Source organism: Streptomyces sp. WM6372, assembly GCF_001279655.1.
In the GTDB taxonomy this organism is placed as follows: domain Bacteria; phylum Actinomycetota; class Actinomycetes; order Streptomycetales; family Streptomycetaceae; genus Streptomyces.
This window is the reverse complement of record NZ_LGDB01000222.1, coordinates 1-50,055: the sequence shown is the minus strand read 5'-3', so window position 1 is coordinate 50,055 and position 50,055 is coordinate 1. Positions and strand designations below refer to the sequence as shown.

The following is a 50,055-nucleotide window of genomic DNA, read 5'->3' as shown; positions in this document are numbered from 1 at the left end:
CGGTTGCACGAGTTCCCACTCGGCATCGGACAGTTCATGGCGACGTATCACGACACCATGATCCACAACCCAAGATCACTTTGACGACAGGACCTAGGGCCTGTCTTTGGTTGGGATCACGATGTGGGGCGAAGGCTGCGGATCCAGATGATCGCTGCGCGTAAGTGGAGTCCGGCGAAGCAGCCCCCGTGTCTACTCGTTGCACCGGGACGGGCGCGGGGGCGGCCGGTCACCTGTCCGTGTCTGAGGGCGGTGCGGTGGCACCCAGGGTCCGCCGGGCGTCCAGCCACACCCTCTCGAACTCCTCGGCCGAGATCGCCCCGGCGAGCGACGCTTCCTCCCATCCCGTGAGCCTGCCCTCGGCGACGAGACCGTATCGCTGCTCATACCGGCTCATCGTGGCGATGTCCGCGCGCTCCTGAAACCGGAGAACCTCCTCCAGGGAGGCGGCGGTCAGCGGGGTGCCGTCATCGCCTCGCAAGTCCACTTGCCGAAGAACCCACCCCGCCTCATCACTCTCGAAGTACTGCCACAGGCCTCGGGCCTCGTCATACGCGCGGATCCACATCACCATGGCACCACGCTCGCGCAGGCAACAGGGCTGCTCCGGTACGGCACGCGCGTGGCTGCGAACGGCTCACCCCGTCGCCGAGTCTTTGAATGAGATTGCCAGGGCCTATCTGATGTTGTGATCATTCTTCGGGTTCCGTCCCCGTCCGGGGCGGGACCCGGTAGTACGTTGCGTGTGACGCGTAGGCAACTTACCGACGAGCAGTGGAAGTTCATTGAGCGCTACCTTCCGATCGGCCGGTTCGGCCCGTACCCCGACAGACTGCGGGAACAGTTCGAAGGGGTGATCTGGCGGTTCCGGTCCGGCGCCCAGTGGCGGGAGATGCCCTCCGAATTCGGCCCCTGGCCGACGGTCTACGGCCGCTTCCGGGGCTGGCGGGACGCTGGTGTCTTCACCCCGCTGTTGGATGGCCTGATCGCCGAGGCCGCCCGCAGGGGAGAGACGGACTTGTCCCTGGTCAGCGTGGACTCCACGACCGCACGCGCCCACCACGACGCCGCCGGGATGCATATCGGCAACGAAGTCATGGACGCCTTGGAGGAAGCCGCGCGTGAGCAGGAGCAGGCCCGGCAAAAAAGGGCGGCTGCGAGGAACAGAACGGGCAGGACGACGGAAACGACCCCGAGCGGGAAGAGCGGCGACGTGTCCGGCGCCGGCGCAGGCTCCGCTTGAAGGAAGCCCTGCTCGGCAGGTCCAGGGGCGGACTGACCAGCAAGGTCCATCTCGCCGCGGACCGGAAGTGCCGTCCGCTCGCGTTCGTCCTGACCACGGGACAGGCCGCGGACAGCCCGCAGTTCATCCCCGTACTCAAGAAAGTACGGGTCCGCGGGCCCGTCGGCCGCCCCCGCACCCGGCCCGACGCGGTCGCCGCGGACAAGGCCTACTCGTCGCGCGGCAACCGCGCCTACCTGCGCAAACGCAACATCAAGGCAGTCATCCCGGAGAAGAGGGACCAAGCCGCCAACCGGAAGAAGAAAGGCAGCAAGGGCGGCCGACCCGTCAGCCACGACGCCGACCTCTACAAGGAGCGGAACACCGTCGAACGCCTGATCAACAAGCTGAAGGCCTGGCGAGGCATAGCCACCCGCTACGACAAGACCCCTCAGAGCTACTTCGCCGGCCTCCACCTCCGCGCCTCAATGATCTGGATCGACGACCTCCTGCCGACGACTGGCTGATCACAACATCACACAGGCCCTAGTCGCGATAGTCCTGGGTGTGCGGGTAGCGGTGGGTGTGGTTGTCGGGATGGACAGCCCGGCAGACCGCTTGGGCGTCGATGGTGCCGAGAACGACGAAGCGGTTTCCGGGGCCGAGGTTGAGGCAGATCCTGCGGCGCCCGGTGTGCTTGTCGGCGTACGGGAGCTTGTCCCAGTTGTCGAGGTGCAGGCCGATCAGCCGGCCGTCCTCGTAGTTGTCAGTGGTCGTGGTCATGTCGGGCTTGGCGAGGGCTTGGCCGAGGTACACCGCGTCCGGGTCGCCCAGCGGGCCGGTGAAGTCTTCGAGGGGGAGTCCTTCCCGAAATGTGGGCCGGACGATCTCCACGAGGGTGCTGTCCAGGGGCCGACGAGGGGCCGTGACCGCCTTGACGTCCGCTTCGCTCATGGGCCGCCATTGCCCGGCGGGGATGATCGCGCCGGGCTCGTATGCGGCCTCCCCGGGGCGGGCGGTCCGGACGGTGGCGATCTCGCAGCGGGCACGGAGGGCGGACGGGTCGCCGTAGGCGATGTGCAGGGGCACAGGGTCCTCCTGGGTCAGTCGTCCCCGATGGTGATGTCGAGTTCGTTGACGAGGGCTTCGGCGAGGTCGGACTGCTGGCCGGGATCGATGCGGACCTTGGAGAGGTTCGCGACGCCCCGGATTGCCGACAGATCGTTCTCGCGAAGGTCAGTGTTGCGGTAGCGGCCCGTGCCGAATTCGGTGAGCCGGAGCGTGCAGTCGGTGAACACGACGTCGGACAGGTCGCAGTCGGTGAAAGTGGCTTCCGTGAGGACGCAGCCGATGAAGGCCACGGGGCCGGTGACGCGGACCTTCTCGAAGGTGGCGAAGTCGAGCTTGCAGCCTTCGAAGAGCACGTCGTCGAGCACCAGGCCGTCCAGGGAGGCGCCCATCAGCTTGCAGTCCCGGACGTGGGCGCGGGTCAGCTTGCTTCCGGTCCAGCGTGCCGAGCCGAGGTCGCTGTCGCTGATCTCGACGCCGTGGAGGTTGACCGCCTCGAACTCAAACCGCTTCGCGCGGATACCCGTGATCCTGCCGGTGACGAGCTGGGTCTGCGTGAGGTCGAGGGATCGGAGATCGGCGTCCCCGTACGCGAAGTCCTGGACGGTGCCGCGGGTGCTGTCGAGGCTGTCGACCTTGCTCAGGTAGAGGCCGGGCTCGTCCAGCTCCGGCAGGGTGATGGTGGCGTGGCCGAAGGTGCGGGTGGCCATGGTGCTCCTTGTCCTTGGGGCGGGGCGGCCCCGCGCTGTCGGCGGGTGCTACTTGTTCTTCCAGTTGTCCCAGTTGTCCCAGGTGGGCCGGTTGTCGAAGGTGGCCGTGGGGTTGTCCCACGTCGGGCGGTTGTCGAACGCGGCGGGGGGTTTGGCGTGCGCGGCTTCGGACGTGGGCTGGTTGCTCCAGGTGGCATTGGTCCAGGCGTTCTCCCAGCGGGCAACGGCGGCGGTGCCGGCGGCCTCCAGGAGGGATTCGAATCCCTCGGCCGAGTCCATCACGAGCGTGGCGGCGTCAGTGGGCGTGTGAACGGACATGTCGCGTGACTCCTTCGAGTAGGGCGATCTTGGCGGTGGTGCAGTACCGGGTCCTGGTCCCGTCGAACCGGCCGGCCTGCTCGAAGTACCGGTTCGCGGCGTGGGCACCCCCGCAGAAGGCGAAGGCGAAGGCGGGGCAGGTGGCGCGGCACGCGTCGACGCCCTGCCAGAACTCGGGGATCCAGGAGGTGCGTTCCTCGGCCTCGGCCACGAGGACGTCCAAGCCGTCCTTGAGCACGTTGCCGGTGGTGAAGTCGCCGAACCGGGCGTCGGTGAACCCCGCCAGCTCTGGGGAGAGCATGACCACCCCGCCGTCGTAGGCGACGGTGGGCATCGGATCCCAAGGTGCGGAGGTGGGCGTGGGGGCGGTGTCGTGGCTACCGAGAACGGCACCGGCGAAGTTGAGCACCCGCTGGATCTCCCGCAGCCGGATCACCGGGTTGGCCCGCCAGGCGTCCGCGAGGGCGGCCCAGAACTCGGTCGCGCGCACGGGGTCGGAGTCCTTGGCGCCGTGATTGACCCCTTCTTCCTCTTCGACGTTGACGCCGAGGGTGGTGACGCCCAGCTCGGCGAAGAAGTCGTAGAAGCGGGCCGCGTTCTCGGGGGCCGGGTCGGAGACGACTGCGATGGCGGAGAACGGGATGCCGTGGCGGCGCAGGCGCTCGATGCCTCGCATGGTGACGCGGAATCCGGGGTGGCCGGCAAGGGTGACGCGGTGGGTGTTCATGTCCTCTGGGCCGTCGACGCTGACTCCGACGTGCACCTCGCGCTCCAGCAGGAATTCGCACCACGCGTCATCCACCAGAGCTGCGTTCGTCTGGACGCTGTGCTGCGCGCCCTTGAAGGGGGACATGAGCGCGGCCAGGTGCTCACGGCCGGTGGCCAGCGGCTCCCCGCCGTGCCACACGACCTCGAACGCCGGATCGTCGGCTGCCCACGGATTGACGGCCGCAGCCACAGCATCGGCAACCGTCACCGGCATCAAGTGGTTCATCCTGCGGAACGGCAGGTAGCAGTACGTGCAGTCCATGGGCAGGCACTTCGTGGTCGGCTGCATGATCACAGACCGAGGCCTGGCCGCGAGCCGTAATGCACTCTGCATCGTGCTCCTCTCGATCGGGTCCGGGCGCTGTGCCCCGCCCAGGCAAGTGGTGCTGTGCGAGGCACCGGACGGAGCGTCCGTGGGTTCAGCGGGGGTCGGCCTGGCGCAGGGCCTGGTGGTCGGCGACGACCCATTCGACGCCGCCGCCCTCGGGGCGCAGGAAGACGGCTTCGGGGATGAAGCGCCGGGTCTTGGGGTCTTCCCAGTCGCCGATGAACTGGACGATGCCCTCGCGGTCTTCGGCGGGGTCCAGTACGCGGGCGCCCTCGTAGAGCCAGGAGGGCCGCCTGCTCATGCAGCACCGTCCGTGCCGGCCGACTTCCTGAATCGCTCCATGCCGCGCTCGGCGCGGACCCTCAGGGAGGGACTGGGGTCAGGACTGCCGAACGGGTCGTCCCGCGGGGCGTATTCGGGCCCGCGCTGCGGCGTGCCGCCAGCGGCCCTGCGGGGGAGCGGAACGGGGGCGTCCTCCGTGGGCACGAGGGTGTCGAGCGAGGCGTTCCAGCCGTCTTCGCCCCCGCCCTCGGGACACAGGCGGTAGACCGTGGTGCCGGTGTCCCCGGGGACGTCTATGACCACACCCGTGCGGGAGGTTGCGGTGTCGTACGCAAGGTCGCCGCGCAGCGGCCAGCGGGGATCAGGGTCGTCCGCCTGCTGTCGTACGCGGTCATGGTCAGTGCGACGCGTCGAGGTCATGTAGCGGAACGTATGCGCTCCGCTACGGAGCAATATGAATCCGTGGAATGTCCCCAGGTCAGTGCAGGGAAAATCGTCCGGTCATGCCGCGCAGCCGCTGGCGCGTAGCAGCCCGCTCCGCGTAGATGATCTTCCGCAGCGTCGCGCGCGCGACAGGGTGATTGCGGACCAGTTGGGGAGCGATACGTTCTGCGGTCTCCAGTTCGGTCAGGGCCTGGTCGCGGTTGCCGTCCCACAGCCACGCGCGGGCAAGGTCCATGTGGTGGTGACCGAGCCTGGAGTTCGGCAGAACCGCGATGTGCGCGGGGTCCGCCTCGCGGTTGAGTCTGAGCGCCTTCGTCTGGTCACTCATCTCCAAGGCGGCGCTGACGCCGTGGATGACGACGTTGCCGAGGCTGAACGTGACCGAGTGCCGGTCGTGGATCTCGGGCCCGACGTATGAGTTGACCCGCTCGCCCGCCGTACGGGCGAGCGCCAGCCGCTCATCGGACCCAGCGGCGTTCCCGCCGCGCGCGGACGAGATCGCGGCACGCAGGTGCAGAGCGCCCCACATGCGCAGGGCGAGAGGGTCGCCGGCCTCGTACTCGGCTTCGATGCTTGCGAGGGCCTTGTCCCCGAGTGCGAGGGCGTCGTCCCAGTCGGCCGACGCCCACGTGTCCCACATGCGCATCCACAGCGCCATCGCCGGCATCACCGGGTCGCCTGAGAGCTGCGCGGACCAGGTGGCCCGTTCGCAGGCCATGGCAACCAGCTCGGGATGTCCGAGGGCATGGGCTGCGGTGTGGGTGAACTTGCAGGCCACCGCATAGATCGCGAACGCCTCTTCGCGTTCGTGGCCGACGGATGCCTCAGCGAGGGCTCGGGCCTCGCGCAGCGTGTCCGGCAGCTCCTTCAGTACGGCGGCGTTCGCCGCAGCGTCGCGCAGGCGGAGCAGGCGCTTCATGTCGTGCCACAGCACCTCGGACGGCCTGGGTGTGCCGTCAAAGACGGGGGCCAGGTCGTAGCGGCGCAGCTCCCGGATGATGGAGGCTGCGGAGACCTGCCACTTGGTCTCGGCTCCTCCGCCTGAGTACGGGCGCTCGATCAGAGTGTTCGGATGGCAGTGGAGCGCGGCGGCCACGGCGTTGATCAGCCCGGCCCGGTCCAGCTCGATCCGGCCCTTCTCCAGTTTGGACACCCAACCCTGAGTCCGCCTGAGCGCGGCGGCAAGGTCGGCCTGAGTCATCCCGACCGAGAGTCGCTGCCGCCGGACCCGTTGTCCGATCCGCTCTTGCTCCTCGATGTACCCGCTCACACCCACCATCCCGATCTGCGAACGCTTCTGACGCGAAGGTACCGCTGGGGCGGGCCAGACGGTGGGCCTTGGCCAAGGGATCTCAGCATGCAGAAGCTCCCTGTGACGAGTCCATGACTCGTCCTGAGGCGGTGTCAGTGAGGGCTCCTATGCTGGTTGGGCAGGGTACGGGGAGGTGTCTGGGGGCATGCCTGAGTGGCTGCTTGCTGTGCTGATTCCGGTCGGACTGCTAGGGATGGGGGCGGTTGCGTTCCTGATCTGGGCCGAGCTGGGTACGGACAGGCCGGTGGAACATCACTCGTCAATGCCCAGTAGCTGGAAGGGGCCTGAAGGCGGGGGCTGAGGCCGGACGCGGCGCCGGTCCAGGAGTCTCAGAACCTCGAGCCGAGGGGCCCGGATTGTCTGGCCAGCTAAGGTTCCTCTGCGGGCCCGGCTTGGTCCGCGCCTTGGCCACCGAGGTAGCGCGACCCCCTGAACCGGTACTTCCGTACCCTCCACCACCGTCAGCGCTGGAGCTCGCCCACCAACCGCTCGGCTTCCTTCCTGGCCGGTGCCAACAGCGGGTCCTCCTCGTACGCGTGGGGTCCGACGATCTTCGACAGGAAGAACAGCTGCATCAGCTTGCCGTCCCGGCTCTCCAAATCTGCATGCCGTTCGTGGTGGACGCGGTCCGCGAGCGTCGGGACGGCCAGCGCGTTGCCCCACAGGGTTGCGGCGTCCAGGCCCCGGGGCGCCATGCCCCAGTCCTCCCAGTCGATGATGGAGAACTCCGGGCCCATCACGTTGGCCCACGTCAAATCCGCATGAGCCGGCGCCCACCGTTCGATCCGCATATCGGCAATGCCGGGGAAGACCTCGCCAAGGGTCTGCGTCACCTGCTCCTGGGTGATCGTCACCGTGTCCGGCGTCGCGATCCGAGGCGTCCGCTGGGCGGCAAGCGCGTCCAGCGAAGCATTCAGCGCCTCCCACCACGCATCGGGCAGGAGTGGATCTTCGAGCACCGTGGCTCCCGTGGCGACAGACGGCGACGCGACCAGCTCCAGCTCATCCGCGCGCCACATCACGGGTTCGCCCGGCTCCCGCCACGCCACCCCCCGGAGCCACTCGGGCATTACGATGCCGTGCAGGACGGCGGCGGCCTCGGTCCCGTTCCAGCCCTGCGCGCCGATCCGCTCGAATCCCCGCCGCTCGATGCGCACCCACGTGCCCCGCTCCGTTCGGCTCCCCAACGAACGGCGCTTGCGCACCAGCGCCTGCCGATCCAATCGCACACGCAGGTCCTTCTCCACACGTTCCAGCACGTCTTCCACCGGCTGGCGGCGCAGATCCACCTGGATGGCAACGGGCAGGGATTCAGTCATGGCGACCTCCTCGGCGAACGGATGACCGTAGCAGTTACAGGCTCACGGGGACGATCGAGCCGTCAACATGGTGCGCATCAAATGCCGTCCCATCATTGACCGTTAGGGGCTCGGCAAGGGCCCCATTCATGCGCTGTAGGTTGAGCCGATGATGACGAGGCATGAGGAGGAGCGGATGACACAGTCGCTGCAGATCGCGCCGATCGGAGAGGTGGTCGGGGGACGGGTGGAACCGACGGATGACCACTGGGGAGGTCCCGCTATCATCCGTCTGAACCCGGATTTCCCGGTGGAGGTCGTGCAAGGCCTTCCGGAGTTTTCGCACCTGCTCGTCGTCTGGCACTTCCATAAGGCCTCGCCCGATGACGTCGCACTCCATGCGCGGAGCCCCCGCAACAATCCGGCCTGGCCGTCCACCGGTACATTCGTCCACCGCAATCACCGACGGACGAACCAGCTGGCGCAGTCGTTTCCCCGCTTGGTGAAGGTCGACGGCCTGGACCTGCATGTCGCCGATCTCGACGCGATCGACGGCACCCCCATCTACGACGTCGCACCGTATTTCCAGGAGATGGGTCCGCGGGGTCAGGTCCGCGGACCGAGCTGGCCGGCGGAGATGCTTGCGGATTACTGGCGCTGAGGAGCACCGAGTGAGCGAGCCGCAGCGCAAGCCGTTCTTGTACGTGGTCGTCTGTGCCGCTGGGATTGCCGACGACGCCAGCAGGCTGATCGCGGCGGCCCAGGAGCGGAACTGGGACGTCGGGGTCATCGCCACGCCGCATGCTCTGCCGTTCCTCGACGTGCCGGCGATCGAGGCGCGGACGGGCTTTCAGGTCCGTTCCGCCTGGAGGTCGCCGGGGGACGATCGGCCCCTGCCGCCGGCTGACGCCATCGTGGTCGCCCCGGCGACCTTCAACACGGTCAACAAGTGGGCCGCGGGCTTCGCCGACAACCTCGCGCTGGCGATTCTCTGCGAGGCCTACGGCATGGATATCCCGACGGCTGTCCTGCCGTACGTGAACTCCGCCTTGGCGGCGCACCCCGCGTACCGGCGGAGCCTCGCTGAACTTCGGGAGATGGGCGTCCTGATGGGCAGCTACGAGCCGCACCGCCCCAAGGCGGGCGGGCGAGCGGATCGCTTCCGCTGGGAGGAAGGCCTGGACCTGATTGCTCCCTTCGTCTCTCGTGCCGCCGACGCCATCCCGCCCCGGTGCGGAGCGTCGTGACCCACGCTCCGGACGGACAGGCTGTGGCGGCGGCCGTCGTCGTATCGAACGGCCGTGTGCTCTTGGTGCGGCGCCGGGTTGCCGAAGGAGAGCTCTCGTGGCAGTTCCCTGCGGGAAAGGTCGAGCCCGGCGAGTCCCGAGAGGAGGCGGCCGTGCGCGAGACGCGGGAAGAGACGGGGTTGAGTGTTGCCGCCCTCCAGCTGCTGGGAGAACGCGTTCATCCGGCGACTGGCCGACTGATCTCCTACACAGCCTGCCTCGTGCTCGAAGGAACGGCGCACGTGGCCGCGCCACGAGAGGTCGCTGAAGTGGCCTGGGTGCCGCACGACGAACTCCTTCGCTACGTGCCCCAGGGGATCTACGTGCCCGTGCAGAGGTACCTCGACACCGAACTGCTCTGACTCCGCCGCGCTGCGGCTCGGTGATCCTGACCGACCAGTCCTCTCGCTGCCAGATGTCATAAAGAGAGTCCTTCCCGACATTTCGGTCACGTGAGGGCTTGGGCATGGTTGATGTATGAGGCCCCGCACCGTGCTGGTCCCCACTGGTCGAGGGAGTCGCAGCCAGGTCTGAGCGGGGGCGTCGAGCAGTTCTCCCACGCCGACAAGCTGGGCTGCAGTGTCTTCGTCATCGTCTGCCGTGAGCAGGGTCGACGGCACACTCCTTCCACTCAGCGCCGACACGCTGACGCAGTGAGCTCGGCTCTTCCCGGTCGTGCCGATCAGGTCCTGGCAGATCCTGGTTGGGACGTACTCGCGGCCACTCTCGACGAAGCCGAACGGGCGGGCTACGGGCCGACGACCCTGCTCCAGGGAGTGATCGGCCAGCGTGAGTTGAGGTCTGCGGACAACGTGACGGACGTCCTGGTCTGGCGCCTGCGGCGAACGGCGAAACTCCCGGCAGCGCCTGGCTCCGCACCCCAGCGTCCGGGCACCAAGACGCTGAGTGTCCGGCAGGTTGCTGCGGCGCACACCGATGCAACAGGCCGTGCCGCTGCCGGGGTGAATCGCCGCCCGCGGCGATGACCCTCACCGGCCTTGGGTGGCTGCCCGACAGCTGGAACACGCGAGTGGGCTGGATCGACCGTCACGGTGATCCGGCTGCGCGCAGAGCCTGCACGGTCCGATGTCGGTCGCGCGCGTGGCCGGGGGAGGCTGCGGGGTCTCAGGTGGTGGTGGGGCCCGGATCGTCGAGTTCGTGCAGCCCGGCCGGGTCCTCGTCGGTCAGCAATTCCCCCTCCGTGGTGACGAAGCGTTGCGCGTGGCCCCGGTGGACGCACAGGAGTTGGTCGCGGGTGCCGGTCGGTCCTCGGTGCGCTATCAGCGCCGGTCCGTACTTGCTGCTGTGCCCCGGCAACTCGGTGTCCGTACTCCACCCGGTACCGTCGAACGCGGACCACCACAGCTGCTGGCGCGCGGGGTCGCGGTGGACGCACATCAGCTTGCCGTCGAAGACGGCGAGGCCGATGTTGCTCCGCGTGCGGTGTCCGGGCAGCGCGCCCTCGGAGGCCCAGCCGGTGCCGCGCAGCGGGCTCCAGTGGATGGCCCCGTCCTTGGGGTTGCCGTGCAGCAGGTGGAGGGCGCCGTCGTACACGGCGAGCGCCGGGGACCTCGTGGTGGCGCAGTCGGGAACGGGTTCGGGGGTCGTCCAGCTGCGGCCGTCGCGGCTGGTGGTGATCATGATCCGCTGGGTGGCGTCGGCGTAGGCGAGGTGGAGGGCGTCACGGAAGACGGCGAGCGCCGGGCCGTAGACGGTCTCGGCGTGCGGGACCGGCTGGTCCGGCGTCCACGTACTGCCGTCGTACGAGGTCAGCGCGATGCCCCAGTCGCCCGAGCCGCCGCGGTGCGCGCAGTACAAGCGCTCCTGGAACACGGCCAGTGCCGGGCCGCCCAGGGTGTGGTGGGCGGGGAACGGCTGGTCCTCGGACCGGCTGCCGTCCGCCCGGTGCGCGGTCCACCACAGGCTGGGGTCATCGCCCTGGCCTTGGTAGACGCAGTACAGGTCATCGCGGAAGACCGCCAGGGAGGGAGTTTCGGAGGCGTACCGGGCCGTGAACTGCGTGTCGGCTCCCCAGCCCGCGCCCAGGTCGAACACGCTGAACCACAGGCCGGTCTCGCGCGGCGGCGCGTCGAGGGCGACGGGGGCGAGGAGGGTGGGCGCGGACCACGGCGAGAGCAGCTCGCACCCGGCGCCCTGGGCGGCCGACCCGATCTGTTCGGCGCGTCCGGCCAGCGCCGCGCCGACGGCTTCGGCGACATCCGCGGGCAGGGATCCGGCGAGCACCTCCGAAACCAGGCTGCGGAAGCCGTGGGTGGTTCCGGTGTCGTCGGGGTCCGCGAGGCGCTCGGCAGACCGCTCGTCGAGGCGGAGGGCGAAGCCCCACCCCAGCAGGCGGACGGAGACGGTCGCGCCCGCCGCGGCGAGTTCCGCGGCCGCCCCTTCCGCGCGCTCCACGGCCTTGGCCGAGGGAGCCTCCGTGTCGAACTCCGGTGCTGTGCCGCTTACCCGCCCGGGGGCGGTGCCTTCGATCGTCATGCTGTCTTCCTGCCTACAGGGCCACGGCCGGAGGACCCGCTCTCTGCGCGGCGCGCGGGGGGACCGTCCGGACCGCGGACGTGGACGCTGGGGGCCCGTTTTCGGCCAGGTGCGTGCCGGTCTGCGGGTTTTCCTGGCGATGCACCGGGGCCCCGGTGCGAACAAGTAGTCGTAGGCCGCCTGCCGTCAGAGAAGGCACCACTGGCTCGCGGGCGTGCTCGGGCTCCTCGCGTGGGTGACGGCGGGGCGGTGTTCTCGTGGGTCTGGGCGGTCGGCCGTGCGGTCTCAGGGAAGGCCGGCCGGAACGGTTGGCGGCAGGGGGAGCGGCCGTGCGTCGTGCGGCAGCGGGAGGATCCGGTCGCCGACCCGGATGGTCCCGCCGCGGATCACCTCGGCCCGTAGCCCGCCGCGGTGCAGCAGGCCGCGGATCAGGCCGGGGCGGACCAGTTGTTCGAGGCGGGCGCAGGGTTCGCTGAGCTTGAGACCGAGCAGGATCACCTCGCCGATCCGGAACTCCTGGTCCACCAGTGGGTTGAGCCGGACATCGCGGCAGACGAGGTTGCGGCGGCATTCGGCGGGGGTGAGCGTGATGCCGTGTTCGCGGGCCAGGGCGTCGAGGGCCTCGGCCTCGATGAGGGTGACGTCGCAGACCCCCGACGCGCGGCCGGTTCCCCGGCGCCTGGGCCGGGGGCCCTCGCCCGCCCAGTAGTTGCGGTCACCCGCCAGGCCGCGGCCGGTCACCGCACGGGCCCGTGCGACGCGGAAGGTGGGCTCGCCGGAGCGGGTGGCGAGGTGCAGGGAGGCGACTCGGCCTGGTCCGGGCGGCGGCGGATCCTGCGCCATGGGCACTTCACCCCTTCAGGAAGTGGTCTGTGAGGGAGCGAAGCGTGCGGAACTGGTCCACGTCGATCTGGTCGAGCTGCAGTTCCCGACCGATCAGGTCCTCCAGCATCAGGATGAATTCCATGAAGCCGAGCGAGTCGATCAGCCGGTTCTCGATCAGGTCGAGGTCCTCGGGGATCTCTTCGACGGTGGGGTTGCGCTCGCGCAGCCAGTCCACGACCGGCTTGATGGCGTCGTCCATGATCACCTCTCCTGGATCTGGCTCGGCTCTCGGGAGCCGCTCGTACGCGCGGAGTTCGTGGGGCCGGGGGAGGAGGTGCCGGGTCGGCGGGCGCTCTCGTACTCGCGGCGGATCCGGGCAACGGTGACGGCGGCCGGGTCCCGGGCGGTGACGCCGGTGCAGGACCGGCCGCAGTACATGGCCATCTCCTCGATGCGGCCGGTGGTGCCGTCACCCGGAGCCGCCGCGCTGTAGCGCGGTACGGGGTGCTCCCGCCCGTCCACCCGAGTGGTGGCGATGAAGGTGGCCGGGGCGCGCTCCTCAGCTGTGGTGAGGGGGTTGCGCAGGACGCGGTGCGGGCGGTGCGGCCAGCCGATCTCGAACAGGGAGGTGATCAGGGTGTCGTCGGCCACGGCCCCGACGACCCGCCGTTTGAACTCCGGGTGCGCGGTGGATTCCCCGGCCGGGACGAACAGGGTTCCGGCCATGGCCCCGTCCGCACCTCGGGCCACGGCGTCCGCGAGGTCGCCTCCGGTGGCGATCCCGCCCGCGACGGCCAGGACCGCCTGCGGGTAGCGCGCCCGTACTGCGGCCAGCAGGAGGTCCGCGGGCATCCGGCCGAGCAGGTGGCCGCCGGCTTCGGTGCCCTGGAGGACCAGGACGGCCGCACCCCGTCCCAGGGCGGTGCCGGCCTCCGCCACGGAGCCGACCTGGACCACCAGCGGGTACCCGGCGCCGTGGACGGCCCGAGCCGCGTCGGTGTCGGGCAGCCCGAAGGAGGTGACGAAGGCACCCCGGGGCAGCTCGGGCAGGACCGCCCGGAGCTGGTCGAGGCAGGCGGCCGGGCCGGTCACCTCGGGGACCACGTTCACCCCGAACGGGCGGTCGGTGGAAGCCGCCGCCTCACGCACCAGCCGGGCGGCCCGGGCGGGTGGCTCCCGGTACAGCGCGAGGGTGCCGCCCGCTCCGGCCCGGGACACCGCGGCGCACAGGGCGGGGCCGGCGACGGCGCCCATCCCGGCTTGGATCAACGGCAGTTCGAGTCCGAGCAGGGTGGTCAGCCGGGTCACGTACGCCCACCCGCCTGCCGTACCGCGCGGTGCGCGGCGGCCAGGTCACCTTCGAAGCGGTCCCCCAGGGCGTGCACCCACCGTTCCAGGCCGAAGGCGACGCAGCCGGTGAAAGCGGGGCGGCCCGCGTGACGGATGGCACGGCGCTCGCCGAAGAAGCTGCGGTGGTTGTTGGTGGAAGCGATGGCGGTGCCGTCGGTGTGCAGGTACTCGTCTTTGACCGGGGCGAGCAGTTGCATGACGCTGCGGGGGCCGTCCTTCTCGAAGAACGGGTCGGTGGCCGGCTGCCGGTCCAGGGCGAGTCCGAGAGCCGTGCCGAAGGAGGCGATCCGTTCCTGGTGCCGGTCGAGGTGGGCCCGTACGGCTTCTGCGGAGCCGACGCACACGATCTCCCGCATCGTGAATCCCCAGAGCCGGCGCAGCCCGTCGTGGTGTTCCTCGTTGCGGAAGCACTGCGCGACCGTGGTGATGAGGAAGGGGGTGTCGGCGTTGGTCCCGGAGAGGTGCAGGAAGCAGCCGTAACAGGCGGCGGAGGGCAGCAGGTGGGTGGCGTCGGCCAGCTCGGACGCGGGCAGCGCGGTGGTGGCCCCGGGAGGAGCCGCGGCGAGGGCGGCCAGCCGGTCGGGGCGGATCCGGGTGACCGGGCTTCCCAGGTGCGGGAAATTGCGGAAGTAGTCGAGGGTGCGCAGGTCTTCGGCCCGCAGCAGCGGCGGGTAGCTCTGCCTTCGGGCTCCGGCCTCGGTGCCCCAGCGGGTGAACACCGCGTCGAGTGCGTCCCGCAGCAGAACGGCGGGTTCGTCGAGGGTCGCCAGCCCGTCCCGGACCGACCAGGCGGTGCCGGTTCCCGCGGCGGCCTCGGGGTCAGTGACGGGCATCGAACACCCCGATCCGGTGGAGGAAGCCCGTGGTCTTGTGCAGGACCTTGGCGTGGGCGGCCTGCCGGGCGGGGTGGGCGAGCAGCCGTCGGCGCAGCGCGAAGCCGTCCGGGAGGCCCGCGTCGCGGTAGACGGCGGGGTTGTAGAAGGACTCGATGCTGGTGGTCACGTACCGGCCGAGGTAGCCGCGCAGTTCGTCCCGGACCGCTTCGTCCAGGCCGCCCCGGACGAGCCGCTCCCACAGCAGGTGCACCAGGCGGCAGCCGAAGGCGATGTGGCGGGATTCGTCCTGGTGGTGCAGCCGGTTGATGTGCCGGATGGTCGGGTGCAGCCGGCGGTCGGCGGCCAGGTGGACGTTGTAGTGGTCCACGATCTGCTCGAAGATCAGGATCCGGGCGAAGACCAGGAAGTTCTCGACGTCCGGGTCGCGCGGGGCTGCGGGCAGCTTGACCGACTTGTCGGGGTAGATCTTGCCGGCGTACTTGAGGCAGAAGGTGGCGAAGAACCACATGTGGTCGTTCTCCTCACCGATGAAGTGGTGGAAGAACTCGGAGGGGACCTCGAAGCCGGAGGTGTGGACCCGCCGGGTGACCTCGATGAGCAGTTCGCGGATGCCGTGCACGTTGAGGCTGTAGAAGTTGACGCTCTCCCACCGGCCCAGGGCCTGGAGCTGGGCGGGGCTCAGTTCGTCCATCAGCTCGGTGCCGTGGCAAGAGAGCAGTTCGGGAGACATCCAGAGCCCGTCGGTGGGGATCTCAGGCGGCCAGTCGAAGGTGGTGAACGGGTTGTAGTAGTCCGCGGTGGCCTTGTCGGAGAGCCGGTCGAGCAGGGTCCGGAACTCGATGTCGTCCGCCGTCGTGGGGCCGGCCGCCCGGGCGGGCGCGGTGTCGGGGGGATGCACGGGTGTCACTCCTTCCATCGGACGGCCGAGAGCAGGGCCCGGTGGAGTTCGGGGGTGGATGCGGCCACGCAGGAACGCTGGTTGGCGATGCTCAGGTCGGTCAGGACGGTGTCTCCGAGCGGCTGCCCGTAGCCGTCGGTGATGACCGCGCCGGCCCGCTCGGCGAGGAAGACGGCCGCCGCGATGTCGTACGGGAAGAGGTGCAGGATCCGGCCGTTGCCGGCGCGTTCGAATTCGGGCAGCAGCGCCGGATCGTCGCGCAGCAGCCGGTTGCCGATGTCGACGTAGGCGTCGAGCTGGCCGGTGAGCAGCCGGGAGATCGACCAGGTGGCGCTGTTGAAGACGAAGACCCCGCCGGTGTTGGCCGAGCGGTCGATGAGGTGGCCGTAGGCCTCGGTCATCAGGTGGGCCGGGTGGCCGTTGAACTCCAGCGACCAGAACATCCGCGCGGGGTCGGTGGTGCGGGTCAGCGCCGGGACGGGGTGGTCGTAGCCGTACGCGGTGATGCCGGGTGTCGCCCGGTCCCCGTAGAGGTAGGCGCCCGTGCGCAGTTCCATCAGCAGCGCGTGCTCGACGTCGGCGATGCGCGGGCGCTGCGACATACGGGCGACGGCGACCGAGACGGTGGCGGACTCCAGGCCGGCGACGGCGGGCCGGGTGCCGTCGATGGGGTCGACGACCAGCAGGTGGGCCGGGTCGCTGCCGTGGTACTGCAGGCCGCGGTCCTCGGAGTAGACGGCGACGGGCAGGTCGTGGCCGACGACGTACTTCCAGACGGCGGCCTCCGCGACCTCGTCGAGGCCGAACTGGGCGTCCCCGCCCGGCGAGTGGCCCCGGACCAGACGGCTGCCCGCCCGGTGCTGGGCCGCCAGTACGGCCTCGCGGACGGCTCCGGCCAGGCCGGTCACGTACTGCCGCATGGCCGCGGCCCCCGGGGAGCCGGGGTGCTCGGGGCCGGTCATGCGGCGGCCTCGGCGGCGAAGAGGGCTTCGAGCCGGTCGCAGAGCAGATCGGCCTCGGCGCGGGTGAGGATCAGTGGCGGGCGGATCTTGATCACGTTTCCCCGGCCGTAGCGGGAGGTGCGCAGGATCAGGCCGTGGTCCATCCCGCGCCGGGCCAGGGCCTGGGCCCGGTCGCTGTGCGGGCGGCCCTGGTCGTCGCCGATCTCGATCCCGATCATCAGGCCGAGGCCGCGCACGTCCACGACGGCGGGGTGGCCGGCGGCCAGCGCGCGCAGCCGTTCCATGACGTGGGCGCCGACTCCCCGGACGTTCTCCAGGAACCCCGGGCGGCCGATCACGTCGAGGGTGGTGGCCGCCGCCGCGGCGGCGAGGACGTTGCCGCCGTAGGTGAAGGAGTGGTGGTCGGCGCTCAGCCCGGACATCCGCTCGTCGGCGACGATGGCCGCGATCTGGGCGCCGGAACCGCCGAGGCCCTTCGCGGTGGTCAGGATGTCGGGCCGGACCCCGTAGTGCTCGGCGGCGAACATCCGGCCCACCCGGCCTATGCCGGTCTGGATCTCGTCGAAGATGAGGACGATGCCCCGTTCGTCGCACAGGGCGCGCAGCGCGGGCAGGTAGCCGTCGGGAGGCACGATGTTGCCGCCGCTGCCGGAGACCGGTTCCACGACCACGCAGGCGACGCTGCCGGAACTGGCGTGGTCGAGGAAGTCGTTGATGCGCTCGACGCAGAGCATGCCGCAGCTGTCGGGGCCCGCCTGGCGGTAGAAGCAGCGCAGGCAGTAGGGGTCGGGGACCTGGAGCACGCCCGGCATCAGGTGCGGGAAGGGGGCCTTGCGGAAGGATTCGCCCGACATGGTCGTCGTCATCATGGTCTGGCCGTGGTGGCTGCGGAACAGGGTGATGACGTCGCGGCGGCCGGTGGCGAGCTGCGCCATCTTGACCGCGCCCTCGTTGGCGGTGGAGCCGCCCGACACCTTGAGGTGCACCTTGGTCAGGTTCGGCGGGGTGACCTCGACCAATCGCCGGACCAGCTCGTTGACGGGCGCGGTCTGGAAGGTCGAGGTGGTGTGCACCAGCCGTTCGGCCTGGTCGCGCATGGCCTTGACCACTTCGGGGTGCCCGTAGCCGAGGCTCAGGTTGAAGGTGCCGGAAGCGCAGTCGAGGTACTCGTTGCCATCGGTGTCGTACAGGTGGACACCCTCGCCGTGGTCCATCTCGTACGCGCTGACCGGGTAGTACAGGTGGTTCTGCGCGTAGCTCAGGGCATCGCCGCGGACGTCGTTGCGAGCATCGCTTCGTGCGTCACTCCGGGCACCGCGCTGGGCACGCATGAGGTCGGCCATGTGACTCCTGTCGACTCCCGTCCGCAGACATGCCGGACGGCGAATATCGATATATCCGGGCAGTGGAAAGAATGATTCCCGCCGGTGCGCTGCGGGCGGAGGAGTTCACACGTCAAGGACGAAAGTGAACTCGGCGTCCCAGCCCTCGGGTGTCTCCCGCACATCCATCAGACATTCTGGCCGGAAATACTTGTCAAGGTGGTTTCGGCGTTCCCCGGGGAAATACAGCATCGTCGTCAGCACGGCTCCGCCGGGCGGCTGCACCTTCACGTGCACGTGCCGCGTCCGCCCCGGGTACACGGCGGGCAGCACCGTCTCCAGTCGCCACTGCCCCTCGGCGTCCGCGAACTGGTGGCCACGCAGCCGAAAACCGTCGTCGTCGTAGACACCGGCGTCCCCGACCTGCCAGAAGTCGAGCAAGGTGCCGCCTATCGGTTTGCCCGCGGGGGTGTGCACGGTGCCGTGCAGCAGCATCGGGACACCCCCGTCCACATCGCCCCGGAAGCTGGTCCTGAAGGGGGTGTCGGGCTTGTAGTACGGCCCTTCGCGCAGCGCGGGCGTGGGCGGCGTTCCGTTGCAGCGAACGGTCGGCGTGAGCGTCGTGAGGACATTTTCCGGACTTCCGTTCTCCACGGCGGAACGCTCCCTCAGTCAAGGATATTTGGCTTCGGTCCAGGCAGACTAACCGGCATTCCCGATGCTGAAAAGAAGGGCATGTGTCACCTCCTGGCCATTTATCCGATGATTTTTGCCAGGCTTCCGAGACCTCCACGGACAGCAGTTGTCTTCAGGGAATGGAGCAACGTACGGGACTGGTGGGAAAGCGGAGGGGCGGTCGGAGGCACGCTGATCCGGCTGCGGTGAACCCCGGTCAGCCCCGGTCAGCCCCGGTGAGTCCCGGTCGAACCCGGTCAGTACGAGTCGGTGGCGGACCGGTGCAGCACGGCGCGCGCGCGGGCGAAGTAGGCCGGGTCGGGCGGGGCAGTAAGGATGTCCGCGAGCGCGAAGAGGTCCAGCGTTCGGCTCAGCCGCGGCCAGTCCGCCGGCAGTTGGCCGTCCCCGCCCAGGAAACCCTCGACGAAGCCCGTGGTGAACGTTGACGGGTACTCGTGGCCGAAGCGCAGCATGTTCCCGACGTCGAAGAGGGGGGAGCCGCTGAAGGCGAGCTCCCAGTCGAGCACGGCAGCCACCGCCCACTGCCCGGCGTGCCGTCTGACCAGGACGTTCTTCGGATTGAAGTCGCCGTGCACCAGGCTGCGTTCGCTCGCCACGGCGTTGAGTGCCCGACGCCCGCGGCGGGCCAGGGCGCGCAGTACGGCCGAGTCCGTCCCGCTCAGCGGCCCGTTCGCGGCTGCGGTGACCAGACAGCGGTCGACGAAGGCGGGCAGGTCGCCCAGCGGGGCCGCGCCGTTCGGATCCGGTACCAGCGACGAGTCGCCGAATACGCCCGGCCGGGGCAGCCTGACCCGGCCGATCCGCGCCAGCACCGTACCGACGGCCCGGCCCAGGGCCCGCGCGTCACTGCTGACCGGACCGTCCGCGAGCACCTGGCTGAGCGGGGTCCCGTCCACGAACCGGTAGAGCAGGGTGGGGCGGCCGGTGGCGCGGCCGTGCGGATCGGCCGCGACCACCGCGGTCACCGGAACGGTACGGGCCGCCGCCCGGTCGAGGACGGCGATCTCCACCGCACAGGTGTTGCGCGGAACCCGGCTGCCGCTCGGCCGGTAACGGCGCAGCACGTAGCGCTCCGCGCCCACCGCGTCGGCGCGCTGGGCGGTCAGCACGGCCATGTCGTTGGTGAACCCGCCGGGCAGCGGGCCCACCTCGCGCAGCCGGGCCCCGGGCAGGGCGTGCCAGGTCAGCCAGGCGTGGGTGGCCGGGTCCAGGAGACCCACCGGATCGGGGCGCGTCATACCGCCCAGCCTGCCCGCCCCGGGGCCGCCCTCACGCGCCCGGTCCCCCCGATGGACCAGTGCCGCGCCGAGGCCGTGCGGCGGCGGCCGCCCCGGCCGCCAGCACCAGACCGCCCGCCGGACCGGCGAGCCGGCCGAGCAGTGCCGGGACCACGAAGTCCTCGGCCACGTGCTCGGGCAGCCCGGGGTAGCCGGCCAGCGTCCGGGTCAGTTCGGCACGCAGAAGCGGGAACAGCCCGGGGAGTTCCGCGACACCACCGCCGATCACGATCCGTTGGGGCGCTGTCGTGTAGACGATGTTGCGCAGCCCCGCGGCGAGGTAGGCCGCCTCCAGCCGCAGCGCCTCGCGCAGGGTTTCGCCGGTCAGTTCTTCGGCCGGGGTCCCCCAGCGGGCTCCCATCGCCTCGCCGCCCGCCAGCCCCTCCCAGCAGTCGCCGTGGAAGGGGCAGGAGCCGGGGAAGGAATCGCCCGCGATCCGGGGCACCGCGAGGTGGCCCATCTCGGTGTGGACCAGGCCGCTGACCACCTCGCCGCCGATCACCGCGCCGCCGCCGATGCCGGTGCCGACGGTGAGGTAGACGTAGGTGTCCAGGCCGCGCGCCGCGCCCCAGCGGCCCTCGCCGAGGGCCGCACCGTTGACGTCGGTGTCGATGCCCACCGGCACGCCCAGCGCGGCGGCGACCGGGCCGGCGACGTCCACCCCGGACCAGCCGGGTTTGGGCGTGGCGGCGAGGTGGCCGAACCTCGCATGTCCCGGGCGCAGTTCGAGGGGGCCGAAGGAGGCGATGCCGATCGCGTCCAAGGGTCCGCTCGCGGCCGCCGTCTCCTGGAAGAAGGCGATGGCCCGGGCCAGGGTGGGGCCCGGCTCGCCGGTCGGGAACCGGATCTCGGCCTCGATCCGGTCGGGGGCCGAGCCGACCAGGCAGACGAACTTGGTCCCGCCGGACTCGATCGAGCCGAGTCGCGGCGCGCTCACGCGCCCACCGGCCAGCCGTCGGCGCCGACCGGGCCGGAGTGCGAGCGGATGACGACCTTGAGCGCGTCGTAGCGCGGTGGCCGTCCGGTGCCATGGCCCCCGTCGCCCGGGGTGAGGCCGCCGAGCGCGGTGAAGGCCTCCGCGTACCGTTCGAGCGGGAACTCGTGCGTCACCAGCCGCTCCAGGACCGGTACGGGGCCGCTGCCGGGCCGCCGCGGGTCGCCGAGTTCGGCGGCCAGGTCCACGGCGACCGGGAAGATATCCGCCCGGTAGTCCCCGGCGCCGATCAGCTGGATGCCCCGGTTCGTGAGCTGGAGCGGGCGCAGGGGCACGGTGTAGGTGTCGTCGAAGCCCATCACCACGATCCGGCCGCCGTCGTCGATCAGACGCAGCGCCGCGTCCAGGCCGGTGCCCGTGGTGTCGAATACGACGGAGGGACGCTCGCCACCCGATGCTTTCACCACGGCCTCGGCCGTGTCCGCTCCGGCCACGTCCACCACGTGCGCGAACTGTTCGCGGGCCCGCTCCAGCCGATAGCCGTCCGGTTCGGCGACCGTGACCCGGCGTGCCTGGCGGGCGGCCACCCATGCGGTCAGCATTCCGATCGGGCCCGCGCCGAGCACCACCACGGTGTCGTCGAAGGTGACGGACGCGGCCCGGACGTTGCTCAGGACGCACGCAAGCGGCTCGATCAGGACCGCACTGCGGAAGGACAGCCCGGCGGGAACCCGCTCGACGAAACGCTCCGGCAAGGTCACGGACTCCGCGTACGTACCGTCCCGGTCGACGCCGACCTCGGTCCCGGCCTTGTGACGGCAGAAGTTGGTCGCTCCCCGGCGGCATGGAGTGCACCAGCCGCAGTACAGCGTCGGGTTGACCACCACCCTGTCGCCCACCCCGACCGTTCGCACCTGCGGCCCGGTCTCCCGCACCACGCCCACCGACTCGTGTCCGAGCACCACGCCAGGCCGGGCCGGGAACCGCCCGAGCAGGATCTTGCGATCCGTACCGCAGACCCCCGTACCCACGATCTCCACCACGACGTCATCACCGTTCACGACGCGTGTGGTGGGTCGGTCCTGCAGTTCGGCGGTGCCTGGACCCAGATAGACGAGAGCGCGCACGAGACCTCCCCATGGTGTTGGGAGGGCGACGCTAGCGCAGCCGAACGCGGACGGACACGACGCCTCTGAGCCATTCAGTGGCTACGGCCTTCCGGGCGGGGCGACGGGCACCTTGTCATGGGGACTTCGGCTCGAATCAGCGGACGGATCGCGGGGTAGCCGCGGCCGCTCTTGGTGTCCCTGGTGCGGCATACGGGCTGACGGCAGTTGATCGGGGCGGAGCCGGGCCTGCGCTGCCGGTCGCCGGCGACCTGGCCTGAATCTTCTCGGACGAGGGCACAGTGCTGTGGGCGAAAATTGCGGACCGCCGCGGCGGGTCGAGTTCGTTGGGGGCCTACCGGCGCGAGCGGGTGTGGTCCGTTCGGCGCGACGGAGTCCTCAAGGCGGCGATGGTGGTCGACCTAGATCTGCGGCCTGCCCGCAACACGTACGCTCACATGACCGGTCGATTCCTCACCAGTCCTAAAGGCTGTCCCGTAAGTCGGTGTTGGCCTCGGGCATACTGGCGGTCGTTGCCGCGCTGGAGCGAGTCTGGGAGGGGGAGCCTGAGTGCCTGAGCTGCGCTGTGAAGCTGTGCGGTGGGTGGACGACGAGCCGTTCCCCGGCATCGTCGAGGTGCGGTTCATCGATGCTGCGGGACAGCCCTGGTCGCTGATCGACAAGTGCGCGATGTTCGCGCAGTTCGGTGAGCTGACCCCCGATTCCGACTACCCCGTCGAGGTCACGGTGGCGTGCGTGGTCCAGGGCGACGCCGAGGCGACGGCCGGGGACGGGGTCGTGACGGTCTCCACCTCGCCGCACGGCGTCACGACACTGGACGGACGCGAGGAGTTCACGGTGAGGTGGGACCAGCTCATCCGCTGAGTGCGAGGTTGTGGAGCCGGGCGACGCCGAGCATGGCGTGGTGCACCCCGGTTCCGCGTAGGCGGCAGTCGCGGAGGATCTTCCAGTTCTTCATCAGCGAGAAGACGTGTTCGACCCGGGCGCGGGCTCTGCGGTGGACGGCGTTGTCGGCTTCCTGCTCGGGGGTGAGGTGTTCCTGGCCGCGACGGCGTCGGTGCGGGATGAGTGCCCCGGTGCCCTGGCAGCCGCCGTCGGCCAGGACCGGTGCGTCCCGGCAGGCGCGGTCGACGCCAGACTCGGTGAAGGCTCGGCAGTCGTTGCGGTTGCCGGGCAGCGGCAGGCCGACCGCGACCACGAGTCGACTGTTGGCGTCGATCACGACCTGCTGGTTGGTGGAGTAGCGGTAGTTCTTGCTGGAGGCTGCGATCGTCCGGTCCCGGGTCGGCACGAGGGTACCGTCGACGATCAGCACGGTGTCCCGCCGCGGACGGCGTGCGGGTGAGATCGCCAGCAACGGCGCGAGGTGGTCCAGCACCCGGTCCGCGGCGGACTTCGAAATCCCGAACAGCGGCGCAACCTGCCGCAACGTCAGGTTGGTCCGCCAGTAGGTGGCCACAAGCAGCACCCGGTCGTCCAGGCCGAGCCGCCACGGCCGGCCGCGCTAAACGTCACCACCCCGTCGGCGGACCAACGCGACCAGCTTGCGGAACTGCGACTCGCTCAGTCCTGAGAACGGCTCGATCCACATCGGATCGCTCGCCGAGATCACCCCGCCCATGACGGCATCAACGCGGAACCACGCCAGCAGTTACGGGACAACCTTTAGCTGAGAACAGCCCTCTCAGCTCTGACGGCGACTCGTCCAGGAACTGTTGCACCCGATTTCGCGGCGGTACGTGCGCGGACCGCGGACGTTCCGGCAGAGGCCCGACGCTGGGAAGCAGGGGCTGTTCCCGCCACGGAGGCCACCAGCCGATGAGATCAGTACGTCGTCCTCGAACGCGCGGTAGGCGACGAGTGTGTCCTTGGTCCTGGACGCGGAGCCGGAAGGCGCGGGGGTGGGGAGGCGAGAGCCGGGGTGACGGGCAGGGGGTGTCTTTGGGCTGAAATCCGCCGGATTGGGGTGTGGTGCCGTGAGGATGGTGGGGTGACCGGCGATCGCTGGTCCGGTGGCATGAGGTAGGTGCGAGGGTCATGAACAAGAGTGAGCTGATCGACGCGGTTGCGGCCAGTGCCGATATTGCCAAGGCGGAGGCCGGTAAGGCGGTGGATGCCTGGACCGAGTCGATTATGGGTGCGTTGAAGCAGGGGGATGACGTGGTGCTGGTGGGGTTTGGCACGTTCAGTGTCAAGGAGCGTGCCGAGCGGACGGGGCGGAATCCACAGACCGGTAAGGCGATCAAGATTTCCGCGGCGAAGGTTCCGGGGTTCAAGGCGGGCAAGGGCTTGAAGGCCGCCGTCAACTGAGCTCGCGGTGGTGGGGTCATTGGCCCCACGGCGTGAAGTGCGCGGCATACAGATCCGGCCTCACCTTGTGAGGACGGAGTGTGGGTTCCCGGCAGTGGCCGGTTCGAGAGAGAAGGCGGAAAGTATGAACAAGTCGGAGTTGAGCGCGGTCATCGCCAGCCACTGTGGCCTCACCACGGAGAAGGCGAGCCAGGTCCACCAGGGGATCCTGGACGCGATCACGGTGGCGCTCGATAAGGACACTGTGACCCTGGTCGGGTTCGGTACTTTCGAGAAGCGCCACCGGGGCGCGCGTACGGCGAAGAACCCTCAGACGGGCGCCCCGGTGGCGATCGAGGCGAGCAACACCGTTGCGTTCAAGCCGGGCAAGAACCTCAGGGAGAGTGTGAACGCGCCCGCGAGGCTGGCCCGGAAGGTCAAGACCGCGTGAAACATCCCCGGTCTCCCGCACTACCCGCGGGTGACCGGGATCTGGGGTGGGGGAGCGGAGTGGACCCGGTTCTGGAGGGTCGGCCGCTCCCCCCGCGTCCGCAGCAGATGCCCAGGCCTGAGATGCACCCGGCTCACCGACCGGCCCGGCACACGCCGCCCAGTGCCCGTCAGCTCCGCTGCTGGGGCCGGGTGTTGTCGGGGTGTCAGCTGCCGATGAGGCTGGCGATAGGGCCGAACAGGCCGGTGAGTGCGATGGCCTTGACCGGGTCGGTCTGGGTCTGCGTGGTGGGCTTCCCGGCGGTGAGGGTCCAGGTCTGACCGGGGCCGCCCTTGCTCTTGCCGACCGGGTATCCGCCGTCGTCAGTCCAGTAGGTTCGATGGGGGCCGGCGGCGCATGGCGTCATCGTGCCGCAGCAGGGCCGGAGACTAGCTCTGACGGCCCCGCTGTGCCTCTCGGATGGATGACGCTCCGGATCGCGTACCGGGCCGGATCTGCCCGGTCCGGACGTAACCCGCCGGGATTCAAGATCGTTGGCTGGGCATGAACAACACCAAGCGCGTACTTGCTGCTCTTGCCCTCGCGGGGGCCGCCCTGTCGTTCACGGGAACCGCGATGGCCAGTCAGGGTGACAGCCGCGGCAACATCGGGAGCGTCTCACGGGACGAGTCGTTCAACTTCAACGCTCAGAGCTTCGGTGACTCGGTGAACAACGGGATCGGCAACGTGATCACCCCAGTCGCAGACCTCCAAGGGTCAGGCAACGAGTTCGCCTAGAGGTCGTTCCCCTGGGGCCCGGCCCCGTACACCCGCCCCGGTGTCCGGCGGGTTCGGTCTCGTGCGCCCGTATGTGCTGCTGAGGGCATGGCCGGTGTGCCCCCACCGGCGTTTGAGGGGTGCCTGGATGAGGCCCTGTCACCCGAGAGATGAGGACAGTGATGTTCAAAAGGATCAAGTTGACCCGGCGCACGGCCGCGGCGGTCTTGGCGGTGTCCGCTGCGGTGTTGGTGTGCTCCCAGGCGGCGTCTGCGGCGAGCGGCAACTGGTACTTCGCTTCCACTACCGACACTCTCACGCCGGGCTCGAACTACGCGTGGACGCCTGTGGTCTCGTGCGGCCAGGGCCCATGCAGTTACAGCACGGGCTGGCGCCTTCAGGTCAGCGCCTTGAACGGGGCCGGTTTCCTCACCGAGGAGGGCTCCTCCCTCACCCTGGTCAAGGGCACCAGCGGCGCCTGGGTGGGCAGCTGCGTCCTGGACGGTTCCACCCGGATGCTGTGCGCTCCGAGCGGCAGCGGATCCATCGCAAGCGGGGACGATCTCCGCATCGACGGGAACCTCATTCTGCAGAGCCCGGCCACCTCCTGCACCGCTTCTGCTGACGCCACCTGGTACGAAGACGTCCCCGACAGGAAGCCGGCCGACGGAACCTCGGACGACTGGCTGACCCTGTACACGAGCGGCCGCTGCGCGTAGGCCAGCTCCCACCATCGGGCTGTCGGCGCTCTCGCGGGCCCATGCTCGCGAGAGGCCGCCCGCGTGGTTCCAACGGCCCGTCACGACGCCGCCGGGACCGGCCTCTCCCATCCGGCCCCCGGCTCTTGGTCCTCGGCGGCTTCGACGCCGGGGCTGCTGCGCGTGGGAGGTGTGGGGATGAGGGACGGGCGCGGCTGCGGTTGGCAGTGGCGGGTGTCAGCGCCGGGTCGTCGACCCTCGCGCGTGCATGTCACCCAGGATTCCGAACGCCGTGCTTCCGATGCCGAGCGGTGGGTGGCCGTGGCTGTGGTCGGTTCCGTCCGCGTCGATTGGGCGTGCGCGGGCGAGGCCCGGTGACCAGAGCGCTCTGGCGGCAGTAGCACCGGGCCGCCCATCCGCCCATCCGCCCATCCGCCCATCCGCCCATCCGCCCAATCAACCGGTCCGGCGTCCAAGCACGCGGCTCCTCTGGTGCGCGCTCCCCTTCTCCGGGTGGCGGCCCGCTGATCACTCCTCGCCGGGATCCGGGCTCCAGACGGCCGGTCTGCCGCCGCGCCACTCGATCAGGAGCGGATCCCTCCAGGTGGACGTCGTCGGGGTCCAGGCCGGCGCGCCGCGGGAACTCCAGTAGGTCGTCGGGGGCCAGCGCGTGGCCGAGGATCTCGCCGTCGCACCGGACGCAGCGCCCGCCCTCGGCGTCGGCAGTCGGCCGCCTCCGATGCTCCGCTCGATCAGCCGCGCGGGTGAAAACCGGGCCGTGCCCAGGTTCTCCTTCCCGATGCTCTGCCTGTGTGGGCCTGCCGGCTGTGCTGGTGCTGGCCGTCTGGGGTGGGGGATCGGTGTCCGGGGTGTCGTCCCAAATGCGTATGGACTTTCTGTCCAGTCTGGACGTACAGTCCAGGTATGGGTGAAGTGGAAGAGGGCCGGGACCCTCGTATTCGGATGTGGGGGCCGGTGTGCCAGGCGGTGGCACTGCTGCTCGGTCCGTACGCCGAGGTCGTCCTGCACGATCCGCGGACCGATCGGGTTCTGGAGATCTGGAACCCGATGACGGCCCGGGGCCCGGGCGATCCTTCGCTGCTCGGCGAGCTGGACGATCTCGAACCGTCGGCACAGGATGTGTTCGGGCCGTACGAGAAGCTGCTCGTCGACGGCCGTCGGCTGACATCGGTCAGCTCGGTTCTGCGGGATGAGCAGGGCCGGCCGTCGGCGGTGCTGTGCATCAATCTCGACCGAACCCCGCTGGAACAGGCCGCCGCGGTCCTGTCCGCTTTCGGCGCCCCCACGGTGCAGCGGCCGGAGCCGTTGTTCGAGCAGGACTGGTCCGAGCGCATCCAGCACATCATCGGAAGCTACGTCCGTGAGACGGGGCGCCCCGTCGAACGCATGACCCGCCAGGACCGCCTGGCCGTTCTCGGCCGGCTGGATGAGGCCCGGGTGTTCGCGGTGCGCCGCGCCGCCCCGGTCGTCGCCGGAGCCCTGCGGGTGTCCCGTTCCACTGTCTACGGCCTGCTGGCCGAGCTCCGAGCACCGAGCGCAAAGGACTGATGCACCATGACCCGGCTGCCCGACTTCCGTCTGGAAACGTACTTCTCGCGGTGGGAGTTCACCGCCCGCCACCACCTGACCGCCTCCGATGTCCAGACCATGACGCTGGGCGAGCTCCTCTCCCTGGCCGACGACAAGGACCGCGACGCCTTCGAGAACCTGTCCCTGGGCTATACCGAGACGTTCGGTGACAGCGCCCTGCGCGAAGTGATCGCACAGACCTACGAGCACGCCGACGCCGATGACGTCCTCTGCTTCGCGGGGGCCGAGGAAGCCCTCTACCTGGCGATGAACGTCCTGCTCGACGCCGGGGACCACGCCGTGGTGGTGACGCCGAACTACCAGGCCGCCGAGACCGTGCCGCTGGCACTGTGCGAGGTCACCGGCGTAGCCCTCGACCCCGAGCGGGACTGGGCCCTGGACCTCGACGAGGTGGCGGCGGCCATACGACCCAATACCCGCCTCGTCTCGGTGAACTTCCCCAACAACCCCACCGGCAAGGTCATCGACGCGGCCGAGTTCGCCGCGCTGGCCCGCCTGTGCGACGAGCGCGGCATCCGCTTGTTCAGCGACGAGGTCTACCGCGGCCTGGAACGGGACCCGGCCCGCATCCTCCCGCAGGCCACCGATCTCTCCGAACGCGCCTTGTCGTTGAACGTGATGTCGAAGTCCCTGGGGCTGCCCGGCCTCCGGATCGGCTGGATCACCTGCCGCGACCGCGAGCTGCTCTCGCGCCTGGAGCGGGCCAAGCACTACACCACCATCTGCAACTCCGCGCCCAGCGAGGTCCTGGCCCGTATCGCGCTCAAGGCCCGCGAGCCGATCCTGCGCCGCAACCGTGCGCTCGTCGCGGCGAACCTGCCGGCGTTCGAGGCGTTCTTCGCCGAGTTCCCGGACGACTTCGCATGGCAGGCCCCGGACGGAGGGTGCGTCGCCTACCCCCGCTACCTCGGCGCTGACGGGGTGGAGGACTTCTGCACCCGTCTGGTGGAGGAAGCAGGTGTCCTGCTGCTGCCCGCCAGCATCTACCACTCCGAACTCACGGCCACCCCCACCGACCGGTTCCGCATCGGCATCGGCCGCCGCAACCCGGAAGAAGGCCTGGCCGCCTTCGCCTCGTGGATGCGAACGGGCCGATGACGACGACCCTGCCCGTCTTCAACACGGGCCCCATCGAGAAGGCCGCCACCCCCCAGATGGTCCTGGGCACCGTCCGTGACGCTCTCATCGCCCACGCCGAAGGCCGCACCAGCGTCCCGCCGCCCCTGCACATGGACTTCCCCGAAGCCAAAGGGGACTGCCATGTAAAAGCCGGCTGGATCACCGGCGCCACCGACTTCACCGTCAAGATCGCGACCGGCTTCTACGGCAACCACGGTCTCGGCCTCCGCTCCAACCACGGCCTGGTCTGCGTCATCAGCGCCCGCACCGGACAGATACGCGCCATCCTCGACGACCGCGGCATGCTGACCGCCTGGCGCACCGCTGCCGCAGGAGCACTGGTCACCCACGCCATGGCCCGGCCCACGGCCCTCACCCTGGGCCTCTTCGGAACCGGGGAGCAGGCCCTCCTCCAAGCCGTCTGGCTGGCCAAACTCCGCACCATCAGCCAGATATTTGTCCACGGCCGCAACCTGCACAACGCAGCAGCCCTGTGCGAGGAACTCCACAAGAACGGCCTCCCAGCCCGGCCCGCTTCCGCACAGCAGACTGCCGGCGCCGACATGGTCATCACCACCACACCGGCGACAGCACCCGTCCTGAACGCCGCCGACGTCCCCGAGGGCACCCACGTGACCGGCATCGGCACGGACATGCCGCACAAGAACGAGCTGCCACCGGCGCTCTTCGCCCGTGCGCAGCTCATCGCGACCGACGACCACGCCCAGTGCCTCGACCACGGCGACTTCGGCCATGCCGTCCGCGCCGGGGCCGTCGCCCCCGACAGCGACATCGCGGTCGGCCGGCTTCTCGAAACGCCCCCCGACCGCCCCGAGACGGCGATCACGGTCGCCGATCTCACCGGTGTGGGCGCCCTCGACGCGGCACTCGCCTCGGCCATCCTCGACCACCTCCTGCGGTAACAACCGCGGCCCGGACCGGCGAAGCATCGCCGACAGCGCTTACACCCCCCACCGCCAAGACCCCGCCATGCACGCCGGCACCGACATCGAAACGGCCACCGACACCCACAGCACCCCGGAACCTGCCGGTGTCGCCACCGATGGGCAGTGGACCGGCTTCTACGAGCACCTTGCCGCGCGGGCGGCCATGCGCCGGCGGCGGAGCAGCAACCAGGCGGCCGACAGGAGCGCCAGGCATACCGCGAAGAGCCACGGGACCTTCAGGAAGCCGTCGGTTCCCGAACCGCGGACGTCGTCCGCGCTCGCCGTGACGGTGAGCCGGCCCCAGCCCGCGATGGGGGCACCCGCCCAGGTCTCGGTGAGCCTGACCTTCTGCCCCGGGAGCAGCTCGGCCGGTACGTTCGCGAGCCGCCGTTCGCCGGGCCCTCCCACGACGACACCGCTGACGCGGAGGGAGACCCGAGGGGCGAGCTTGACGTTACCCGTGTTGTGCAGGGTGTAGGCAACGGTCGATTCGCGGGTGCCGGACCACGGTATCTGCGGGCTCCGCGCCGTGAACCGTACGTCCTCCACGGCCAGGCCGGGTTGTCGCGGCCCTTCGACGCGCAGATAGATCCTGGCCCCGACTCCGCGCTGGACGCCGAGGTGGGAGCCGTCGGCAGGCCGCACGCGGGTGTCGACCGCGACGAGGGCGCCCACGTGGTCGCCGGGCGAGGCGTCACGGGGGACGGTGAGGGTGACGCCGACCGTCACTGCCGAACGGGCCGGCACCGTGACGGTGTCCAGCTCGGGTTTTCCCCAGGTGCCGACGTCCCGCTGGGTCTCATCGATGCCGCGTACGGCCAGTCCGCCGTCGCGTTCCGTGTTGTGGGCGTCGGCGACGTAGAGGCGGAACGTCAGTGCTGCCGTCGTGGTGTTGGTGACGACCGCGCGGTCGGTGAGCGTCGTGCCGGGCTGTGCCGGAAGTTCGAAGGCGGCCCGCGGCGTGATCGTGGAGTCCGCGGGCCTGACCGACCACTCGCCGTTGTCCGCCGCCCCGGCCGGTGTGGGGGAAAGGGTCGTCAGCAGGAGAAGGAACAGGGCAACGAAGGCGGTGCGCATGACTCGTCAGCTTTCCGGGCGGCGCGGGCCGGACGCGTGGTGTCCGGCCCGCGGGCGCTGTCAGAGGAGGGTGAGGGAGAGGACGCCGGAGTAGCTGCCGACGGGGGTGTACTTCGGGATGTCGAGGGACACGGTGGCGTCGGCGGCGAACTCTCCGCCCGTCACGTCACCGGCGGCGGCGGAGGCCAGGGTCGCGCCGTCTTTGCCTACGACGCCCGGGCTGCCCGCAGCGCACGTACTGGGGCTGTCGCTCCGGGTGGAGCAGAGGGGAGTCCACGTCAGCCGGTTGGCCTCGATCTTCCCGCGCGGACCGGCGAAGTCGGTGACCTTGCCGGTGAGGGACCAGCCGGCCGTGCCGCCGCGGAAGTCCTTCACGGTGACGGTGCCCAGCTGTCCGGCCGAAGTGCCGCCGGTGCCGAAGTCGACAGGGGGGAGCCGGACGGGTTCCGCCGTGGTGGCCATGGTCAGTACGCCGGCTCCGACCGAGGTGGTGAGCTGCCGCTCGGCAGAACCGGGAGCAGGCGGGTCGGTCGGGTCGGTGGGATGGGTGGGATCGACCGGACCGGCGGCGGAGACCTTCCAGGCCTGAGCGGGCGAGCCGTCGCATGCCGACTGGACGATGTGGGCGCCGGCCGTGGTGGATCCGCCGCGGACGGCAAGGCATTTGCTGCTGTGCTTGGCGACGATGCGCACGTACCCGTCGGGGAGGGTCTCGAAGCGCCAGCGCTGGTTGTCCCCCCAGCCGCAGTCGTACTGCTCCACCTCGGCGCCGTCGGCGGTCGACTTGTCCGCGACGTCCAGGCACTTGCCGCTGTGCTGGGCGAGGACACGTACGAAGCCGTTGCTGTTGTCGGTGAACCGCCACTGGCCGTTCAGGGTGCCGGCGCAGGTTTCCTGGGTCACCGGCACCTGGTTGTCCGAGGAGCTGCCGGGCACGGTGGCGCAGGCGCCGTTCCCCTTGTTGGTGATCGTCTGGGGATCGCCTCCGGAGCCGGATATCCGGCCCGTCGCGGTGTCGATCGAGACCTGGGGGTACCACGGGAGGACCATGGTCGTGGCCGTGGGGAACGCCAGTGGGAGCCACACGTACGTGGAGTCGTTGACGTGTTTGGGGTCGGACCACACGCCTGCCCAGCGGTCTCCCATGTAGAGGAAGGAGGTGGTGTCGCTGCCTTCCACGGGCAGGACGAACGCCGTCTGGGAGTGGTGGCCGTCGTGGCTTCCGACGTCCTTCATGGGCGACCACGGTCCCGCCAGGCTGGTGGCGGTGGCGTACTTCTGCTGGTTGGGGTCCCAGTAGCTGGTCCCGGAGGTGAGCATGAAGTAGACGTCACCGCGCTTGAAGAGTGCCGGTGACTCGCGGTTCTGGCCCGGCCAGGGGTTGGCCACCAGGTCCTTCACCTGCGTGTAGTCGTCGGTGAGTTCGTAGATGTGCAGATCGGCGTTGTAGTTGGCGGAGGAGATCATGTAGGCCTTGCCGGCGGCCTTGTCCTCGTACACGGTGATGTCGCGGGACATGTATGCGGCGCCGGAGGCGTCCTTCGGGCGGAAGGATCCCTTCCACGTGTAGGGGCCGTCAATCGTGGGGGAGACCGCTACGGCGGCGCGGGCCTCGGCGTAGGAGTCGTCCGCCTCCTTGTGCATCCACATGACGAACTGTTTGGTCTTCTCGTTGTAGAGGACCTTGGGCCGCTCGATCACGGCGGAACGGATCTCGGGATCCGCCTCCTGTGTCAGGACGTGGCCGCGGGGCTCCCAGTTCTTCAGGTCCTTGGAGCGGTACGCCGAGACGTAGCGGAACTTGTTGTCGTCGCCGCGGTCCTCGCCGAACCAGTAGTAGTAGTCGTCGACTTTGAGTACGCCGCCGCCGTGAGCCTGCACCCCTTGCCCCGCACTGTCCGGGAACTGGGTGCCGGGCTCGGTGGTGACGGGCGCCGCCAGCCCCGTCGGCGCTCCGCCGAGAACGGGGAGGAGCAGGCTCAGGCCGACGAGGACGGATCTCACTCTTCGCATGCAGATCCTTGATGTCACCGCGCGCACGCCGGTACCCGGCACAGGGGAGTCCCGCTCCCCATGTGCACAGGAACCAACATTTCTGCGCGTGAACCAACAACTTTGAGCAGAGGCTGGCGCACGCGTCACCCGAATGTCAACAGTTCGTAAACAAATTCGACATTCCGTGCAGAGCCCACGACCGCAGCGTCACCTTCGGGGCACGGGATCCACGGGTCAGATCGTGGTCGCCAGCGGGACGGATATCTGCTTCAGCCATGCACCGGCCGCGAAGTCCCGGGCCCTGATGACCACGCGGTCACGGTGCACCTCCACCTGGAGGCCCTGGTTGAAGACGCCGGGGACCGTGCTCTCGCCCCCCTGGCCGTTGTCGGCGAAGCCGGTCTGCACCGCCCCCGTGTTGATCACCGAGAACCCGTCCAGGTTCGCCGTGCCGGGCACGACGCGCCGCACGTACCAGTCGGACAGCGACAGATCCCAGTGCGTGTGTCCGCTGAACAGGAACACGTCGCGGTAGCGTCCCAGCAGCCCGAGGAGGGCGTCCGCCTGGAGGTAGTCGCTCGTGTAGAGCTTGTTCCGCGTACCCGAGACCGTGTTCGGCAGGGGGTGGTGCGCGATCACCATGACCGGCTTGCGGCTCCCGGCCCAATGCCGCAGGCGCTCCTCCAGCCACCGCAACTGAGCTTCGCTCAGCCATACTTCGTCCCAGAGCTGGGAGTCGTGGTAGTGCATGTACCGCTCGGTGCCGATGGTGAGGACGGGTATGCCGCCGAAGGTGGTCTCGGCGTGCACGGTGCCACGCCCGGCGAACCGGTGGAAGCTGCGGAACAGGGAGTCCTCCGTGGTGCCGTTGGGCCAGGTGGCCAGGGAGAGTGTCTGTGGATCGGCGTACTTCGGGACGTAGAACTCGTGGTTGCCGAGGGCCCAGGCGATTTCGCGCGGGCGCGGGCCCCGTTCCAGTACCTGTCGGACCGCCGCGTATTCGAAGTCGTAGCCGCGCGGAGTGATGTCGCCCGCGACCGCGAGCCCCGAACCGTGCGGGGCGGTGGCCCGGATGTCCCGCAGGGCGACGGCGAAGTCGTGCAGGTCGCCCTGGATGTCGCTGATGACGTTGAACGTGGACAGAGGCGCGGCGGGGGCCTCGCCGAGTGGCTGTGCCGCGGCCGGCGACGTGTTCGCGGAGCCGAGGGCGACGGCACCGGCTGTTGCGGCGATCAGAGACCTGCGTTTCATGGGTGTGCAGTCCTTCCGACGGTATGGGGCGCGAGGGGGCCGCCCCGGGGCGAGCCGGCTCATGTTTACGCAACCAATGCGGCCGGTACGTGAATGCCCGGCAACGCTTCCCCCGACCTGGCGCGGCCGGTGACGGGCCGCAGGGTCCGCCACCGGCAGTGCGTGCCACACCGTCCGGACTACCCGCCCGCCGGGTCCGCGCGGAAGGTCCAGGACTGGTTTCGCCCCGTGTTGGGCCGGTACGTGCCGACCGGTGCGCCGTCCGAGGTGGAGGCGCCGGTGACGTCAAGGAGAGTGCCGGTCGCGCTGTTGATCAACGTGTGGTGCCCGTCTCCGGAGGTGGAAAGCATCCACTGCTGCTGCGCGGACGGTCCCGGAGGAAGCAGAGTGAGTTGGCCGTCGCCGTCGCCGTCGGCGACCGCGAGGGCTCGGCCGCTGCCCGCATTCGTCAACCGGTACGAAGTCGTGCTGCTCCAGTCGCCGGGCACCGACCTGGCGAGAGTCCACTGCTGCGCGGTGTCGGGCGGGTTCGGGGGGCGCTGGACCACTGCGCTGCCGGCTCCGGGCGGGGGGGCGGTGAGGGCCAGACCGCTGTGGTCGTTGACGAGAAGGAGGGGGCCGGCGGCGGGGGTCGCCCGCTCGGGGTCGACGTCGGACGCACCCGGTACGACGAGGGTTGTGACCGAGCGGGGGGCCAGGGTCACGGTAAGGCGCTTGCCGGTGGTGGAGACGTCGGCTTCCCGGTGGACGTTGCGGGTCGCGTCCGTGGTGTAGCGCTCCACCGGTGCGGGGGAGACGTTCCGGAAGCCGGTGAGGTCCAGGGTGATCGTCCGGGCCGAACCCGTGGGGTTGGTGTGGACCACGACCGCGCCCTGGCCACCGGGACGCACTGCGGCCAGGGTGTGGTCGTCGTCCGTGCCGATGACGCGGGAACCGGGCCGGATGAACCGGGTGTACTGGGCCATGGCCCAGTACTTCTTGTTCTTGCGCAGCGGCTCGTCGTCGGCGTCGACCGGGGTGAAGTCGGTCTGGATGAGGCCCCAGTTGGAGTCCTCGTGGGCCGGGGTCATGTTCTCGTAGTCCTCCACGGCCTGCCACAGCACCCAGGCGCGCGGTTCGAGTTGAGTGAGGTCGTCGGTGATGCGCTCGGCGAGGTCGAGGGCCGGGCTCATGTCGGTGAAGCTCTGTGGGACCGTGCCGCCGAGGTCCACCTCCGACATCCACAGAGGCTTGTGCGCGCCTTTGGCGATGTCCCGCGCCCCGCTGCGCCCGTTCGTCCCGTATGTGTGGGCGTTGAGCCGTCCGACGGCGGAGCGCACCGTACTGCCGTAACCGTCCCAGTTGGCGCGGAACATGTCCGGGTTCGTCTCGTCCATCGCCGCGATCGTGGTGCGCAGCCCCTCGCGGTCCAGCTCGGCGCGCAGCGTCATGATCATGCGGGCTTGGGATTCGGGCGCCCAGTGCGAGCCTTCCTGGAGTCCGCCCGCGCGCCAGTAGGCGGTGCCCGGCTCGTTGACGGGCGACACGGAGGCGAAGGTGACGCCCGTGCTGCTCTGTACGCGCCGCAGGGCCCCGGCCAGGTAGGCGGCGAAGCGCTCGTACTGGTCCGGGCGGAGGTTGTCGTGCATGGGGTCGACCGCGCCGGAGACGAGTCCGCTGTCGGTCATGAAATACGGCGGTGAGTTCGAGAACGCCTCGAAGGTGTCGGCGCCCCGGGCTTTGGCGGCCTCGAGCCACCAGCGCTGATTGCCGTCGGCGTGCGGGTCCCAGTGATCCGGGTTGTCCGGATCCCACCCGTCGGGCGCCTGGGGGCCGGGCCGGCTCCAGTGGCCGGGTACGGCTGCCCCGGCGCGCATGTAGGGAGCGGTCTGCGGGCCGTCGCCGCCACCGATGTTGTAGCGGGCGATGGTGAGGCCGAGTCCTTCGGTGCCGTAGAGGGCGTCGGCGAGCCGGTTGCGCTGGGCATCGGGCCAGCCGCCCGTGACGTTGGCGAACCAGGCGAGTGCGGTGCCCCATCCCTCGAACGGCGCCTGCTGGTAGGCGGGATCGAGTCGGACGGGGACCGCTGCCGGCCGGACGGGGGCGGCTGCGGCCGGAGGCGACGCCGCGCCGCCGACGAGGAGCGCGGCGACCGCCGCGAGCGAGGTGGCGAGGGCGGTGGGCATACAGCGCCGGGCGTTCCACGGGGGCCTTCTTCGGATGGCGAGCACAGCCGGTCTCCTGTCGGGAGCGGGAGCGGGAGCGGGAAGGGGGGTACGCGGGGGAGGAACGCGTGGCTGCGCCGTGCCGGTGCAGGTGCATCGAAGGGGCCGGTCCGGCCGCAGCGGCACCGGGCGCGCGAGCGGGTTCCACGCCGCGCAGCGGGATGTTTGCGTTAACATCGAGAGGTGGGGAGAGTGTCGAAGCGGTGGCTGTACATGTCAAGAGAACCGGCGAGTAGCACGAGCGCCCGCCCTTTCGGTCCGCGGCGCTAACATCCGTACGGGTGCACACGCACTCGGCTCGGAGTATGGGGTTCGGAGGTCCGGTTCACATGCCGCGCGAGGTCGGAGCAAGATCACCGAGGTCCCGTCCGCTGCGCCAGTCGCCCTCCATGGCCGATGTCGCCGCCATGGCGGGGGTCTCGTCGCAGACCGTCTCCCGCGTGGCCAACAACCGGGAGAACGTGGACGCGTCCACCCGTGAACGGGTGCTGGCCGCGATGAAGATGCTCGGGTACCGCCCCAACACGGCCGCCCGGGCGCTGGTCACCGGGCGGTTCGGCACGCTGGGCGTCATCAGTTTCGACATCAGCGCCTACGGCAACGCCAGGACCTTCGCCGCCATCTCCGACGCCGCCCGCGAAGCCGACCTGTTCGTGAACTTCATGGGGGCCCGCGCGCAGACCGGAGCCGCCGTGCGCCAGGCGTTCCAGCAACTGATGGTCCAGTCGGTGGACGGCATCATCCTCATCGAGTCGCAGATCCTGGACACCCCCGAACTTCGGCTGCCGTCCACCGTTCCCGTGGTCTTCGCCGACGGGGACACCGGCCACCGCTACGCCAACGTCGACATCGACCAGGCCGAAGGCACCCGCAGCGTCGTCGCGCACCTGCTGGGCCTCGGCCACCGAACGGTCTGGCACGTCGCGGGGCCCCGCGACTCCTACGCGGCGCGCCGCCGGGCCGAGGCGTGGCACCGCTCGCTCAAGGACGCGGGCGCCGTCGTACCACCGTTGCTCTACGGTGACTGGTCCGCGGCCTCGGGGTACCGCGCCGGACGTGAACTGGCCGGACACCCGGAAGCGACCGCGGTCTTCGCCGCCAACGACCAGATGGCCCTCGGGGTCATGCGCGCCCTGCAGGAAGCGGGCCGGCGCGTGCCGCAGGACGTGAGCGTGACCGGATTCGACGACGTGCCCGAGGCCGCGTTCTACCCCGCCCCCCTCACCACGGTCCGGCAGGACTTCGACGCCGTGGGCCGCCACTGCGTCACGCTGCTCCTCGAGCAGATCGGCGGCGGGACGGGCAGCCCGCGCCAGGCATCGGTGGCGCCGGTCCTGGTGGTGCGCGAGAGCACGGCGGCGCCGGCCGGCTGAGCGGCCGGACGCCGGGGCACGCTCAGGAGGTCCGGGCTTTCGCCGCCTTGGCGGCGCGGCGTCCCGCCGCCACGGTACCGAAGGTCTCGCGGTCGTCCAGGAAGCCCTCCAGGGCGAAGGTGGCGGCTCCGAGGCTCACCGGGTTGTCCGGCACGGTGCTCAGCCGGAAGGTGAGCGCCTGGAGCGTCGCCGGCAGCGCGTGTGCCGCGATGACGTCGCGGGTCTGCCGCAGCAGCGGCTCGCCGAGCCGGTCCGCCACCCAGCCGCCCAGTACCAGGGCCTGCGGATTGAACAGGTTGAGGAGATCGGCCGCGGCCTCCCCCAGGTAGCGGGCGGTCCGCGCCACGGTCTCGGCGGCCACGGCGTCCCCCTCCGCCGCCGCGCGGGCGACCTTGGTGGTGACGGTGTCCTCGTCGGGGTCCAGAAGGGGGCTTTCGGCATCCAGTTCCCGCACGGTGCGGGCGATGCCGCGGGTGCTGACGTAGGCCTCGACACAGCCCCGCCTGCCGCACCTGCACTCCCGTCCGTCGCGGACCAGGCAGGTGTGGCCCCACTCCCCGGCGCTGTTGGTCGCGCCCCGGTAGAGCGCCCCGTCGACCGCGATGCCCGCGCCGACGCCGGCCCGGAGGGTCAGTACGACGAGGTCGTCGACCTCGCGTCCGGCGCCGAACCACATCTCGGCGACGGTGCCGGCCTTGAGCGGGTTGTCCAGGTACAGGGGCATCGGGAGCCGCTCGGCGAGGAGGGAACGCAAGGGGACATCCCGCCAGGACCAGTAGGGCGAGAAGACGGACACGCCACCCTCGCGCTCCACGAGACCGGGGACGCTGACGCCCGCGCCGAGGATGTGCGGGGGCGCGCCCGAGGCGTCCGTGAGGCCCTCGACACCCGTCACGATGGCGTCGACCACGTCGCCTGGCCGGACATCGGTCTGCGGCAGGGGCAGCCGTACGCTGCGCAGCACCTTCAGCGCCAGGTCGAACAGCTCGACCTGGACGGACGTCTCGGCCACGTCGATCCCGACCAGCGCACCGCGCTCCGCGTTGACCGCGAGCCGTGCCCGCGGGCGCCCGCCCTTGGAGTCCTCGTGGCCGGCCTCGCGCAGGACCCCCGCCTCCAGCAGCTCCACGACGAGGTTGGCCACGGTCGCGAAGGACAGGCCGGTCGCCGCGGCGATCTCCTGCCGGCTCACCGGGCCGGGGGCTGCGAAGACGCACCGCAGCGCGTCGAACCGGTTGCGGCGGCGGATGTCCTGGGCGGTGCGTTTCGCCATGGGCGCGTCCTTCCATGTCGTGGCAGAGGTCGTCGTCGTCGTGTGTGGGGCGAGCTTATTCCATGTGTTGGACGATGTGTATTTACATGGGTTAGAAGAACTCCTAGAGTTTCGTCGCACAAGAGAGGAGCGACACCATGCACCTGACCGCACTGCCGTGCTCGCCCGTGCCGGGACGCCTGACCGAGGGCCCTGTCTGGCACGCCGGACGCGGCGACCTGCTGTGGGTGGACATCCCCGCGGGCCTCATCCACCGGGCTCGTCTGGTGGACGGCGACGACGACAGCGGCTTGCCGGACCTCGGGCCCAGGAGGACCGTCAGCCTCGACGGGCCCGTCGGAGCGGTCGCGCCCTGCGCGTCGGGCGGGCTCCTCGCGGCCGCCGGAACCTCGTTCCTGCGCGTCGACGAGGACGGGGTGGCCACGGAGTTCGCCCGCCCCGTCGTCCCCGACGACGGCACGCCGCGACGCATGAACGACGCCAAGTGCGACCCGAGCGGCCGACTGCTGGCCGGAACCATGGCCTACGACGCGACCCCGGGCGCCGGCACCCTCTACCGCCTCGACCCCGACGGCGCGCTGACGACCGTGCTGAGCCAGGTCACCATCTCCAACGGCCTCGGGTGGAGCCCCGACGGCCGACTGCTGTACTACGCGGACAGCCCGACGCACCGGGTCGACGTCTTCGACCACGACCCCGTCACCGGCGCCCTCTCGGGCCGCCGCCCCTTCGCCGACACCAGCCCCGCCGGCGTGCCGGACGGGCTGGCCGTCGACACCGAGGGCCGGGTCTGGGTGGCGGTGTGGGGAGCCGGACAGGTCAGGGCCTACACCCCCGACGGCGCACTCCACGCCGTTGTCACGGTCCCCGCCTCCCAGGTGTCCAGCTGCGCCTTCGCGGGCCCGGAGCTGGACCTCCTGATCATCACCACCGCGGCCGAGGGGCTGACGGCCGCGCAACTCGCGGCGGAGCCGCATGCCGGCCGGATCTTCATCTGCCGGCCCGGTGCCACCGGCCTGCCGGTCCCGCCCTTCGCCGACGACCCGGCCCAGCTCCCCGGCGCCTCCACCACCCCAGACGACCCCAGAGGTTCCGCATGACGACCGACCTGGCCCCCGCACTCGCCGTCGCACCCGTGATAGCGATCCTGCGTTCCCGATCGCCCCGCCACTTCGCCGCCACGGCCGACGCCCTGCACGAAGCGGGCATCCGGGCCATGGAGTTCACCCTCACCACACCAGGAGTCCTGCACGCGTTGCGCGAATACGCCGAGTCGAAGCCGGCCGGTACCGCCCTCGGTGCGGGCACCGTCATGACCCCGGCCGATGCGATGCGCGCCGTGGAAGCGGGCGCCACCTACCTCATCACGCCGGCCACCTGTCTGGACGTCATCGGGGAGGCCCGCCGCCTCGGCGTCCCGGTTCTCCCCGGCGCTCTGACGCCGAGCGAGATAGTGGCGGCGTGGCGGGCGGGCGCGACCATGGTCAAGCTCTTCCCCGCCTCGGCCGGAGGCCCGGAGTACCTGCGTGCCGTCCGGGCCCCCCTGCCGCACGTCCCCCTCGTTCCCACGGGAGGCATCGACCTCGACCAGGCCCCCGCCTACTTCGCCGCGGGCGCGAGCGCCCTGGGCATGGGCAGCCCGCTGATCGGGGACGCCTGCGAGGGCGGCGACCTGGACGCGCTCCGGGAACGCGCCGCCACCCTGCTGGACGGCATCCGCTCATGACCGCGCTCGTCACCCTCGGGGAAACCATGGCCGTCCTGGCGGCCGACCGGCCCGGCCCGCTCTCCTCCGGCGCAACACTGCGCCTGGGGTTCGCGGGGGCCGAGGCCACGGTCGCCATCGGCGTGAGCCGCCTCGGCCACGCGGCGTCCTGGACCGGGCGGGTCGGGGCCGACAGCGCCGGCACGATGATCCTCGACGGGCTGCGCGGTGAGGCCGTCGACGTCACCCGCGCACGCGTCGACGACGCCGCACCGACCGGACTCATGCTGCGCGAGCGCCGCACGCCCGACCACACCCGCGTCACCTACTACCGGCGCGGCCTCGCGGGCGCCCGCCTCGGTCCCGGGGACATCGACCCGGAACTCGTCGCCCGGGCCCGTGTCCTGCACGTCACCGGCATCACCCCCGCCCTCGGCGACGGGCCGCGGGCGGCCGTACGGCGGGCGGTCGACCTCGCCCGCGCCGCCGGTGTCACCGTCAGCCTGGACCTCAACTACCGGGCCCGGCTGTGGAACCGGGAGGAGGCCGCGGCCGAGCTGACCCACCTCGTCACCCGCGCGGACGTCGTCTTCGCCGGTCCCGACGAGGCCTCACTGGTCGTACCCGGGGCCGACCCCGCCACCATGGCGCGCGCCCTGCTCGACCTCGGCCCGCGCGAAGCGGTCCTGAAGCTCGGCGACCGAGGGGCCGTCGCGGTCACGCACGGCGGCGAGGCCGTCCAGGACATCGTGCCGGTCACCCTGGTGGATCCGATCGGCGCGGGCGACGCCTTCGTCGCCGGATACCTCGCCGGGCTCCTCGACGGTACCGACCTCCCGGGCCGACTCCTGCTGGCCGCGACGTGCGGGGCCTTCGCGGTGGCCTCGCCCGGCGACTGGGAGGGCCTGCCCCGGCGCGCCGAGCTGGACCTGCTCCACGGAGCGGACGTCACCCGCTGACCGGTGCGTCCCGGCCACCCCCGCCACCACTCGCCGCCACCCCCATCCACTCCACCCACGAAAGACCAGCCATGAACCGATTCACAGGGCGAACCGCCGTCGTCACCGGCGCATCGTCCGGCATCGGCGCAGCCAGCGCCGTACGTCTGGCGGCCGAAGGGGCCGCCGTCGTCCTCGCCGACATCGACGAGGCGGCGGGCACCGTACTCGCGCGGAAGATCCGCGACGACGGGGGCCGCGCGGAGTTCGTGCCGTGCGACGTCTCGTCCGAACAGGACTGGCGCGGCCTGAGGGACCGCACGCACACGCTGTTCGGCCCGGTGGCCGTCGTGCACAGCAACGCCTTCACCCACACGCCCGCGCCCGCCCACGAACTGCCCGGCGACGACTGGGACCGTGACATGGCCGTCAACCTCAAGGCGCCCTACCTGGCCGTACGGACCTTCCTCGACGACCTGCGCGCCGCTCGCGGCTCCTTCGTGGCCACGTCCAGCGTGCACGCACTGTGCAGCCTGCCGGGCTATCCGGCCTACGCGGCGGCGAAGGGAGGCATGTGCGCGCTCGTCCGCCAGCTCGCGGTCGAGTACGGGCCGCAGGTGCGGTTCAACTCCGTCCTGCCCGGTCCGATCCTGACCGAGAACTGGCAGGACGTGGACGAGGAGGGCCGCCTGCTCTCCGCCCGTGCCACGGCCCTGGGACGGCTGGGCCACCCCGACGAGGTAGCGGCCGCCGTCGCCTTCCTCGCGTCCGACGACGCCTCGTACATCACCGGCACGAACCTGACCGTGGACGGCGGCTGGGCCGTGAAGAAGGAGTCCAAGTGAAGATCACCTCCCTGAAGACCTACCTGGTCGCGCCCCGCTGGTGCTTCCTGCGCGTGGACACCGACGAGGGCATCACCGGCTGGGGCGAACCGGTCGTCGAGGGCCGTGCGCACACCGTCGCGGCGGCCGTCGAGGAACTGTCCGACTATCTGGTGGGCCAGGACCCGATGCGCATCGAGGACCACTGGCAGGTCCTCACCAAGGGCGGCTTCTACCGCGGCGGCCCCGTCCTGTCCAGCGCGGTGGCCGGCATCGACCAGGCACTGTGGGACATCGCGGGCAAGGCGCTGGGCGTGCCGGTGTGGCAGCTGCTCGGCGGCAGGGTCCGGGACCGGGCACGGGTGTACAGCTGGATCGGCGGCGACCGACCGACCGACGTCGCGCAGCAGGCCGCCGCCCGCAAGGCCGAGGGATTCACGGCCATCAAGATGAACGCCTCGCCCCAGCTGGAGCTGATCGACACCCCCCGCGCCGTCCGCGACATCGTCGAACGGGTGGAGAGCGTCCGCTCGGAGGTCGGCGACGGCTTCGACATCGCCGTCGACTTCCACGGCCGCCTCACCCTCCCCATGGCACGACGGGTGCTGCCCCTCCTGGAGCCCTACCTGCCGTTCTTCGTCGAGGAACCGGTGGTTCCCGAGATGAGCGCCCACATCGGGGAGGTCGTGCGGTCCACCAGCATCCCCATCGCCACCGGAGAACGGCTCTACTCCCGGTGGGACTTCAAGCCGGTGCTCCAGCAGGGGATCGCGGTGGCTCAGCCCGACCTCTCGCACGCCGGTGGGATCTCGGAGGTGCGGCGCATCGCGGCGATGGCGGAGGCCCACGACGTTTCTCTGGCGCCGCACTGCCCGCTCGGCCCGATCGCGCTGGCCGCCTGCCTCCAGGTCGGCTTCGCGACGCCCAACCTGCTGATCCAGGAGCAGAGCCTCGGGATCCACTACAACGCCGGGTCGGACCTGCTGGACTACCTCACCGACCGGTCCGTCTTCCGTTACGAGGACGGTCACGTCGCCCTGCTCACCGCACCGGGACTGGGCATCGAGGTCGACGAGAAGGCCGTCGAACACGCCGCCGAGACGGGCCATCGCTGGCGCAACCCGGTGTGGCGACGGGGCGACGGCTCCCTCGCCGAATGGTGACGGGTTGAGCTCCTGCGCGGTCCGTGCACGGCAGTCGGCCGGGCGTCAGGAGGTCAAGGACTCCAGCCGCCGCCGGGTGGCCGGGCCGTAGACCCCCGGCGGGTCGCCACGGACGCCGTACTTCGCCTGGAACCACTGCACCGCGTCGTCGAGGTGCTGGTCGTAACGGCCTCGCTGGGGCAGGGACCACAACCCCAGCTGAGCGAGGCGCCGCTGCAGATCGACGACCTGAGCCCCGGTGTCGTGCCGGCGCAGCGTCGGCTTCTCGGCGGGCGCCGTCGGCGACGCGGGGGAGGGCGGCACGGTGCTCGGACTGCCGGTTTGCCGTCCGGCCGTCGGCGCTGCGTTCGTACCGGTGAGTGGGTCCGTGGTGGACGCGGACGGATCCGCTGAAGACGGTGTACGCACCGGGCTGTTCCCGGTTGTCGGCGGTGTGCGCCGGGGAGGGCTCGGGAGCGGACCGGGGGACCGGGACGCCTCGGGCGGTGCGCTCGGTTCGTCCTCCGCGTCGCGGACGTCGAGCCGGCTCGCGGGGGCCTGCGCCGTCGCCTCGTCGGTGTCCTGGCTCCGGGCGAAGGCGTACGTACCGGCGATGGCCGCGGAGCCGATCAGGGTGGCGAGGGCCGCGGTGACGCGCAGCGGCCGACGCTGCTTCGTGGGCCGGTGCGCCCGGTGGGCTGCTGGCCTGCTCATGACAATGGGCTGGCCGAACGCGTCACCACCGGTAGGCGGGCCGCTCTCGTGCGCGACCTGCGCTGCGACCCACGACGCCGTTGCGGTGTTCATGGTGCTCGGAGCGTCCCCCGGCGCGGGTTCGTGCGGGGCGATGTACGGCCTGACCCAGTCGCGGTCGAACCGCGCCGGGGCGGCGGCCCGCCCTGGGCTCGCGTCGTGGTGCGCGATGCCGCAGGCACAGCGCAGGGGGTCGCCGCATCGGGGGCAGAAAGGGGTGCTCACCAAACTCCAGTCGGCTGGTCCGGGAAATGCAGAAGGAGCCCTCGGCGCGCCACGTCGTACGCCTCTTGAATTGTCGGGCTCGTATGTCGCGGGCGCCCTGACGGTCGTCCACTGCGGGACGACCGTGTGGTGAAGGAGGGAGTGAACGGTGAATCTACTGTGTGCGGAGCTGTTGAATCCAGCCCAGTCGGGGCCTGGTTGATAACGATCGGCTAAACGTGCGACCGGGGTTCCCCCGGGTGCTCGTCTTGGCGCCGCTTTTCCGGGGGAGAAGCCCGGAGAAGGGGATCCGGCCGATCGGCGCACCGCGTACGCGAGCAGTGCCTGTGTCTTGAACTGTTCGAACTTCTGTCAACAGAGCGGGGCGACATCTTCCCGGCCCCCCTTGCGGTCTCGGTCGGTGCTGCGGTCGATCGAGCAAGATCTTCGGTGTTGACTTCCTTGCGGGTGTGTCTGATTCTGTTCGGTGCAAGGTGGTCGCGTCGACTCGCGCCGGCCGGTGCGGTCAATGCTGCGCTGCATCCTGGGCGGGCGCGAATCCGGGGGTATTCTCCGCAGTGACACCCCCCCGCCGCTATTCATCCAGCGCGCGCGAATATCGAGACCGGACTTCTCTGTAGGGAGAATTCCGGTGGCTCGCCTTGCCCGGACGGAATGTGTCCGAATTTTCCGAGGGTACTTTCCCAAATTCTCACCGGAAAGAGCTATCGGCAGGCGTGTCGTGTCCTGAACAATAGGGCGACTTTCTCTCTCATCCAGGATGTCCCACGTGTCGACGAATCATCCCTCCGTTGGTCACATGACCGACCTGCAACTGTGTGACGCCATCCGCACCGCGGACCCGGCTGCCCCGTCGGCCGAGACCGAGCTGCGCCGACGCCATGGCCCGAGCGTCTCCGCCTTCGTCCGAGCGGCCGCGGGCAGCGACCGGGTGTCGGCCCAACGCGCCGCGGACCGTGTGATGGACCAGTTCCTCGGCATGCTGGCCGCAACGACCGACGCCGTGGAGCGGCCTCCTCGCCTGTCGTTGCTGGAGCTGGTGTCCGGCGCCCCATCTCGAGTCGGGTCCGCGCCTTCCGGGGCGGGACCGGACGAACGGGCCGGACGACCGGCCGGGGGCACTCCGGGGGCGTCGACCGATTCCGCCGATGTTCCGCTGGGCCCGGGTCTCCGGTCGGTCGTCCGCAAGGGGTTCATCACCCTTTCGCCCCGCACGCAGGCCGTCCTGTGGCATTCCGTGGTCGAACGGGAGCCGGACGAGCACGTCGCGACGATCACCGGTGACCGGCCCGACGCGATACCGGACCTGGCCCACCGGACGCTGGCCGCGTGCCGTGACGCCTTCCTGCGTGTCCACTTGCAGGCTCGCCCCACCCCGCACTGCCCCGCGTACGCACGCATGCTGGACGCTGCCGCAGGGCGCGCGGACGTGCGGGGGAACCCGGACCTGACGCGTCATGTCGACGGATGCCCCGGATGCGCGGCGGCTCTGCGCGGCCTGGTCGCCCTCTGCGACACTCCTGGTCCGTTGCTGGCCGGCTCCCTGCTGGGTCCTGCCGGCCCGCGCTACCTCGCCGCGGCGACCCGTACGGGCAGGCACCCTGACGACGAAGACACGCTGTCCCTCCCGGTCGCGACCGCGGCCGGAGGCAGGCCGGAGCCGACCTCCGGCGGGCGGAAACCGTTCGCCTTCGTACGGAGACCGGCCGGGCGGGTCCTCCTCGGAGTCGCGGCAGTGCTGATCACGATGACGGCGCTCGCCGTCGTCGTCCCTGCGGCCGGGGGGCCCGAACCGCCCGCCGCGGCTCGGACGCAGCCACCACGAGTGCCCGTCGAGGCGGGCGGCGCGGGGTCGCCCGCCCCGTCGGTGAGCAGGCCACGGCCCTCCACGACCGCCTCACCTGATCATTCCCCCAGCACGTCGCCGTCCGCGACGGGCCCGTCGCCCGGTGGCGGGCCCACGCCCAGCCCCACACCGACCGCGGAGGCCGCGACGAACGATCCCGTTCAACCGTTCCGGGCCTCGTCGTTCGTTCCGGCCGTCAATTCCGCCACCGGTCTGTGTCTGGACGTCCGCGGCGGCACCTTCGCCAACGGCGTCGACGTGATCACCGCACGCTGCCGTGCCGGGGCGCCGGTCCAGCAGTGGCGTCTGGACGAAAAGGGGCTCCTGCGCAATGCCGCCAACCCGGGCTACTGCCTGGACGCACGCGGTTCCGCAGGGGACGGCGTGGGCATCTGGTCGTGCTCGGCATTCGGCCGAGCAGAGGGGAACAACCTGGTGTTCTCCACCGACGCGACAGGACGCATCAAGCCTCGGATCGCGCCCGGCTACGCCATGACGTCCGGGAGCGGCGAGCCCGGAGCGCCCGTCACCTTCGGTCGCACGGGCCCCGCGGCAGAGCAGCGGTGGAACGAGCCCACCGGGCAAACGCCGTCGAGTCGGTAGTCGAACAGATTCCGACATGTTCCAATGGAAAACAACAGGGCGAGGCTTGTCCGGGTCCATGCCCGAGTCCGTACCGCCCAGTCCGGCCTCCAGGCCCGCATCTTCCGTGGCTACGCCCGGTGGACGCTGCTGGGGCGGCCCTGCCGCTCTTGGGGCAACCCTGGAGATCACGAGGGTGCATCAATCCGAAACCCTCGGTTCACACTGTTGACTTATGGCGGAAACGGCGCTTTTCTCTGTTGCATCAAGTTTGAAAGCGGCCGACTGTGGCGGATTCCCCGGTGAGGGGCTGTCCGCCGGGGGCTCGTCGGCCGAGGCCGGACACCCCTCCCTCCGAGTCTCCAGGGACCTGCAGCCCCGGGCGGCGCTCACGACGGCGGCCGGACCGAACCCCACCCCATCGCACGTGCCCCACTGGTCGCCCGGTGCGACCCGTTCAAGCAAAGGGATCGACATGCTCACTCACCACCACCACCGCCGTCCGGTAGCGGCCGCGGCCCTGGGCCTGGCCACGATGTTCGTCCTGTCCTCGTGTTCCAGTGGTCAGGAGGCGACGGGCGCCGCCGCGGACGTCGGGAAGGTCGACGGGAAGATCTCCCTGACCTATCTGCAGAAGCAGGGCGACCAGGAGTACTTCATCGGCGAGGCCGCCGGCGCGAAGGCGAAGGCGAGTGAGCTCGGGATCGACCTGAAGGTGGTGAACCTGGGCAACGACGCGAACAAGACCGTGAGCGAGGCCCAGGCGGCCATCTCGCAGAAGAGCAACGGGCTGATCGTGGTCGTTCCCGACCCGGCCGTGGGCCCGCAGGTCGTACAGCTGGCGAAGACGGGCAAGGTGGCCCTCCTGACGTCGGACGACCAGATCTGCAGCACCGGTCCGGACCCCTCCGCCTGCGGCGCCGACGCCCTGGTGCCCCGCATCGGGTTCAGCGGCGAGCAGATGGGCGGCGAGGTCGGCAAGCGGGCCGCCGAGGAATTCAAGAAGGCCGGCTGGAACCCGGCGGAGACGCGGACGATATCGGCCTGGAAGCAGGACGTCACCGTGTGCACCGACCGTGTGAACGCCTCGAAGAAGGCGTTCGCGGAGGCGGCGGGCGCACCGGTGCAGAACATCGACGTGCCGACGGACAACTCCCCGACGGGCGCGCAGGACAAGATCGCCGCGACGATCACCGCCAACGCCTCCGTGAAGCACTGGGTGGTCTGGGGCTGCAACGACGAGAACGTCCAGGGAGGGGTCACCGCCCTGGAGAACGCCGGCTTCAAGGCCGACAACGTGATCGGCGTCGGCCTCGGTGCCTACCTCGCCTGCAAGAACTGGAGCTCCGGCAAGCCGTCCGGGATGAAGGCCGCGCTCTTCATCAACGGCAGGGACGTCGGCGCCCTGGCGGTGCAGACGATGTACGACAAGCTCAAGAACGGCAAGGACTTCCCCAAGGAAGCCTTCGCCCCGACCAAGATGGTCGACGCTTCCAGCTGGAAGGACGCGGGCGTCACCTGCAGCTGATCCCGCGCCCGCGCCCGCGGCCAGGACGGGTACGGCCCGCCGCAGCGGCGGCCGTACCCGCCCCGCCCAGACCTCCATCGCCGACCAGCAGCGTCGCTGGAACGCACGCCCCACGTAACCCCAGCTTGCGAGGCCCCCATGACCACAGCCGGTACAGAGCCACCTGCCCCCGCCCAGGATCCCGGTGAAGAGATCTCCGTCGAGAACATCACCAAACGGTTCGGTGCGGTACAGGCGCTCAGCGGCGTCACGCTCGCCTTCCCCCGGGGCCGGGTGACCGCCCTCATGGGGGAGAACGGAGCGGGCAAGTCGACCCTGCTGAAGATCCTCACCGGTGACCACCAGCCCACGGAGGGGAGCATCCTCTGGAACGGGCGCCCGCGGACCCTGTCGTCGCCGCACGACGCCCACAAGGCCGGGATCCGCATCATCCCGCAGGAGCCCGAGATCATCCCGCACGTGTCGGTCGCCGAGAACGTGTACGCGGGAGCCCTGCCGCGCACCGCCCTGCGCCGTCTCGACCGGGCGGAGCTGCGCCGCCGCATCACCGCGGACCTGGCCCGGCTCGGATTCGAAAAGGTCATCCACCCCGATCAGCTCGGATCCGAACTCACCCCTGCACAGCGCCAGTTGGTGGAAATTCTGCGGGCGCTGACCGGTGAGGCGAAGGTCATCGCCTTCGACGAGCCCACTTCCTCCCTTTCCGAGAACGAGGTCGAAGCGCTCTTCGGCCTGATCGACCGGCTCCGGGACCAGGGCATCGCCGTCATCTACGTCTCCCACCGCATGAAGGAGATCTTCCGCCTCGCCGACCGCATCGCCGTCCTGCGCGACGGCACGGTCGCCGGCGTGCTGGAAGCCCGTGACACCAACGAGGGGGAGGTCGTCCGTCTGATGGTGGGCCGTGACCTGTCCTCCTTGTTCGTCCGACAGGACGTCGCCCGCGACGAGGTGGTCCTGCAGCTGGAGGGCGTGACCACGGACGACGTCAGCGGTATCGACCTCCACGTCCGGGCCGGAGAGGTGGTCGCCCTGGCCGGGCTCATGGGGGCCGGACGGTCCGAGCTGGCCCTGGCCCTCGCCGGCGACCGGCCCATCCGATCGGGCCGCGTCTGCGTGAACGGCAGCCCCCTGCGTCTGCGCAGCCCGAGGGACGCGATCCGCGCGAGCATCGGACTCGCCCCCGAGGAACGCAAGGCCCAGGCGCTGTTCCTCCACCGCTCCATCCGGGACAACACCTCCCTGGTGAGCCTGGACCGGCTGCGCCGCTGGCGCTTCGTCCAGAGCCGCCGGGAGAAGGCGGTGGCCCAGGACTTCTCCGACAGGCTCCGGGTCCGCACACCCTCGATCGAGCACGAAGTGCGCAAACTGTCGGGCGGCAACCAGCAGAAGGTCGTGCTCGCCCGATGGCTGCTGCGCAAGCCCAAGGTACTGATCCTGGACGAGCCGACCCGCGGGATCGACATCGGTGCCAAGGCCGAGATCTACCGCATCATCGCCGACCTCGCCCGGGAGGGGGTCGCCCTGCTGGTGATCTCCTCCGAACTCCCTGAGGTCCTGGGCCTCGCCGACCGGATCGTCGTGATGCAGAACGGTCGCATCACCGGCGAACTCAACCGCGCGGAAGCCACCGAGGAAGCCGTCCTCAACCTCGCCATGGCGGACGACCTCGCCCCCGTCGCAGCCGACCGACCGCTCACCGACTCCGC

Annotated in this window: 48 protein-coding genes and 2 pseudogenes; 21 read left to right on the top strand and 29 right to left on the bottom strand. The window is 70.4% G+C overall.

Features of this window, described 5'->3' with window-relative positions; genetic code table 11:
- Positions 1-229 precede the first annotated feature (229 nt).
- A complete protein-coding gene (locus tag ADK52_RS31860) occupies positions 230-574 on the bottom strand; it encodes a hypothetical protein (RefSeq protein ID WP_053693336.1) in 345 nt (114 codons plus the stop codon).
- Positions 575-745: 171 nt separating this feature from the next.
- Here ADK52_RS31860 and ADK52_RS40720 point away from each other — a divergent pair.
- Positions 746-1,749 (top strand): annotated as a pseudogene (locus ADK52_RS40720) (IS5 family transposase).
- A gap of 19 nt (positions 1,750-1,768) precedes the next feature.
- On the opposite strand, the gene ADK52_RS31845 reads toward ADK52_RS40720, so the two are convergent.
- The 8 genes from ADK52_RS31845 to ADK52_RS31810 all read right to left on the bottom strand — a co-directional run bounded on the left by ADK52_RS31845 (position 1,769) and on the right by ADK52_RS31810 (position 7,771).
- On the bottom strand, positions 1,769-2,311 hold the full coding sequence (locus ADK52_RS31845) for a hypothetical protein (protein ID WP_053693333.1): 543 nt from the start codon (positions 2,309-2,311) through the stop codon (positions 1,769-1,771).
- 14 nt (positions 2,312-2,325) lie between these two features.
- Positions 2,326-3,000: a pentapeptide repeat-containing protein gene (locus tag ADK52_RS31840; protein WP_053693332.1), complete on the bottom strand. Its 675-nt coding sequence runs from the start codon at positions 2,998-3,000 to the stop codon at positions 2,326-2,328.
- A 48-nt stretch (positions 3,001-3,048) separates the two neighbouring features.
- Complete coding sequence (gene amcA, locus ADK52_RS31835; protein ID WP_053693331.1) at positions 3,049-3,318, bottom strand: multiple cyclophane-containing RiPP AmcA; 270 nt, start codon at positions 3,316-3,318, stop codon at positions 3,049-3,051.
- Positions 3,296-4,375, bottom strand: a complete 1,080-nt coding sequence (gene amcB, locus ADK52_RS31830) for a cyclophane-forming radical SAM peptide maturase AmcB (protein WP_199828584.1) — start codon at positions 4,373-4,375, stop codon at positions 3,296-3,298. Before amcB ends, amcA begins: the two co-directional genes overlap by 23 nt.
- Before the next feature lie 130 nt (positions 4,376-4,505).
- A complete protein-coding gene (locus ADK52_RS31825; protein ID WP_053693329.1) occupies positions 4,506-4,715 on the bottom strand; it encodes a hypothetical protein in 210 nt (69 codons plus the stop codon).
- Positions 4,712-5,116, bottom strand: a complete 405-nt coding sequence (locus tag ADK52_RS31820) for a hypothetical protein (RefSeq protein WP_053693328.1) — start codon at positions 5,114-5,116, stop codon at positions 4,712-4,714. Before ADK52_RS31820 ends, ADK52_RS31825 begins: the two co-directional genes overlap by 4 nt.
- Positions 5,117-5,174: 58 nt before the next feature.
- Positions 5,175-6,419, bottom strand: coding sequence for a helix-turn-helix domain-containing protein (locus ADK52_RS31815; protein WP_053693327.1), 1,245 nt, complete (start codon positions 6,417-6,419; stop codon positions 5,175-5,177).
- Between the two features lie 494 nt (positions 6,420-6,913).
- A complete protein-coding gene (locus ADK52_RS31810) occupies positions 6,914-7,771 on the bottom strand; it encodes a hypothetical protein (RefSeq protein ID WP_053693326.1) in 858 nt (285 codons plus the stop codon).
- 175 nt (positions 7,772-7,946) lie between these two features.
- Between ADK52_RS31810 and ADK52_RS31805 the strand changes: the two genes are divergently transcribed.
- The 3 genes from ADK52_RS31805 to ADK52_RS31795 are packed head-to-tail and all read left to right on the top strand — an operon-like array spanning position 7,947 to position 9,398.
- On the top strand, positions 7,947-8,411 hold the full coding sequence (locus ADK52_RS31805; protein WP_053693342.1) for a TrmO family methyltransferase domain-containing protein: 465 nt from the start codon (positions 7,947-7,949) through the stop codon (positions 8,409-8,411).
- A gap of 10 nt (positions 8,412-8,421) precedes the next feature.
- On the top strand, positions 8,422-8,997 hold the full coding sequence (locus ADK52_RS31800; protein WP_053693325.1) for a flavoprotein: 576 nt from the start codon (positions 8,422-8,424) through the stop codon (positions 8,995-8,997).
- On the top strand, positions 8,994-9,398 hold the full coding sequence (locus ADK52_RS31795) for an NUDIX hydrolase (RefSeq protein ID WP_053693324.1): 405 nt from the start codon (positions 8,994-8,996) through the stop codon (positions 9,396-9,398). Before ADK52_RS31800 ends, ADK52_RS31795 begins: the two co-directional genes overlap by 4 nt.
- Positions 9,399-10,161: 763 nt before the next feature.
- On the opposite strand, the gene ADK52_RS31790 is transcribed toward ADK52_RS31795, so the two are convergent.
- The 12 genes from ADK52_RS31790 to ADK52_RS31735 form a co-directional block, all read right to left on the bottom strand.
- Positions 10,162-11,532 carry a hypothetical protein gene (locus ADK52_RS31790; protein ID WP_053693323.1) on the bottom strand — a complete coding sequence of 457 codons (1,371 nt, stop codon included), beginning with the start codon at positions 11,530-11,532 and terminating at the stop codon, positions 10,162-10,164.
- Between the two features lie 285 nt (positions 11,533-11,817).
- Complete coding sequence (locus ADK52_RS31785) at positions 11,818-12,375, bottom strand: MOSC domain-containing protein (RefSeq protein WP_053693322.1); 558 nt, start codon at positions 12,373-12,375, stop codon at positions 11,818-11,820.
- A 7-nt stretch (positions 12,376-12,382) separates the two neighbouring features.
- Positions 12,383-12,616 carry an acyl carrier protein gene (locus ADK52_RS31780; RefSeq protein WP_078988755.1) on the bottom strand — a complete coding sequence of 78 codons (234 nt, stop codon included), beginning with the start codon at positions 12,614-12,616 and terminating at the stop codon, positions 12,383-12,385.
- Positions 12,617-12,618: 2 nt separating this feature from the next.
- Positions 12,619-13,665 carry an NAD(P)H-dependent flavin oxidoreductase gene (locus tag ADK52_RS31775; protein ID WP_053693321.1) on the bottom strand — a complete coding sequence of 349 codons (1,047 nt, stop codon included), beginning with the start codon at positions 13,663-13,665 and terminating at the stop codon, positions 12,619-12,621.
- Positions 13,662-14,540, bottom strand: coding sequence for a hypothetical protein (locus ADK52_RS31770; RefSeq protein WP_053693320.1), 879 nt, complete (start codon positions 14,538-14,540; stop codon positions 13,662-13,664). The genes ADK52_RS31775 and ADK52_RS31770 overlap by 4 nt, the downstream gene beginning before the upstream one ends.
- Positions 14,527-15,441 (bottom strand): diiron oxygenase, encoded by a 915-nt coding sequence (locus tag ADK52_RS31765; RefSeq protein WP_324615949.1) that lies wholly within the window; start codon positions 15,439-15,441, stop codon positions 14,527-14,529. The genes ADK52_RS31770 and ADK52_RS31765 overlap by 14 nt, the downstream gene beginning before the upstream one ends.
- 5 nt (positions 15,442-15,446) lie before the next feature.
- Positions 15,447-16,403, bottom strand: a complete 957-nt coding sequence (locus tag ADK52_RS31760; RefSeq protein ID WP_234344335.1) for an inositol monophosphatase family protein — start codon at positions 16,401-16,403, stop codon at positions 15,447-15,449.
- A complete protein-coding gene (locus tag ADK52_RS31755) occupies positions 16,400-17,746 on the bottom strand; it encodes an aspartate aminotransferase family protein (RefSeq protein WP_234344334.1) in 1,347 nt (448 codons plus the stop codon). The genes ADK52_RS31760 and ADK52_RS31755 overlap by 4 nt, the downstream gene beginning before the upstream one ends.
- A gap of 105 nt (positions 17,747-17,851) precedes the next feature.
- Positions 17,852-18,379 carry an intradiol ring-cleavage dioxygenase gene (locus tag ADK52_RS31750; protein ID WP_053693319.1) on the bottom strand — a complete coding sequence of 176 codons (528 nt, stop codon included), beginning with the start codon at positions 18,377-18,379 and terminating at the stop codon, positions 17,852-17,854.
- Between the two features lie 278 nt (positions 18,380-18,657).
- The gene (locus ADK52_RS31745; RefSeq protein ID WP_053693318.1) at positions 18,658-19,659 is read right to left on the bottom strand and encodes a phosphotransferase; all 1,002 of its coding nucleotides are present in this window, start codon (positions 19,657-19,659) and stop codon (positions 18,658-18,660) included.
- Positions 19,660-19,690: 31 nt separating this feature from the next.
- The gene (locus ADK52_RS31740; RefSeq protein ID WP_053693317.1) at positions 19,691-20,635 is read right to left on the bottom strand and encodes an ROK family protein; all 945 of its coding nucleotides are present in this window, start codon (positions 20,633-20,635) and stop codon (positions 19,691-19,693) included.
- The gene (locus tag ADK52_RS31735; RefSeq protein WP_053693316.1) at positions 20,632-21,693 is read right to left on the bottom strand and encodes a zinc-dependent alcohol dehydrogenase; all 1,062 of its coding nucleotides are present in this window, start codon (positions 21,691-21,693) and stop codon (positions 20,632-20,634) included. Before ADK52_RS31735 ends, ADK52_RS31740 begins: the two co-directional genes overlap by 4 nt.
- A gap of 648 nt (positions 21,694-22,341) precedes the next feature.
- Here ADK52_RS31735 and ADK52_RS31730 point away from each other — a divergent pair.
- Complete coding sequence (locus ADK52_RS31730; protein WP_053693315.1) at positions 22,342-22,623, top strand: hypothetical protein; 282 nt, start codon at positions 22,342-22,344, stop codon at positions 22,621-22,623.
- Here ADK52_RS31730 and ADK52_RS31725 read toward each other — a convergent pair.
- Positions 22,613-23,380: pseudogene (locus ADK52_RS31725) on the bottom strand (transposase). The gene ADK52_RS31730 and the pseudogene ADK52_RS31725 sit on opposite strands and share 11 nt — an antisense overlap.
- 416 nt (positions 23,381-23,796) lie before the next feature.
- Here ADK52_RS31725 and ADK52_RS31720 point away from each other — a divergent pair.
- Both ADK52_RS31720 and ADK52_RS31715 read left to right on the top strand, forming a co-directional pair.
- Positions 23,797-24,069, top strand: a complete 273-nt coding sequence (locus ADK52_RS31720) for an HU family DNA-binding protein (protein WP_053693314.1) — start codon at positions 23,797-23,799, stop codon at positions 24,067-24,069.
- A gap of 124 nt (positions 24,070-24,193) precedes the next feature.
- Positions 24,194-24,499, top strand: a complete 306-nt coding sequence (locus ADK52_RS31715) for an HU family DNA-binding protein (RefSeq protein WP_053693313.1) — start codon at positions 24,194-24,196, stop codon at positions 24,497-24,499.
- Between the two features lie 205 nt (positions 24,500-24,704).
- Here the strand turns inward: ADK52_RS31715 and ADK52_RS31710 are convergent, their stop codons facing one another.
- Complete coding sequence (locus ADK52_RS31710) at positions 24,705-24,905, bottom strand: hypothetical protein (protein ID WP_053693312.1); 201 nt, start codon at positions 24,903-24,905, stop codon at positions 24,705-24,707.
- Between the two features lie 137 nt (positions 24,906-25,042).
- Between ADK52_RS31710 and ADK52_RS42645 the strand changes: the two genes are divergently transcribed.
- The 5 genes from ADK52_RS42645 to ADK52_RS31690 all read left to right on the top strand — a co-directional run bounded on the left by ADK52_RS42645 (position 25,043) and on the right by ADK52_RS31690 (position 29,606).
- Positions 25,043-25,276 carry a hypothetical protein gene (locus tag ADK52_RS42645; protein WP_119097234.1) on the top strand — a complete coding sequence of 78 codons (234 nt, stop codon included), beginning with the start codon at positions 25,043-25,045 and terminating at the stop codon, positions 25,274-25,276.
- Positions 25,277-25,665: 389 nt separating this feature from the next.
- Complete coding sequence (locus ADK52_RS42640) at positions 25,666-25,974, top strand: hypothetical protein (protein ID WP_147420111.1); 309 nt, start codon at positions 25,666-25,668, stop codon at positions 25,972-25,974.
- Positions 25,975-26,877: 903 nt separating this feature from the next.
- Positions 26,878-27,522, top strand: coding sequence for a helix-turn-helix transcriptional regulator (locus ADK52_RS31700; RefSeq protein ID WP_053693310.1), 645 nt, complete (start codon positions 26,878-26,880; stop codon positions 27,520-27,522).
- Positions 27,523-27,528: 6 nt separating this feature from the next.
- Positions 27,529-28,662 (top strand): aminotransferase class I/II-fold pyridoxal phosphate-dependent enzyme, encoded by a 1,134-nt coding sequence (locus ADK52_RS31695; RefSeq protein WP_053693309.1) that lies wholly within the window; start codon positions 27,529-27,531, stop codon positions 28,660-28,662.
- Entirely contained in the window at positions 28,659-29,606 is a 948-nt protein-coding gene (locus ADK52_RS31690; protein ID WP_053693308.1) for an ornithine cyclodeaminase family protein, read from the top strand. Before ADK52_RS31695 ends, ADK52_RS31690 begins: the two co-directional genes overlap by 4 nt.
- A 159-nt stretch (positions 29,607-29,765) precedes the next feature.
- Here the strand turns inward: ADK52_RS31690 and ADK52_RS31685 are convergent, their stop codons facing one another.
- The 4 genes from ADK52_RS31685 to ADK52_RS31670 all read right to left on the bottom strand — a co-directional run bounded on the left by ADK52_RS31685 (position 29,766) and on the right by ADK52_RS31670 (position 36,118).
- Positions 29,766-30,707: a hypothetical protein gene (locus ADK52_RS31685; protein ID WP_053693307.1), complete on the bottom strand. Its 942-nt coding sequence runs from the start codon at positions 30,705-30,707 to the stop codon at positions 29,766-29,768.
- 60 nt (positions 30,708-30,767) lie between these two features.
- The gene (locus tag ADK52_RS31680) at positions 30,768-32,720 is read right to left on the bottom strand and encodes an RICIN domain-containing protein (protein ID WP_078988752.1); all 1,953 of its coding nucleotides are present in this window, start codon (positions 32,718-32,720) and stop codon (positions 30,768-30,770) included.
- A 216-nt stretch (positions 32,721-32,936) separates the two neighbouring features.
- Positions 32,937-33,953: a metallophosphoesterase family protein gene (locus tag ADK52_RS31675; RefSeq protein ID WP_053693306.1), complete on the bottom strand. Its 1,017-nt coding sequence runs from the start codon at positions 33,951-33,953 to the stop codon at positions 32,937-32,939.
- Between the two features lie 179 nt (positions 33,954-34,132).
- Positions 34,133-36,118, bottom strand: coding sequence for an RICIN domain-containing protein (locus ADK52_RS31670; protein ID WP_063783989.1), 1,986 nt, complete (start codon positions 36,116-36,118; stop codon positions 34,133-34,135).
- Positions 36,119-36,546: 428 nt separating this feature from the next.
- On the opposite strand from ADK52_RS31670, the gene ADK52_RS31665 reads away from it, so the two are divergent.
- Complete coding sequence (locus tag ADK52_RS31665) at positions 36,547-37,530, top strand: LacI family DNA-binding transcriptional regulator (protein ID WP_053693304.1); 984 nt, start codon at positions 36,547-36,549, stop codon at positions 37,528-37,530.
- Positions 37,531-37,552: 22 nt separating this feature from the next.
- Here the strand turns inward: ADK52_RS31665 and ADK52_RS31660 are convergent, their stop codons facing one another.
- Entirely contained in the window at positions 37,553-38,803 is a 1,251-nt protein-coding gene (locus tag ADK52_RS31660; protein ID WP_053693303.1) for an ROK family transcriptional regulator, read from the bottom strand.
- A 137-nt stretch (positions 38,804-38,940) separates the two neighbouring features.
- Here ADK52_RS31660 and ADK52_RS31655 point away from each other — a divergent pair, with 137 nt between their 5' ends.
- From ADK52_RS31655 to dgoD, 5 genes are all read left to right on the top strand, one after another.
- A complete protein-coding gene (locus ADK52_RS31655; RefSeq protein WP_053693302.1) occupies positions 38,941-39,903 on the top strand; it encodes an SMP-30/gluconolactonase/LRE family protein in 963 nt (320 codons plus the stop codon).
- The gene (locus tag ADK52_RS31650) at positions 39,900-40,529 is read left to right on the top strand and encodes a bifunctional 4-hydroxy-2-oxoglutarate aldolase/2-dehydro-3-deoxy-phosphogluconate aldolase (protein WP_053693301.1); all 630 of its coding nucleotides are present in this window, start codon (positions 39,900-39,902) and stop codon (positions 40,527-40,529) included. The genes ADK52_RS31655 and ADK52_RS31650 overlap by 4 nt, the downstream gene beginning before the upstream one ends.
- Entirely contained in the window at positions 40,526-41,467 is a 942-nt protein-coding gene (locus tag ADK52_RS31645; protein WP_053693300.1) for a sugar kinase, read from the top strand. The genes ADK52_RS31650 and ADK52_RS31645 overlap by 4 nt, the downstream gene beginning before the upstream one ends.
- Positions 41,468-41,538: 71 nt before the next feature.
- Complete coding sequence (locus tag ADK52_RS31640; RefSeq protein WP_053693299.1) at positions 41,539-42,291, top strand: SDR family NAD(P)-dependent oxidoreductase; 753 nt, start codon at positions 41,539-41,541, stop codon at positions 42,289-42,291.
- A complete protein-coding gene (gene dgoD, locus ADK52_RS31635; protein WP_053693298.1) occupies positions 42,288-43,433 on the top strand; it encodes a galactonate dehydratase in 1,146 nt (381 codons plus the stop codon). The genes ADK52_RS31640 and dgoD overlap by 4 nt, the downstream gene beginning before the upstream one ends.
- A gap of 45 nt (positions 43,434-43,478) precedes the next feature.
- On the opposite strand, the gene ADK52_RS31630 is transcribed toward dgoD, so the two are convergent.
- Positions 43,479-44,126, bottom strand: coding sequence for a peptidoglycan-binding domain-containing protein (locus ADK52_RS31630; RefSeq protein WP_159046081.1), 648 nt, complete (start codon positions 44,124-44,126; stop codon positions 43,479-43,481).
- A 1,063-nt stretch (positions 44,127-45,189) separates the two neighbouring features.
- Between ADK52_RS31630 and ADK52_RS31625 the strand changes: the two genes are divergently transcribed.
- The 3 genes from ADK52_RS31625 to ADK52_RS44650 form a co-directional block, all read left to right on the top strand.
- Entirely contained in the window at positions 45,190-46,839 is a 1,650-nt protein-coding gene (locus ADK52_RS31625; protein WP_053693296.1) for an RICIN domain-containing protein, read from the top strand.
- 454 nt (positions 46,840-47,293) lie between these two features.
- The gene (locus ADK52_RS31620) at positions 47,294-48,346 is read left to right on the top strand and encodes a substrate-binding domain-containing protein (RefSeq protein WP_234344332.1); all 1,053 of its coding nucleotides are present in this window, start codon (positions 47,294-47,296) and stop codon (positions 48,344-48,346) included.
- A gap of 138 nt (positions 48,347-48,484) precedes the next feature.
- On the top strand, positions 48,485-50,055 hold a 1,571-nt coding region (locus tag ADK52_RS44650), incomplete at its 3' end, for a sugar ABC transporter ATP-binding protein (protein ID WP_053693295.1).

Excerpts from the sequence above, each read along its gene's own strand:
- ADK52_RS31860 (WP_053693336.1), bottom strand. The coding sequence starts at position 574 with ATGGTGATGTGGATCCGCGCGTATGACGAGGCCCGAGGCCTGTGGCAG.
- ADK52_RS31840 (WP_053693332.1), bottom strand. The coding sequence starts at position 3,000 with ATGGCCACCCGCACCTTCGGCCACGCCACCATCACCCTGCCGGAGCTG.
- amcA (WP_053693331.1), bottom strand. The coding sequence starts at position 3,318 with ATGTCCGTTCACACGCCCACTGACGCCGCCACGCTCGTGATGGACTCG.
- amcB (WP_199828584.1), bottom strand. The coding sequence starts at position 4,375 with ATGCAGCCGACCACGAAGTGCCTGCCCATGGACTGCACGTACTGCTAC.
- ADK52_RS31825 (WP_053693329.1), bottom strand. The coding sequence starts at position 4,715 with ATGAGCAGGCGGCCCTCCTGGCTCTACGAGGGCGCCCGCGTACTGGAC.
- ADK52_RS31820 (WP_053693328.1), bottom strand. The coding sequence starts at position 5,116 with ATGACCTCGACGCGTCGCACTGACCATGACCGCGTACGACAGCAGGCG.
- ADK52_RS31815 (WP_053693327.1), bottom strand. The coding sequence starts at position 6,419 with ATGGTGGGTGTGAGCGGGTACATCGAGGAGCAAGAGCGGATCGGACAA.
- ADK52_RS31810 (WP_053693326.1), bottom strand. The coding sequence starts at position 7,771 with ATGACTGAATCCCTGCCCGTTGCCATCCAGGTGGATCTGCGCCGCCAG.
- ADK52_RS31805 (WP_053693342.1), top strand. The coding sequence starts at position 7,947 with ATGACACAGTCGCTGCAGATCGCGCCGATCGGAGAGGTGGTCGGGGGA.
- ADK52_RS31790 (WP_053693323.1), bottom strand. The coding sequence starts at position 11,532 with ATGACGATCGAAGGCACCGCCCCCGGGCGGGTAAGCGGCACAGCACCG.
- ADK52_RS31785 (WP_053693322.1), bottom strand. The coding sequence starts at position 12,375 with ATGGCGCAGGATCCGCCGCCGCCCGGACCAGGCCGAGTCGCCTCCCTG.
- ADK52_RS31780 (WP_078988755.1), bottom strand. The coding sequence starts at position 12,616 with ATGGACGACGCCATCAAGCCGGTCGTGGACTGGCTGCGCGAGCGCAAC.
- ADK52_RS31770 (WP_053693320.1), bottom strand. The coding sequence starts at position 14,540 with ATGCCCGTCACTGACCCCGAGGCCGCCGCGGGAACCGGCACCGCCTGG.
- ADK52_RS31760 (WP_234344335.1), bottom strand. The coding sequence starts at position 16,403 with ATGACCGGCCCCGAGCACCCCGGCTCCCCGGGGGCCGCGGCCATGCGG.
- ADK52_RS31755 (WP_234344334.1), bottom strand. The coding sequence starts at position 17,746 with ATGGCCGACCTCATGCGTGCCCAGCGCGGTGCCCGGAGTGACGCACGA.
- ADK52_RS31745 (WP_053693318.1), bottom strand. The coding sequence starts at position 19,659 with ATGACGCGCCCCGATCCGGTGGGTCTCCTGGACCCGGCCACCCACGCC.
- ADK52_RS31720 (WP_053693314.1), top strand. The coding sequence starts at position 23,797 with ATGAACAAGAGTGAGCTGATCGACGCGGTTGCGGCCAGTGCCGATATT.
- ADK52_RS31715 (WP_053693313.1), top strand. The coding sequence starts at position 24,194 with ATGAACAAGTCGGAGTTGAGCGCGGTCATCGCCAGCCACTGTGGCCTC.
- ADK52_RS31710 (WP_053693312.1), bottom strand. The coding sequence starts at position 24,905 with ATGACGCCATGCGCCGCCGGCCCCCATCGAACCTACTGGACTGACGAC.
- ADK52_RS42645 (WP_119097234.1), top strand. The coding sequence starts at position 25,043 with ATGAACAACACCAAGCGCGTACTTGCTGCTCTTGCCCTCGCGGGGGCC.
- ADK52_RS31700 (WP_053693310.1), top strand. The coding sequence starts at position 26,878 with ATGGGTGAAGTGGAAGAGGGCCGGGACCCTCGTATTCGGATGTGGGGG.
- ADK52_RS31695 (WP_053693309.1), top strand. The coding sequence starts at position 27,529 with ATGACCCGGCTGCCCGACTTCCGTCTGGAAACGTACTTCTCGCGGTGG.
- ADK52_RS31690 (WP_053693308.1), top strand. The coding sequence starts at position 28,659 with ATGACGACGACCCTGCCCGTCTTCAACACGGGCCCCATCGAGAAGGCC.
- ADK52_RS31685 (WP_053693307.1), bottom strand. The coding sequence starts at position 30,707 with ATGCGCACCGCCTTCGTTGCCCTGTTCCTTCTCCTGCTGACGACCCTT.
- ADK52_RS31680 (WP_078988752.1), bottom strand. The coding sequence starts at position 32,720 with ATGCGAAGAGTGAGATCCGTCCTCGTCGGCCTGAGCCTGCTCCTCCCC.
- ADK52_RS31675 (WP_053693306.1), bottom strand. The coding sequence starts at position 33,953 with ATGAAACGCAGGTCTCTGATCGCCGCAACAGCCGGTGCCGTCGCCCTC.
- ADK52_RS31670 (WP_063783989.1), bottom strand. The coding sequence starts at position 36,118 with ATGCCCACCGCCCTCGCCACCTCGCTCGCGGCGGTCGCCGCGCTCCTC.
- ADK52_RS31665 (WP_053693304.1), top strand. The coding sequence starts at position 36,547 with ATGGCCGATGTCGCCGCCATGGCGGGGGTCTCGTCGCAGACCGTCTCC.
- ADK52_RS31660 (WP_053693303.1), bottom strand. The coding sequence starts at position 38,803 with ATGGCGAAACGCACCGCCCAGGACATCCGCCGCCGCAACCGGTTCGAC.
- ADK52_RS31655 (WP_053693302.1), top strand. The coding sequence starts at position 38,941 with ATGCACCTGACCGCACTGCCGTGCTCGCCCGTGCCGGGACGCCTGACC.
- ADK52_RS31650 (WP_053693301.1), top strand. The coding sequence starts at position 39,900 with ATGACGACCGACCTGGCCCCCGCACTCGCCGTCGCACCCGTGATAGCG.
- ADK52_RS31645 (WP_053693300.1), top strand. The coding sequence starts at position 40,526 with ATGACCGCGCTCGTCACCCTCGGGGAAACCATGGCCGTCCTGGCGGCC.
- ADK52_RS31640 (WP_053693299.1), top strand. The coding sequence starts at position 41,539 with ATGAACCGATTCACAGGGCGAACCGCCGTCGTCACCGGCGCATCGTCC.
- ADK52_RS31630 (WP_159046081.1), bottom strand. The coding sequence starts at position 44,126 with ATGAGCAGGCCAGCAGCCCACCGGGCGCACCGGCCCACGAAGCAGCGT.
- ADK52_RS31625 (WP_053693296.1), top strand. The coding sequence starts at position 45,190 with ATGACCGACCTGCAACTGTGTGACGCCATCCGCACCGCGGACCCGGCT.
- ADK52_RS31620 (WP_234344332.1), top strand. The coding sequence starts at position 47,294 with ATGCTCACTCACCACCACCACCGCCGTCCGGTAGCGGCCGCGGCCCTG.